Genomic DNA, 57671 nt, shown 5'->3' on the forward strand with positions numbered 1-57671 from the left:
ATTATCACAAGCCTTTGGAGTAATCCAAAGGCTTTTTGCGTTTTAGGCCTAAGGCTGAATATTTGATCCAAATGAAATTATGGTATGCCATAATCAATTGGATCGTCAGCCATATTTTACTTTTCTTTTGCTCGGAAATGGGTTAACTTTGAAGCCTATTTGAGAATAATAATTATCTCCGAATCAAGATTGTCCCTTATGAGAGCATACTTCTTTTTATTGGTTTTAATATTTACTTTTTCTTTACATGGATTCGCTCAGGATAATTTAGCCGCCTACAAAAAAGCAAAAACTTTAATCGGTTACGGAAATTATGCCGATGGAATGGAACTTATGAGGCCTTATATGGAGCAAGCCAAATATGGTAACCTTGCACTATATGCACAATATCATTTTGGATTTGCTGCTTTTCAAAATAAACAATTGGAATTGGCGAAATCTGTAATCGAGCCATTGGCAGTTAATAAATCTTGGGAAAAACAAGATGACGCAAGGTATTTACTCGCATTGATTTTATTTGGTGAGGCCAAAAACCTTGAAGCTTTGGAGGAAGTTTCATATATCAAAAATCCGGAGATCTTTGCTCTTAGCGAACGTGCGAGTTTGAATCACCTCAAGAATTCATCCGTTAGCTTTTTGATTGCCAATTTAAGTAAATTCCAAAGCAATAGGGGGTACTTAATCGCCTTGAGAGATCAGCTTGAAAAGCAATCCATCATGTCTTCAGATGAAAAAGCTGTTTTGCAACAATTGAGTAGTTTGGATAAATCGACAACAGCACAAAAGTCAGGTACCAAAAATCTCCAAATTCTTGAAATCGCAATACTTTTGCCTTTCAATTATTCAGGTGGAACCGATGTCAAAACTATTTCACAAGGGAATTTTATTTTGGAATTATACCAAGGTATCGATTTTGGAATCAAAGAATTGATTTCAAATGGATATAAAGTTAATGTTAAAACTTTTGATACCCAAAGAGATAATGCCAGGCTTCAAAAAATTCTGTTAGATGATTTTTTATTGAAAGCAGATGTCATCATAGGGCCGATCTATCCTGAAGAAACAGAAATCGTTTTACAGTTTTCACAGGAAAACAACATCCCATTTATCAATCCACTTTCCAATTTGGATGATAAAATCCAAGGCAATGATTTTGCATATTTGTTCAGGCCAGCCATTGCATCTTTAAGCAATGGCCTGATGAATTATTTGAAAACCAACATTCAGGGAAAAAGACTGGCAATAGCCTATTCCGGTGCTTCCCGAGATGAGCAACTTGCAAATAAAATTGTAGAGGAAAGCGGTAGTCAGGGATATAAAACCGTTTCCAAAACGTTGATTTCTCCAAAAAATATCAACCAGTTTTTTGACAATATCCAACTTGATAGAGACCTACTTTCAAAAACAGATGCTGTCATAATTCTTTCAGATGATCCCAATATTGCACAAGCTACATTTGGATACATGGAATCCAAAAACCTTCAGGTGCCGGTGATTGTGATGGACAGTTGGCTTTACTTCAATTTTGCCAGTTATGAAATGCTGGAAACCCAGAATTTTGTCTTTTTAGGAAATAATTCCATTGATTTTAGCAACGCTAACCTTGAAAGTTTCAGGAACGGTTTCAATGAAGAATATGGGAAATTTCCTTCTCTGAATATGCATTTGGGCTATGAACTTGCCTATTGGATAGCGCAGACGATAAGCCCGGCTGAAGGATTTGATTTTAGAAGTAACCTGAACAAAAATGGCTTCAGCCAAGGAAAAATTACTTATGGTTTTGATTTTAGAGATTCCAATAACAACCGTTACGTTCCTGTGTTAAGATTGTATAACGGAAAATTAGAAGTTAATTAAAGAAAAAATTCATGCAGATTACCCATAGTAAGGCCTTGTTTGAAAAGGCGAAAAGATATATACCGGGAGGAGTCAATTCTCCCGTTCGTGCGTTTAGGGCTGTAGGAGGGGATCCGATTTTTATTAAAAGAGCTGACGGCGCATTTATCTATGACGAAGATGATAATACCTACATCGAGCTTATCAATAGCTGGGGACCGATGATTCTTGGTCATAACCATCCCATGATCAAAGAAGCCATTGTCCGGGCCCTAGAATTTGGGACATCTTATGGGGCGCCTACAGCAAAGGAAGTTGAAATTGCGGAGTTGATTGCAAGCATGGTACCCTCTGTCGAAAAGGTCAGAATGGTAAATTCCGGCACGGAAGCCACCATGTCCGCTATCAGGGTGGCAAGAGGATACACAGGAAGAGACAAGTTCATAAAAATGGAAGGACATTACCATGGGCATGGAGATTCTTTTTTGATTTCTGCAGGCTCGGGAGCGATTACAATGGGTAATCCTGATTCACCCGGTGTGACAAAGGGTACCGCAAAAGACACCCTCCTTGCCCCATACAATGACCTCGAAGCCATTGAACGGCTTGTTGCGGCCAATAAAGATGAAATTGCTGCTCTGATTTTGGAACCTGTTCCAGGCAATATGGGACTGGTTTTGCCAAAAGAAGGATACTTGCAGGGATTAAGAAATATCTGTACCCGAGAAGGAATTGTCTTAATCTTTGACGAAGTTATGACTGGATTCAGGTTGGCAAAAGGAGGTGCGCAAGAGCTTTTTGGTGTGATACCCGATATGACTACTCTCGGAAAGATTATTGGGGGCGGGCTTCCTGTCGGAGCTTATGGAGGAAAAAAAGAAATCATGGAGTTTGTCTCTCCCGCAGGCCCTGTGTATCAGGCAGGGACGCTTTCCGGCAATCCCATTGCCATGGCGGCGGGTTTGACGATGCTGAAACACCTGAACCAAAATCCTGAGGTTTATACCACTTTAAACAATATTGGAGATAAACTGGTAAAAGGATTTCAAACTTCTTTGAACAAACTAGGCATGAATTATACGATCAATCATTTGGGAAGTATGTACAGCCTTTTCTTCACTGATCAGGCAGTTTTTGATTTTGAATCTGCAAAAAAATCAGATACTGTCCGCTTTGGAAAGTATTTTCAAAATATGCTTAAAAGAGGGATTTACCTTGCACCATCGCAGTATGAAAGTCTTTTTCTTTCTACTGCCTTAACTGATGATTTGGTTGAAAAAATAATCAAAGCCAATGAAGAATCGCTCAAAGAAAGTTTTTGAAATAAAATTTAAACCAAAATGACCCTAAAAATTTACGGCATCAAGAACTGCAATACCATGAAAAAGACCTTCGATTTTTTGAAGGAGAATGGCATCGAATATATTTTTATTGATTACAAAAAACAGGCGCCAGATGCGAGCTTGTTGCTGAGATTTGCTTCCAAAGTAGGTTTTGAAGCATTGGTCAATAAAAAAGGAACCACCTACAAGAAACTTACTGACGAAGAAAAATCCTTACTTGAAAAAGAATCGGATGCTTTGGCTTTGTTAGGTACAAAAAGCAGCATGATCAAAAGACCGATAGTTGAGTTTCCAAACGGAGATTTGATTTTGGGTTTTGAACCGGAAGCCATCTTGAAAAAAATATAAAATTTGCCTTACCTGCTAATATTTCACTTGATCTGTTGGCAGGGAAGGCAATTCAAAATTTCCCAATTCCACCTTAAAACTCAATTCCTTTAACTTTTCAACGTTGATCTCTTTGGCTAAAGGAGTTTCAAAAGCAAATACTTTTTGGAGGCTTGGATGGGAATTCAGCTTCTCTAGATTGTCCCCACTGACCATTGATTTGGTCAAATGCAACTGAATCAAGCGGGTATTTTCCTCCAGCATTTCAAAACTTTTACCTTCAATTTTTGTCTCATTCAGTTTGAGAATGGTGAGGTTTTCCATTTTTCCTACAAGAGGAATAACATCATCGGTAACATTCGAAAGACTTAAATCAAGGATGGTGATATAGGCAAGAATAGGTTCCAAAGATTCCAAATCCTGATTATCGGCTTCAGGGAAATTGATGGTACTGACTTTGAGTAAGGGAGATGTTACGCTCAACTTTTCGATAAAAAAACCTTGGCCTTTCAATTTTTTTAAAACATCCTCCTTCAATGGTTCGAGTTGGACTTCAGGATAAATCGAGGTTTCATTTTTCGCGAAAAAAGAAGAAACCAAATCCACTGAAATTCCCGATTGGCCGAGTGTCTCCTCAAAAGATGCGCCGGTAAGTAGCCATGCTTTTATCAATTCCACCTCGGCTTCTACAGGTTGCCTTTTCTCCTTTGGTGGCATATGGTCTTCATGATCCAAAGGCAGCAACATCCTTTCAAGAAGTTCGCTTTCCATGGGAGTTTTATGGAAAATCACTTCTCCATTTTTCCCGCCTTCCAACAAGCTTTCTTTGGAAGTCAGGATCAAATCCCCCTTGCTGTTCTTCTCATTATGGCAACTGTGGCAGTTTTGATTCAAAATGGGTTGGACTACATCTTCATAGAACAAAGCTTCCTCCCATGCTTCCCCATCAAGGGAAAGAGGCTCAAACTGCTCCTCTATTTTCCATCCGAAAGTTTCCTGAATCCCTTCCGGCAAAACCTCCGTCAGGTAAGTTTCTCCGTGTGTCAGATTGCCACCGAGATGCCCGGTAAATGTCAGGCAAAGAAAAAGTATTGCTGAACCAACATGGATTTTCGGATCCGATAGGGTTTGATGTTTTTTGACAAGAAGAAAAAGGGATAAGCAAGTCAATGCGGTGAGAATGCCCAAAATCAAATGGTTTCGAACCGTGTCAAAAGCATAACCTTCCTGATTGTAGAGAATAATTCCGGTGATACACGCAAAAAATGACATCAAGGTGCTTAAAAGCAAGGCAAACTGCACAGTGGGCAAAAGCAGGTTTTTGTCCTTTCTGGGATAATACATCAAGATCAGGGCAAACAAAATGAACCCAATCGGTAAATGGACTATCAAAGGGTGGAAGCGTCCAATCAGTGGGAAAATGAATAACGGCATTGGTCTTGTTTAGGCTAAAATGTCTCTGATGATTTCACCTTCCACATCTGTCAGTCGAAAAGGCCTTCCTTGAAAATCGTATGTGAATTTTTCGTGGTCAAATCCCAAAACCTGCAATATCGTAGCGTGGACATCATGTACCGAAACTTTTCCTTCTACCCCCGAAAAACCAAAATCATCCGTTTGGCCATAACTTGATCCGTTTTTGATCCCTGCACCGGCCATCCACATTGTAAATGCATCCACGTGGTGGTCTCTTCCTTTGAAACCCATAGTCTTTCCCTCTCGGTTTTCCTGCATCGGCGTTCTTCCAAATTCGCCTCCCCACACCACCAAAGTATCCTCCAACAATCCCCTTTGCTTGAGGTCGAGCAAAAGCGCAGCAATCGGTCGGTCGATTTCGTTGCATTTGTTTCTTAATCCCAAATCAATTGCCGTGTCATGGTCAGTCCCGTGGCTGTCCCATCCCCAATCATACAACTGAACAAAGCGAACCCCTTTCTCTACCAATTTTCTAGCGAGAAGGCAGTTATTGGCAAAGGCCTCTTCTCCCGGTTTTGTGCCATATAGTTGATGGATATATTCAGGTTCGTCATTGATGTTCATCACATTGGGAACCTCGATCTGCATCCTATAGGCCATCTCGTATTGGTTGATCCGTGCCAATGTTTCGGGGTCACCAAATGCTTCAAATTCGGCTTTGTTCACTTCATTGATGGAGGAGATCAATGTTTTTTTGATGTCTCGGTTGATTCCTTTTGGGTCTTCAAGGTAGAGTACCGGATCACCTTTTGAACGACATTGGACTCCTTGGTAAACTGAGGGTAAAAACCCGCTTCCCCAAACGCTTTTTCCTGCATCAGGGGTTTTTCCGCCGGATGTCAGGACAACAAAACCCGGTAAATTCTGATTTTCTGTTCCGAGGCCATAGGTAACCCAACTCCCTAAACTCGGTCTTCCCAATCTCGGACTTCCTGTTTGCATGAAGAGTTGGGCAGGACCATGGTTAAATTGGTCGGTATGCACAGCCTTGAGGAAGGCGACTTCATCTACCACTTTTGAAAAATGCGGTAGGTAATCAGACACCCAAGCACCGGATTCACCATGTTGGGCAAAGTTGGATTGGGGACCAAGGAGATTAGGCACACCACGGATAAATGCGAATTTCCTTCCTTCCAAAAGAGATTCCGGACAAGGTTGGTTGTTGTATTTGACAAGTTCTGGTTTGAAATCAAAAAGCTCCAACTGCGATGGTGAACCCGCCATATGCAGATAAATAACCGATTTTGCTTTCGCAAAATAAGGCGGAGGCAAGGGAGAAAGGGGATTCAAATCCCTGTCTGAAAGTTGAAGTCCCTGAACTTTGGGCACGCCGGGATTTGTATCGCAGCCAAATAGCAAGGGTGCCAAGGCCAAACCGCCCATTTTGCTGACGCAGTCCAACAGGAAGTGACGCCTAGTTTGTTTTTCAAGTTGCGTGCGGTGAAGCTCGGTCAATAGGTTTTCCAGCCTTTTCATTTCAGGATTTGGTTAGAAATTCGTCCAGGTTCAACATGGCATTGGCTACCAAAGTATAAGCTGCCAATTCCGGATTCCCTTCGACTTTTTTGTCTTGTAAAAATTCTTTCAGTTCCTCAGGTTTGGATCTGTAATTGGTCAATGCTTCTTGATACAGGTTCAACAGGCTTTTCTTCTTGGATTCAGAAATTGTCACCAACATCATTTTTTCATAGGTTTCTGCAATGACAGTCCCTGGATCTTTATTGGTTTCTTGGGACATTTTTTCCCCAAGTTTCAAAGCGGCCTCGATATACACCGGATCATTCAAAGTCGCCAATGCCTGAAGCGGTGTATTGGTCACGATCCGCTTGCTAATGCATACTTCCCTGCTGCCTGCGTCAAAACTGATAAAGGAAGGATAAGGACTGGTTCTTTTCAAAAAGGTATATACCGACCTTCTGTATTGGTCTTCGCCTTCACTTGTTTTCCAGGATTCCCCGTTATATACGGTTTGCCAGATTCCGTCAGGTTGATGTGGCATGACCCCTATGCCATACATTTTGTCACTGATCAGCCCCGATACTGCCAAGGCTTGGTCACGGACTTGCTCGGCACTCAGCCTAAATCTCGGACCTCTTGCATACCACCTGTTTTCAGGATCTTTTTCATGCAGTTGGGGACTGATCTTGGAGCTTTGCCTGTAGGTATAGGAACTTAGAATTTCCTTGATCAGGGATTTGATGCTCCAATCATATTCGTACATCAGCTTCCAAGCCAAATGATCTAATAACTCAGGGTGGGAAGGCAGATCCGATTGTGTTCCCATATCCTCCAAGGTATTGACCAATCCACGTCCGAATATTTGTGCCCATATCCTGTTGACCAAGGTCCGGGCTGTCAGGGGATTCTCTTTGTCTACCAACCAATAAGCTAGTCCTAACCTGTTTTTGGGCCATTCAGGATTCCAGTTGTTCAATGTTTCTGGTGTTTTTGGGGAAACTTCTCCCCCGAGCAACATCCAATTCCCCCTTTCAAAAACATTGGTTTTTCTCTTCATGAAATCCGGATTTTCGATCATGATGGGAAGAGTCACAGGTTTGGTAGCTAACAAGTCCTTCCACTGCTGTTCGATGCTGAGGTATTCTGGTTTGTCTTTTCCGGGAAGGGATTTTACAAATGCAAACCACACAATCGCCGAAGTAGATTGTTGTGGTTTTGCTTTTGGGTTGGAAGCAGTTATAAATAAGTCCGTATTCCCTTTTATTTCTTTAAATGGAATAGCCCATGTAATCCGGCCTTCCGTTTTATCAATGGTAAATTCGCTCAGGATTTCACCTTCAGGCCCGCCTTTTCGGATTTCCATTTTGGTGCCGTCTATATCTGCCCAATAATTCAGCAGGAGCTGATCGGAGTTTTGGGTATCTACATTGCGGAGGTAGGTCGTCCCGTTGTGCCACATGCCAAGCCATTTGGTATCGATCAGTTCGGCATTGACAAAATCCTCGCAAAGATGGGCGTGGTACTTGGGTTCAAGATAGGTTAGGAAATTGGCCTTGGCCAAAGCTTCCTCGTTGTTGCTTTTTTGAGCCACCCAGGTTTTGATTTTTTGAACCTGAGCTTTTTCTTCCTCGGAGTAAAGTCTCAGTTTTGGTTCCTCATCATGGGTGTCCTCGTCCCGCGAATTATTAAAAAATGCCTTGATCTGAAAATATTCCTCATGCTTGAAAGGGTCATAAGGATGGCTGTGACATTGCACACAGGCCATGGTGGTACTTTGCCAAACCTCAAAAGTGGTATTGACACGATCCAATACCGCCGCAACCCGAAATTCTTCATCCTCCGTACCGCCCTCGTCATTGTTCATGGTGTTGCGGTGAAAAGCCGTAGCGATCAACTGCTCCTCGGTAGGATTTGGCAAAAGGTCCCCGGCGAGTTGTTCCACCGTAAACCGGTCAAATGGCATGTCGTCATTGAGTGACTTGATGACCCAATCCCGATAGGGCCACATGGTGCGGGAGACATCCCGTTCATAGCCCTTAGTATCTGCATACCGGGCCATGTCGAGCCACCAAGTTGCCCATTTTTCGCCATAGGTAGGCAAGGAGAGGAGTTGATCCACAGCTTGGTCATAGGTTAATTTACCGCCATTCCAATCTGCTACTAATTTTTCTGATGGGGGAAGACCTGTGATATCCAAAGCCAACCTTCTCAAAAGCCGCAGAGATTCTTCCTCTGGCGATGGAGATAGTCCATTTCCAATCTGTTTTTGGAATACAAAATGGTCAATGGTTGAAATAGGAGATTTTCCAAGAATTGAGGCAAATGAGCGAAGTGAAGGGGAGGGTACTTCATGCTTTTCTACAGGAACATAAGCCCAATGTTTGCCCCAAGCAGCGCCTTGATGGATCCATTTTTTGAGTATTTTTATTTCTTCCTCAGACAATGCAGGTCTGTGATACGGCATCCGCATTTCGGGATCGGATTCATAAAGTCTTCTGATGATTTCACTTTGGCCCGGTCGGCCGGGAATGATGGCAGGTTGCCCTGATTCGGTAACCGCAAATGCTTCCTCCTCAAAAAGTACGCTAAAGCCGCCGTTTTTTTTGACGCCTCCATGACAGGAAATACAATGCTTGTTTAGGATGGGTTTGACATCGGTACTGAAATCAACTCTTTTTGGTTCTTTGAAAAACAAGATGGTTCCCACCAAAAGGAAGAGCAAAACAGAAAGGAGAGCGGGTAAATTCTTTGTTGGCATTTTGGATAAGCTACTGCAACCAAATTAATGATTTTTGGTCACCTTATCAAAATGTCTTTTGTATCTAGGGGAAATTGGGTAAAGATTATGTGCTATTCGATCAGTTGGGGGAAAGAAGCCAATATATTGGTCTACATATCTCACATAATCATTTTCGGCTAATGATCCTGAAGGGATCAAAAATTAATAACCCCGGGTAAGGAACGCAACCCGGGGAAAAAAGAGAGAAAGCGTCACCGGTTTTTGGCCGAAAGAATATTATAAAGAGAGTATAAGCCTTCCGCCAAAAACAGGGAAGTTCAAATCAAAATTTCTTATGCCATTATCTAAGGTACAATACATTCAACCCTTTCAGGGTTGGAGCTGATTTTGGTCATTTCCCATCCCCGGGTTTTATCCGGGGTAATTAAAAATTAGACCATTTTGGGGTCTTTTCTCATATTAATCAATTTTCTGCACGCCCAGACAATTCTTTAATTTGATTTCTTAGAAAATCAAAACGAATAAGACGGAAGATGCTTGAGGATATCGGCGGTCATTTTTTCCAGACTGTAGTCATGTTGCCAACCCCAGTCTTTCCTTGCGCAGCTATCGTCAATACTATCTGGCCAGGAGTCTGCTATTTCCTGTCTAAAATCGGGTTTGTAACTTATACTAAACTCAGGATAATGAACTTTGATGCTTTCAAAAATTTCTTTTGGAGAAAAACTCATCGCCGACAGGTTATAACTCGACCGGATTTTCACCTGCTCTTTTGGCGCATGCATCAGGTCTAAAGTGGCCTTGATCGCATCGGGCATATACATCATCGGCAGGTAGGAATCTTCTTGGAGGAAAGAAACGAAATGCTCGCCTGCTATCGCTTTGTGGTAGATGTCCACCGCATAATCGGTCGTCCCACCGCCGGGAAGTGACTTATAGCCAATAAGTCCCGGATAGCGCAGGCTTCGTACATCTACGCCGTATTTCTGAAAGTAATACTCACACCACCTTTCTCCGGCTTGCTTCGAAATACCATAGACCGTATTGGGTTCCTTGACACAATATTGCGGTGTGTTGACTTTTGGGGTATTTGGACCAAAAACAGCAATGGAAGATGGCCAATAGATTTTATCCAGTTTTTCTTCTTTAGCCAGTTCCAATACAAAAAGCAAACTTTCCATATTGAGGTTCCATGCAAAAAGGGGATTCTTCTCCCCTGTGGCGGAAAGGACTGCCGCCAAATGGTAAATCTGCTTCACGTTTTGGTCCTTGACCAAATCTTTCAAAGCATCTTTGTCCATCACATCCAAGACAGCAGTCCTGCAGTTTTCGAACTTTTCCAAAGCTTTGGGATTGATGTCTGTGGCGATGACATTGTCTCCACCGTAGATGTTGGCTATGGCCTGCGTCAGTTCCGAACCCAATTGTCCGGCTGCGCCAATGATCAAAATTCTTTCCATTTTTAAAATATTCCTTATCGGTGCTCCGGAAAAGCCCTTGGGATTTTTAATTATATTTGGGACTTAAAGCGACAAAAATAGTGATTTCGATGAATGTATTTCACTTTAATTGTACGAGTGTTTTTTTCTTTTAAAACCCCCAATACAAAATATTATGTATGATACTTTGAAACCCAAATTAGAGAAAGAGTTACAGGAAATCGAAGCGGCAGGCCTGTTTAAAAAAGAACGCATCATTACTTCTCCCCAAGCTGCGGAGATTACCATTGCCGGAGGCAAAAAGGTGTTGAACTTCTGTGCCAACAATTATTTGGGGCTTTCTTCGCATCCCAAGGTCATCGAAGCAGCTAAAAACGCCATCGATTCCCATGGTTTTGGCATGTCTTCCGTGAGGTTTATTTGCGGCACACAGGATATCCACAAGGAATTGGAAGCCAAAATCTCCAAGTTTTTGGGAACAGAAGACACGATTTTGTATGCTGCGGCTTTTGATGCCAATGGGGGAGTTTTCGAACCGCTCTTTGGTCCGGAAGATGCGATTATTTCTGATGCCCTCAACCACGCTTCCATCATCGACGGCGTCAGGCTTTGCAAAGCGATGCGCTTCCGATACAACCACAACGACATGGAAGACCTCGAAGCCCAACTTAAAGATGCAGACGCCAAAGGGGCCCAAAATAAAGTCATCGTCACAGACGGCGTTTTTTCCATGGACGGCACCATCGCCCAATTGGACAAAATCGTCGCTTTGGCAGAGAAATACCAAGCTGTAGTCATGTCTGACGAATGTCATTCTACCGGCTTTATGGGCAAAACAGGCCGTGGCGTCCATGAATACCGCAATGTGATGGGGAAAATTGACATCATCACCGGGACATTGGGCAAAGCCCTTGGCGGTGCTTCGGGAGGTTTCACTTCAGGAAGGAAGGAAATCATCGAACTGTTGCGTCAACGATCGAGACCTTATCTGTTTTCCAATACCTTGGCCCCATCCATCACAGGTGCTTCGATTGCGGTTTTTGACCTGCTGTCGGAGACTACCGAACTGAGGGACAAGCTAGAAGTTAACACCAAATACTTCAGGGAAAAGATGACAGCGGCAGGTTTTGATATCAAGCCCGGCGAACATGCCATCGTCCCGATCATGCTGTATGATGCGGTACTGTCCCAAAAGATGGCCGAGAAGCTTTTGGAGAAAGGGATCTATGTCATCGGGTTTTATTTTCCTGTGGTGCCAAAAGGTCAGGCAAGGATCCGGGTACAGATTTCTGCCGGCCACGAAAGGGCACATTTGGATCAAGCCATTGCAGCTTTTATAGAAGTGGGGAAAGAATTGGGTGTGGTGAAGTAAAAATCATAACCTGATTCAAAATCAAAAATCCCCTTGGGGGTAAGGTTCCAAGGGGATTTTTGATTTTTTTTTATTGTAGGCAGTTGACTATGGACTTTTTTCACTTTCTCAAATTCTTTGTCTCAATCCTATTCAATTCCTGTTGGAGGACATTTTTTGGAATCCACTCGCCACGGACCATGACACCTTGGACGTTTCGGAGATTGGACAGATTTTCCAAGGGATTTCCTTCTACCAATACAAAATCCGCTGAAGCACCCTTCGCAACCACGCCAAATTCCCCTTCCCTCTCAAAATACTTTGCCACGTTTACAGATCCGGTTTTTAGGATTTCATAAGGATTCATGCCGGCATCATGCATGGCAGAGATTTCATTGTGGATAGAAAATCCGGGAACGTTAAATACCTGCGGAGAATCTGAAGCCATGACCATCGGCACGCCGCCACGGTGCAAGGCCATCAGCATCGTCTTTCTGAATTCAAGATAGGGCTTGACATTTTCTTCCTTGAGCATGCCTTGGTTTTCGAGGAGTTTCTTTTGGTTGACCCACTGCTGTACCTGCAGGCCGGGCATGTATTTCATGTCTGATTCCAGACGAAACTCATCAGCCGGAATGTACCCAAAGAAGCGTTCAAACAAGGTCAGGGTGGGAGCGATCCAAGCTTTTTTCTCCACAGTTAATTTTACCAGATCGGGGATCTTTGACATGTCCGCATATTTCAGGGCGAGCATGCTGAAGGAACCGGCTACCTGTGGATCAAGTTTTGACTTGTCAGCGACCAAAGCTTCAATATAGCCATCCATGTGTTCTACAGATCGGTAACCATTCTTCAAAGAGTTGACCAAGCCGACATCCAAGGAGATGTGTCCTCCAAATTTGATGTCCACTTCTTTTGCTGTATTGGCAATGGCGATAAACTTCGGCATATCCAATCCCGGGTGTAATTTGAGGTGGTCAAAACCTGCCGCTTTTTGGTCACGGACCATTTTGGCACCGCTTTCAGGGTCTGCGACGGAAGTACCGTTGAGCGACGGTCCCGCTGCAAAAATCCTCGGTCCGGTAATTTCACCTGAAGCTATTTTCTTTTTGAGTTCAAGGTGGGAATCATGGCCGATCATTCCTCGGACATTGAGGATTCCATTGGCTAAGTACAGCCACATGACGTCCTGCATATAGGAAAAATCGCCATTTTCAGTTACCGGGATATGTGAATGCATTTCTGCCAAACCCGGAAAAGCATAAGCACCTTTGCCGTCGATCTTTTCCATTTTCTCAAACTTGCCCAAGTCCTTTTTGGGAAATATACCGACAATCTTATCTCCCTTGATATGGATAAAATGGTCTTTGAGCACCTTGTCATTTCGCATACCGATGACATGGACATTGGAGACGATAAATTCCTGTGCTTTTGACTGGAGGAATACCAATAAGGTCAAAAAAAGGGTTAGGAGATATTTTCGGATTGATTTCATGATTTTATCAGATCTTAGAAATGGATATTTATTGATACTGGATATTTATTGAAATTGATCCTTGGATTGGAAGCTTTGGTACGTTTTTATCCAAATTTTCAGATTGAAATTATGGATATTTATTGATACTGGATATTCATGGATATTTGACAGGAATCTGATCTTTAATTTTCGAGATTAATGTTTTGGAATAAATCCCTTTTCTCTTTTGAATTTGAACCATTAACCAAATTACCCATTAGCAAAACAAAATTTTTTTTTCTGCCTTTAGAATCAAATTCGCCTTTGAATTTTGAGACAATATCAATCAGTATCTAATATCAATAAATATCTAATTCTTTGAATTCATGCATATTTAACCAAATAACCAAATAACCAAATAACCCATTCCCTAATACCCAATCTCCATACTTCCCACCTTAGGGATACTTCCTTTCCAATCCGAATGATGGAATGGACCATTGGGATCGTCTCTTCGCTGATAGGTATGTGCGCCAAAGTAATCCCTTTGTGCCTGAATCAGATTGGCAGATGAATCGGTGGTAATCCTTCCATAGAAGTAATTGATGGCGGCCGACATGACCGGCAAGGCATAATTGTGCTGAATTCCCAAGCCCACGATATAAGAGAGGTCATACCGGAGTTCTTTGATCTTGGTTTTCATCTGTTTGGCTTTCAGCAGCGAACTGTTTTCCTTGTACAAAGCAACCATGTTTTCCATCAACGTCGAACGGATAATGCATCCATTGGTCCAAATCCGTGATATCTCACTCATATTGAGGTTCCAGTTTTCTGTCAGGGAAACCTGATTCATCAATTCAAATCCTACTTCATGGTTGATGATGCGGGTGAGTGCGTAAGCGTTTTTGATTTTCTCAATCGGAATGACCTTGTCTTCTCCGAAAGCTCCAAAACGGTGACCGAAAAAAGTAGCCAATTCTTCCCGTTCGTCTTTGTTGCCGGACAGCATCCTAGCGGTGACAGCTTCCGAAAGAGGGCTATAGGCGACATTGTATTTCAATGCGGTGGTCAATGACCAAGAGCCTGTTCCCTTTTGTCCGGCTTTGTCCAACACCTGATCGAGCAGGAAGTTTTTCCCTTCCTTGGCAAGAAGGATGTCGGCGGTGATTTCGAGCAGGTAACTTTTCAGACCTTCATTGGTCCAGGATTTCAGTGTTCTTGAAATTTCGGGATAGGAGAGTTTCAGCCCATACTTCATCAGGTGGACAGTTTCAGCCAATGTCTGCATTTCACCGTATTCAATGCTGTTATGGACCATTTTGATAAAATGTCCCGCACCCGAATTGCCGATAAAGCTGACACATGGCGCGCCGTTATTGTCTTTGGCGGCTATTTTTTTGAGGTAAGGGGATACCAAGTCATAAGCTTCCTGATTTCCGCTTGGCATCAAAGACGGTCCTTTTCTCGCTCCTTCTTCCCCTCCGGAAACTCCCATCGGGATAAAATGGAAGCCTTTGGAATTTAGCTCTTCGTACCTTCTTTTCGAATCTTCAAAAAATGAATTTCCCCCGTCAATGATGATGTCTCCCGGCTCAAGCATCGGAAGCAATTGGCCGATCTGCATGTCTATCGCATTGCCGGCAGGAATCATCAGGAGGATTTTCTTGGGTTTTTCGAGGGAAGAAATAAATTCCTCTAACCCGTCAAAACCTTTCAGAAGTGGAAGATCCAAATTTTCAGTTGCAAATGTGGAAGCGATTTTTTCCTCTTTTCCTTCGACATGCCTGTTGTACACTGCCGTCGGGATTCCGTTGTCAGCAAGGTTGAGTGCAAGGCTTTTGCCCATCACTCCCATACCGATGACACCAAAGTGAAGTGAGGGCATAATTATTTCATCTATTTTAAGAATTTCCACAACCATTTCTTCAGGAGTTTTTGAGATATCAATCCGATGTCCATATTCGGGTTCCTCCCAAGTCTCCAATTGGGAATCCAATAGGCCGGGGTTCATATAGTGGCCTTTCCGCAAGGAAAGCCTTTCGGTCAAAATATCTTTGCTGCCAATTAGGTGCAGCCATACTATCGAAGGAACTACTTGGAGGATTTGTCTGTAGTGTTCTCGCAGTGCCGAACAGGCGAGGATTCCGCCGCCTGCTGATTCCCATGCTTTGATATTATCAGCAAGGTGCTCGAGCCAAGGCTGTCGATCGTGGTCGGTCAGGGGAATTCCCTGTGTCATCTTTTCCACATTGGCTTTGGGATGAAAGTCATCTGCATCAAAAAAAGGCAGCCGAAGTTTCTTGGACAATAGGGAGCCCAAAGTTGTTTTTCCGCTTCCCGAAACACCTGTTACAATAATTATCATAGCCGAAATTAAGAAATTTAATTATTTTCACCATGAAGAGTTTGGGAAGGAATGATAACCACAGCTGAAAATAATATTGACCACATCTACACCAAAAAAGTCGGAGACCTCCATTTCCGAAATTTATCGGTTTGTCCGGTCCATACCCCTGTTTTTGAAGTTGCCCGATTGATGGCTAGAGATAAGATTTCCTGTTTTTTTATTGGAGATTCTCCCAATGAAATTATAGGATTTGTCACTGATATCACGCTCCGGGACAGGATTATCGCCGATAAGCTTTCTTTTGATACCCCTGTGGGAGAAATCATGGACAGGAATATCGTTTACATTCAGGATTCAGCTTTCCTGTATGAAGCGCTTTTGATGATGTTCCGGACCAAGACGCGATACCTTTTGGTCAAAAACAAAGAAACATTTGTCGGCTGGATCAGCAGAAATAAAATCCTTTCCGAGCAGGCGCAGGGCCCTTTTGTTTTTATCCAATCTGTGAAGCAGTCCATGGATACGGAAGAACTGAAGGAAAAGTGGGAGCAAGTTCCTCAAATTATCCATCAGCTGATTGATAAAGGGCTCAAATCACAGATCGTCAATCAGATCATCACCACAGTGGCGGACACGATCGCCCTGAGGATCATCGAAAATACCATCAGGGAAATAGGAGAACCCCCGGCCAAGTTTGTGTTTTTTGTGCTTGGCAGCGAGGGAAGGGCAGAGCAAACCCTCAAAACCGATCAGGACAACGCCATCATCTATGAAGACAAGGCCAATGAACACCGCGAAATGGTCAGGGAATACTTTTTGGATTTTGCCGAAAGGGTTTCTTTTGCCTTGGATCAGGTCGGATTTGTATTTTGCAAGGGTGGTTTTATGGCCAAAAACCCAAAATGGACGCATTCTCTTTCCCATTGGAAGCGGAATTATGAAAGCTGGATTCAGGAATCCACTCCCGAAACTGTCATGAAGTATTCGACTTTCTTCGACTGCAGGCCGATTTATGGGGAATTTGGGTTGTTGGAGGATTTGAGGAAATTTATGGACCAACAGCTTGAAAATCCTTCCGAGAAGTTTTTTATCAATATGGGGACCAATGCACTTCAGTTTGAGCCGCCACTGACTTTTTTCAAAAACATAAAAACCTACAAGATTGATGGGGAGAAACATTTCAACATCAAAAAAACCATGACGCCTATCGTGGACCTTGTCCGCATATTTGCTTTGAAATACAGGATTTTTGAGACCAATACAGGAGACAGGATCAGGATGCTCGAGGAGCAAAAGATTTTTACCGACAAGGAAGCAAAGGAGATTTCCCATGCCTACTATTACCTAATGGGGATCAGGTTGGAAAAGCAGTCGTTACAGCTTATGGAAAACAAAAGCAATCCGACCAACCACGTCAGTACCGATGAGTTGACCAAGGTGCAGATGGTAACATTGGTTGAAATATTTAAGGTGATCAAAGAATTTCAACTGAAAATCAAGATTGAATTTACTAAAAATATATTTTAGTAAAATTTGAATATCTTTTTTAAAAATTTTATAAAAGTCTATGATTTAACGTAAAAGTTTTTTTATTTTTGCATAGAAATGCTGCTAACTGAATTTTGTTAATTAAAGTTTAATGCAGAAGGTAATCAAAGTAAGGTTGCTTATTTCTTTTAAATGATTGGGTTGAGACCAAATTTAAATCGGTTTTCCGACTTTCGGCTAGAGAAAAACAGTGTCATGCGAATTGTCAATTATTTCTAAAAAATCTGAATCAAAAAAACAGTCTTATGCTTAGCAATTATCCACTTTCAGAAGTAGAAAAAGCTTTCCAAAGAGAATCAGGTGTTGAAAAAATCACTACCCTGATTCCCTATCTCATGGTTGATAATTTTCCCAAACTCGGTCTCATCACGGCTTGTCGGTTTTTGGAATGGGTTTCTGAAAATCCTCAGGGAGTCATCAGTTTGCCGACGGGCAAAACTCCTGAGTATTTCATCAAATGGACCCAATACCTATTAGAGAATTGGGACACCAAAAAAGGAAAAGAGACAAGAGAAAAATATGGACTTGGATCAGTCAAAAAACCTTATTTGAAGGATTTGACCTTTGTACAGATCGATGAGTTTTATCCGATTTCTTCTAAGCAAAAGAACAGTTTTTTTGATTATGTCAACAAATTTTATCTTGAAGGATTTGGCCTTAGTAAAGAAAAGGCCATTCTGATCAATTCTGATGAAATTCCCTTGGCAGGAGGGAAGCATTTCAAGGAAGTTTTCCCAGATCTGAAGGTAGACCTTTCGCTAAGGTTCCGTGACCCAATCAACAACCTAGAAAAAATCCAACAGGAGTCGATTTACAAAATTGACCATTGGTGTGGTCAATATGAACAGAAAATCAGAGATGCCGGCGGAATAGGTTTCTTTTTGGGAGGAATCGGTCCTGACGGACACATCGCATTCAATACCCGTGGATCGCATCTTTTTTCAACAACAAGATTGACTGAAACCAACTTTGAAACCCAAGCTGTAGCGGCAGGGGATTTGGGAGGAATTGAAGTTTCGGCCAATAGGCTTGTCATCACAATTGGCTTGGACACTATCGTTTACAATCCAAACGCCGTTGGAATTATCATCGCTGCCGGAGAAGCCAAAGCCCAAATCGTAAAGGATTCCTTAGAGACACCTCTGGACAATGTCTATCCTGCCACAGTATTACAAAAACTGAAAAATGGCAGGTTCTATCTGACCAAAGGAGCTGCGGTTAGGTTGACAGATTCAGTGGATGCTTATTACCGTCAAGGGGAATGGACTTGGGAAAAAACCGAAAGGTCTATCATTGACCTTTGCAAAAAGATCAAAAAATACGGTCACCGTCTCAAGATGGAAGACCTAAAAGCTGATAAATATACCGCCATGATTCCGGGATTGTCCGAAGAGACAGTCAATCAGGTCATGCAGAGCACAATTGCCAAACTGAAAAGAGGAACTACCCAAGAAAAGGATGAAGTTCTTTTGCATACAGGACCTCACCACGATGATATTTCATTGGGAATTTTGCCGCATATCACCAATCAATTGCATGAAAACAGCAATGAGGCACATTTCTCGGTTTTGACTTCCGGTTTTACAGCCGTGACCAATACGTTTGTGATAGACACTTTGCTCCAAACCAAAAAATTATTGGATGAAGGCAAAATCCAAATGGTCAAATTTGAAGACTTTTTTGAGGTTGGTTATAAATTGAAGACCGACAAGGACGTCTATCATTTTCTTACCAATGTTGCTTCTGAAGATTTAGATGAAAGAATCAGAGGGCTCTGCCACAGGGTTGTCCGTGCAGTGGTGGATGTCTTTGAAGTCAAGTCAGCAACCAAGTTGAGAGAAACCATCAATGACATCATCAGTATCCTTCGAAATTCTTATGACGGAGAAAAGAATCCTTCCAAGATCCAAAAAATCAAAGGAATGATCCGTGAATTTGAGGAGGAATTGGTTTGGGCGCATTTTGGGGTTCAGGTGAAAAATGTCCACCATTTGAGATTAGGTTTCTATACAGGTGATATTTTCACAGAACAGCCTGACAAAAAGAGGGATGTTGTTCCCATTGTAGAATTATTCAAAAAAGTCAATCCTACCAAAATAAGTTTGACGCTTGATCCGGAAGGATCAGGTCCTGATACCCACTACAAAGTATTGCAAGCCACTGCAGAGGCGGTCAGACAATGGGGTGAGGAAAAAGACCTGAGTAAGTTGAGGATTATCGGATATAGAAACGTTTGGTTTAAATTTGAACCACATGAAGCCAATGTCATTGTGCCTGTATCATTGGGTGACATGTCAGTGATGGAGGATTCATTTTCCAACTGTTACCTTAGCCAAGTGAATGCTTCATTTCCAAGTTATTCGCACAACGGTAAATTTTCTACTGTTGCCAAGCGTACTTGGGTTGGACAACTCGACGATATTCAGTTACTTTTGGGTAAAAATTATTTTTACCTTCATGAAAGTGCCAAAGTCCGGTCTAGTCATGGCCTGATCTTTTTCAAAGACATGAATGTGGAAGAGTTTTTGGCACACGCCCGGGAGCTTGAGAAGTCAATAGAAGGGATGCTGAATTGACCGGCCCGAAACAAAAATTTTTGGGAAAAGGAGAATGAAAATTCATTCTTCTTTTTCTGTTTAAAGCTTAAAAACCTTAAACCTATGCTGAAAACCGAAAAACCTATTCTTGGACTTGACATTGGGGGCACCAATATCAAAGCAGGAGTTCTTGTTGGTTCTGAATTGATAGATATCCGTACTATTGCTACACCCTCACAAGAGAGTCAGGAATTTATCCTGGAAACCATAGCAGGATTGATTTCTTCTTACAGCCATCATGATTTCTATGCCATCGGAATAGGAATTCCCGGTTTGATAGATACAGATTTGGGATTGGTGCTCAACTTAGAAAACATACCTTCATTCCGAAGGGTCCATTTGAGGGAATTTTTGGAAGAAAGATTTTCGAAGCCTGTTTACATAAACAATGATGCCAATTGTTTTGCACTCGGCGAGTATAAGTTTGGTGCGGCTAGTGTTTACAAGCATGTCGTCGGCATTACCTTAGGAACTGGACTTGGGGCTGGGATCATCGCAAACGGTCATTTGTACTGTGGGTTTAACTGTGCGGCAGGGGAATGGTGTTCTGCTCCTTACCTCGATCAGGATTTTGAGTTTTATTGCAGCAGTAAATTTTTTAATGCCAAGTATGGTTCCAAAGCCAAGACCTTGTCAAAAAAAGCTAAAGAAGGTGACCCTGAGGCAATCAAAGCTTATGCTGAGTTTGGACATCACCTTGGTGAGTTGATCAAAAACATCCTTTATACCTTGGCTCCCCAAGCAATTGTTTTGGGAGGATCGATCAGAAAAGCATATCCTTATTTTCAGGAAAGCATGTTGGCCACCATCGCTACGTTCAAATATCCCTCTGTTAGCCAAAATCTGAAAATTCTGATTTCTGATCTTGATGAAACTGCGATTCATGGAGCTGTGGCCTTGGTCGATGAATATGCTATACAGGTAGAGTCAGTGGCCAAAGCCTCTTGATTTCCAAATAACCTTTTCGAAATATTATTTGGATACTCCCCTCAGAAATCGCTGAGGTTTAAAAATATTCGTAAATTCGGGCTTTATAACCCAAAGTTTATGATTTATAATTCCATTATTGAAACCATTGGAAATACACCGATGGTAAGGTTAAACAGGCTGAACAAAGGCATCAAGGGAGAGATTCTCGTCAAAGTAGAATATTTCAACCCGGGAAATTCGATGAAAGACCGGATGGCCATCAAGATGGTCGAAGATGCGGAAGAAGCAGGATTTTTGAAACCTGGAGGAACAATCATAGAAGGAACAAGTGGCAATACAGGAATGGGTTTGGCCTTGGCAGCCATTGCCAAAGGGTATAGGTGCATTTTTACGATGGCTGACAAGCAGTCCAAAGAGAAAATCGATATCCTTAAAGCAGTTGGTGCTGAAGTGATTGTTTGCCCAACCAATGTGACGCCTGATGATCCAAGATCTTATTATTCTGTAGCCAAAAAACTGAATCAGGATATTCCCAACTCTTTTTATCCAAACCAATACGATAACCTATCCAATTCATTGGCTCATTATGAGACCACGGGTCCCGAAATCTGGCGTGATACAGAAGGAAAAGTTACCCATTATGCTGCCGGGGTAGGTACAGGAGGATCTATGTGTGGTACGGCCAAGTATCTCAAAGAACAAAATCCGGATATCGTGACCGTAGGAATTGATACCTATGGTTCTGTATTTAAAAAATATAAGGAAACAGGAATCTTCGACGAAAATGAAATTTACCCTTACCTGACTGAAGGGATTGGTGAGGATATTTTGCCAAAAAATGTTGATTTTTCACTGATTGACAACTTTATCAAAGTGACGGATAAAGATGCGGCCGTCATGACAAGAAGACTGTCACGGGAAGAAGGACTTTTTGTCGGATGGTCTTGCGGGTCTGCAGTCCATGGCGCTTTGGAATATGCCAAAGAAAACCTGAAAGAGGGAGACCGCATGGTCATCATCCTTCCGGATCATGGAACAAGGTACCTCGGCAAAATCTACAATGACGATTGGATGAGAAACCACGGCTTTTTGGAAAATAAATCTTTTGGTACAGCCCGAGATATCATCGGTTCCAGAAATGGCAGTTACCAATTGGTAGTTTCCCACAAAAATGACAAAGTCAAAGATGCCATCCACCTGATGAATGGGAAAAGCGTTTCCCAGATCCCGGTTTTAGAAGATGGACATGTTATAGGTTCATTGACAGATAGCAAGCTCCTTTCCAAAATAATAGAAAATCCGGAGCTGAAAGACGCAACAGTTGCCGATGTGATGGAAACATCCATGAAATTTGTGGCTTTGGACAGCACCTTGGATGTGTTGAGTTCGATGTTGGACAAAGAAAAAGCCGTCTTGGTCCGAGATGATAACCATCAGATCCATATTGTCACCAAACATGATATCTTGGAAGCTATGACAAAATAATGGTTAGTGGTTAATTGGTTATTGGGTTAATTGTTCTCCACAGTCTCTATCAAATCAACTTTAATTGATCAATCATTTCCATTTAGCGCTGATGTTTTTTGTCTCAAATCTTGCGTCTCAAATCTCAAGTCTGATTATCTAAATGAGTAAGGAAAAATTAGAACAACTTCGGATCAAAGGTTACGACTTTGATTTCAAGTATATATTTTCAAGAGCTTGGCAAATGTTTTTGAAGCAGCCGGTCCTGAGTGTGGCTTATACCATGCTGATCATTTCTCTTCAACTTTTGGCAAGTATTTACTTGGAAAAATTTGCTTTTATATTTGCCTTGTTTTTGGCACCTCCCTTGTATTCAGGTTTTTACCTTGTAGCAAATAGGGTCAGTTTAGGAATGCCGGTGATCTATCCTGATTTCTTTAAAGGTTTCAGTTTTTATATGCCGGTTTTCTCGATATGGCTGATAGGGCAAATTTTGGTAGCTTTGGGGCTTTTCGCATTTTTGGTTCCCGGCATTTATCTCGCAGTGGGATATAGTTTTGCAGTTCTAATGGCTTTGTTTGGAGGTTTTGATTTTTGGACAGCTTTGGAAGAAAGCCGAAAACTGGTCACCGTCAGATGGTGGAAGTTTTTTGTATTTACCCTTATCCTGATCATCATCAACCTTCTCGGAATAATAACGCTCGGCCTTGGACTGTTGGTAACTGTTCCTATTACATTTTATGCCACTTACATACTCTTTGAGGACCTGACCAAAGAGGTTTTTTCTGAATAGCTAGAATCAATTCCATAAATTACCTTTGAATGGAACAAGGCTGTTTTAATTTCACTGCCCATTTCTTAACTTCCATGTATGAATCACTTTAAGAAAATCGGTTTTTTTTCTGCCTTCATCCTTCCTGTTTTGTTGATAGGAGGATTCTATTTGGGTGGTTTAAACCTGCTTTTGATCCATGCATTTGTTTTTGTTTTAGTACCTTATTTGGATTTTCTCATTAGGACCGACAGGACCAATATTCCCGAAAATGAAATCTCCAATATTTCCAAAGAGCGTTTTTACCGTTTTGTGACTTTCATTTGGGTATATGTGCAGATTGGTGTTTTGGTTTGGGGCTTTTATGTTGTGGCAGCTTTTACTCTTTCTTTTTGGGAATGGCTTGCATTTACTACAGGAATTGCATTGGTTACAGGAGGGGTTGGGATTACTGTTGCTCATGAGTTGGGTCATAAAAGTGAGGATTTAGAGCAGGATTACTCCAAATTTTTATTGATGACAGTCTGCTACATGCACTTTATCATTGAGCACAATCGGGGGCATCATGTACGGGTGGCGACACCCGATGACCCCGCAACAAGTAGGTTAGGGGAAACATTCTATTCATTTTGGTGGAGGTCTGTCACAAAGGGCTACTTCAGCGCGGTACATTTAGAAAAGGAGAGACTTCAAAAAAGAGGAATTCCTTTTTGGTCCATAGATAATCAAATGATCTGGTTTGCAATTTATCCACTTTTATTTGTCGGGATTTTCACCTTTATATTCTCATTCTTTCTGGGCAGATTTATGTGGGAAGTTCCTGTTTTCTTTTTTGCCCAAAGTTTCTTCGCTTTCAGTCTGTTGGAATTGGTAAATTACATTGAGCATTATGGGATGGTTCGAAAGAAAATAGATGGAAGGTATGAAAAAGTGACACATTTGCACTCTTGGAATGCAAGCCATATGGTCAGCAATTTCCTTCTTTTCCAGCTACAGAGGCATTCCGACCATCATGCCTTTGCGTACAAGCGCTATCAGGTTTTGAATCATTATGACGAAAGTCCCCAATTGCCACAGGGATATTCGGCGATGATTATTTTGGCTTTGTTTCCACCTTTATGGTTCAAGGTGATGGACAGGAGATTAGAAGATTGGAAGGAGAAGGTGGGTGTTTGAGTTTTTTTCTTAATCCAGCAAAAAGTTATTGAAGAAAGTACTTTTCAACCCAAGCCAGGCTAAGAACAATAGGATTCCCCAAAAAAGATATACCCTATAATAATCAGTGGTTTCCTTATATCTGGATTCCAGGATTTCAGCTTTTTCCATGGTATTGATCTGGTCAAAAATCTGCTCAAGTGCATTGTCGTCAGAAGCCCTGAAAAACTCCCCGTTGCCGATTCCTGCAATTTCTCTGAGGGTGGTTTCATCAAGGTAACTCTCGACCATCTGCGGTCTGCCAAAGAAGTCCACGCCATAAGGAACCATGCCGTCTTTTCCAACAGCAATGGTGTAGATCTTGATGTTCATAGCAGCAGCCAATTGCGCAGCAAATAGCGGATCGACATTACCCGCATTGCTCTCGCCGTCACTAAGGAGGATCATGACTTTACTTTTGGACTCGGATTCCCGCATCCTGTTGGTGCCAGCAGCCAGAGCTGATCCGATAGCAGTACCTTTAGCGTCCATCATATTGAAGGAGATGTCCTTGACCAAGTCAGTCAGCAGCGCATAATCTGTGGTCAATGGCGCCAAAGAATAAGCTTCTCCTGAGAAAATCACCATTCCGATCCTGTCTCCAAAACGCCCGTTGATAAAGTCAATCGCGGTTTCTTTAGCGGCCTCAAGTCTGTTGGGTTTGAAATCCTGCAGGTCCATTGATTCCGAGATGTCCATCACGATCATGATGTCAATGCCTTCTGTGGACTGCTCGACCCTTTCGTTGCTTTTCTGAGGACGTGCCAATGCAATGACAATCATCCAAACTGCAAGGATAAACATCAGCCCGGGAATCAACCGAAGGTAAGTCCATGGATTGTTTTGCGAAACTGTACCAGGCAATGAAAGCTCCAGAACAGGGTTCTTAAGAAATTTCACAAACTTTCTCAAAACCAAAATCAATGGTGCAATCCAGATGAGGTGAAGCGCCCAAAGGTTTTCCCATTCAAAAGTCTTTAAGGTTTCAGGCAAAAACCAGAACCAAGAAAAAAAGTCAGCGATATTATTTGGATTCATCTTGTTCGGTTATCTTTTTCTTGAAAGAATCAGTGCAGATTTCCTTCAGGTTGTTGCAGGTTTCGGTGATGTCTTTTCCTTCTTTGCCGGCATAGATTACCATTTCGATGGCTCTAAAATCCTTGATAATTTCCTTGTTGTCCAGGAATTCTGAAATCTCCGTCGTGGTCCACTCCCTAAATGGTTTATCATTGAGATGTTCCATGTAAGTCTTCCAAAGGCCAAGAATTTCATCCGCTTGGGCCATGTCCGGCGTAGCTGCAAAGGCTGTTTCGGCTGCATTCCACCTTTTGACAAAGCGCTTGTATTTTTGTTTTTCTCTCCAATTGTTCCACTGTTTTTTGATTTTCTTTCCAAAAATCACCAAAACAATGGTTGCCAATACTACGATTACTCCCAATATGATCAGCAAAACAAACGTATTGAATTCAGTGGGGATCGGCTGATAGACATTGTTGTCCTTAAATCCGAGTTCCTCCGGCAGCGGATTTATGGTCAGTTTTAATACCAGACCCGCTTCCAAAGGTTTATGCACCAAACTGTCAAACCGGAATACCTCGTACACCGGCAAAGAAAGTGTGGCTACAGGGTCAAGTGAAAAGTTGCTAACATAATACACCACCGAATCTACAGTGACATCCTCTTGGGTTGAGGAGATAAAAGATTTTTTCTCCAAAAGAACAAAAGGGGAGAAATTATGGGTGGAATCCGGAAATACGATATTGATTCCCGGTTTTGATTTTGCTTTGAGGACATACGCAACCCTTTCGCCAAGCATGGCCGAGTCCTGCATGAAATAACCTTCCACTTCAATATCCTGGGATTGGGCTTGAAGAGGCACCAAAAAACAGCTGAAAATGCAAAGGAAGAATAATATTTTACCCACGTTTCATTGTCCGGTTACGGTTTTTAAATAATTCTATCAAGGGAATCACGATGTCTTCCCTTGTGCTGATGCCCAGATAATTGATCTGGTTTTTCTTGCAAATGGTTTTGAGATGCTCCCTTTCGGAGGTAAATGTATCTGCGATTTTTTTGGAAAAGCTTCCAAAGGCAGTATTTACCCATGTTGTCCTTCCTTCTTCCTTGTCATACACAGGGATGATACCGAGGGCAGGCAGGGCGGATTCCCGGGGATCTGTCACTTGGACAGCTACTAGGTCATGTTTTTGTGCCAAGGCTTTGAAAGGTCTCTCATAACCCTCGTCAATGAAATCTGAAATCACAATCACAATGCTTCTCTTCTTGATGAGGTTCAACGCAAAGTTGAACATTTCGGTCAGGTTGGTTTTTTGGGAAATGTTTTTGTGACCAAAAATTCCCTGAATGATTTTCACACCTTGTTTTGGACCTTTTCCCGGAAGGATGATTTTTTCTTTTTGGTCAGAATAAGAAATCAACCCGACTTGGCTTCCTTCAAATATGGCAGCCAAAGTCAAAACGCCGGCAATCTCTTTTCCGATATCTATTTTCTTTTTTCCTTCTTGTCCGATATCCTGGGATCCGCTGATGTCAATGAGGAAATAAACCGATTGGTCCTTGTCTTCTCTGAAAGTTTTGACGAATGTTCCATGGCCTTTGGCAGAAACTTTCCACTCTATTGTCCTGACATCATCGCCATATTGATAAGGTCTGAGGTCATCAAATTCCAAACCTGCACCTTTGAAAATAGATTGATAGTCACCTTGGAGTTGGTTGTTGACCACCTTTCGGATCATAATCTCGTATCTTCTGAGTTTTTTGAGCAGTTCGTTCATGGCTACTATTTCAAAGGCCTAAATTAAGGGTGATAATTGAATTAAAAAACGATATGTGATCATCGGGTGTAAGGTAAACCAATCAATTTTCTTGTTCATTGTCGGAATTGATTAATTTTGGTCTGTGAAAAATAAAATTGTAATTATGTTGATGCTTTTTGCGGGTTTTGCCTGCAACAAGCAAAAAATTCCCGAAGGCATTCTTTCTGAAGACAAAATGGTGGAAGTGCTCATTGATATCCATTTGGCAGAAGGTTTGGTTTCGTCTTTCCCTATTCATTATGATTCCTCAAGGGTATTATACCCCTATTTTGAAAATGAGGTTTTTTTGAAACATGATGTGACAGATTCTGTTTTCAAAAAAAGCTTGGAATATTACATGTTGGACATCAAAACCATGGACAGGATATATGCCAGGACAATTGATTCCCTTCATGTGGTAGAAAAAGCAAGAAACCCCAATCCCAATCCATGATTTACCCTAAAAATCTCGAAGAGAAAATCAATTTCACCAAAATCCGGGAATTGTTAAAAGAAGCATGCACCGGTCCGCTTGGGATGGATTTTGTTGACAAAATGGGTTTTTCAAAAGATCCAAATCTTGTCGGAAAGCTTCTCGACCAAACTGCCGAATTCAAAGCCATTATTGAGTCGGGGGAATTATTCCCCTCTTCTAATTTTACCAATATTTATCCGTACCTGGAGAAAGCAAAAATCGAAGGGAATTTTCTATACGAGGAAGAGTTTCATGAAATGAGACTCTCCCTTTTTACCCTCAGCCGGTGCATTGAATTTTTCAAGGACCATGAAGAGATTTATCCTAATTTATTCAATTTGCTCGGTTTGGTGGCTTTGGACAATACGATCCTTAAGGCTATTGAGCGGATAATTGACGAAAAAGGTAAAATAAGAAACAATGCCTCCCAAGAACTTTCTCTAATCCGGTCACAGATTTTGTATGAAGAGAACCGCCTGAGAAAAGTTTTGGATAGGATTTTTAGGGATGCAAAAGCCAAAGGACTGACTCCTGAGGATGCATCGGTGACGATTCGTGGCGGTAGGATGGTTATTCCGGTCTTGGCTGAAAACAAGAGGAAAATCAAAGGGTTCATCCATGATGAATCCGCAACAGGTCAGACAGTTTATCTCGAACCCGCTGAGGTTTTGGACATCAACAATGAGCTGAAGGATTTGGAATATATGGAAAAAAGGGAAATCCAAAAGATTCTTACCAAACTCACAGATGTGGTCAGACCAAGTATTCCTGAATTGAGGAGAGCTTATCATTTCCTTGGGATGGTGGACTTTATCCGAGCCAAAGCCAAATTTGCCATCAAGACCAACTCTTCCCGTCCAATTCTAAAAAAAGAAAGACAGCTCGATTGGAGCAACGCGAGACATCCGTTATTGGAGTTTGCACTAAAGCAGCAGCAAAAAAAAATCATTCCTTTAAATATCTCTCTTGATCATAATAGAAGGCTATTGGTTATTTCAGGACCCAATGCAGGCGGTAAATCCGTCACTTTGAAAACGGTAGCCATGGTACAATACATGCTGCAATGTGGGCTTTTGGTTCCCTTGGATGGACATTCTACATGTTCCCTCTTTGATAATTTTTTCATTGATATCGGAGATGAGCAGAATATTGAAAATGACCTGAGTACCTATAGCTCGCACCTGATGAGTATGAAGTATTTTACTGAATTTGCGGATAAAAGGACCATACTTTTTATCGATGAATTTGGGACGGGAACAGAACCACAGTTTGGGGGTGCTATTGCTGAAGGGATCTTACTTGCCCTAAATAGGACAGGTGCCTACGGAGTGTTAACAACTCATTATGGCAACCTGAAGCAAATTGCCTCCAAAAATCAAGGACTCATCAACGGAGCAATGCGCTATGACGTGGACAAATTGGAGCCTTTGTACCAACTTGATCTGGGCAAGCCGGGGAGTTCATTTGCTTTGGAGATCGCTTCCAAAATCGGTATTTCGAAAGACATCATTGAATACGCCAAAGGTCATATCGGCGAGGATCGGGTGAAGTATGACAAAATGCTCACCAAGCTGGAAAACCAATTGGCAAACTACGAGCAACTTGTCAATGAAAATAAAAAGAAGGAAAGGATTCTGGACCTGAGGGTAAAAGAATACACTGACCTAAAGGAAAATATTGATCAGAATAAAAAGAAGTTTTTACAAGATGCAAAAGTAGAAGCAAAGTTGCTTTTGGATGAGGTAAACAAAAAGATTGAAAACACAATCGCGGACATCAAAAAAAGCAAGGGAGACAAAGAAACTACCAAGCAGCTTCGAGCAGAAATCGAAGACCTGAAAGTCAAAGTCAACCCTGAAAAAAAGGCGGTATCCATTCCCGAAGTCAAGGATGTGGAGGGAGATATTCAGGTAGGTGATTATGTGAGATTGATAGACAATGGCACTATTGCGCAGGTTTTGGCTTTGAAGAAAAAGGAAGCAGAAATCAGCATCGGTGATCTGAAATCGAATGTCAAAATCAACAGACTTCAAAAGATCTCTCTTTCGGATGCTAAAAAGGAAAAGAAAAGCTTTGCTAAAAGGACAGGCTTTGACTCCAACAGCAAAATGCTCGAGTATTCTCCCAATTTAGATATAAGAGGCATGCGTGGAGAGGAAATTTTACCTTTGGTACAGTCTTTTGTGGATGACGGTTACATGCTTGGACTCAAAGACCTTAGGATAGTACATGGCAAAGGAAACGGTATATTGAAAGAAATTACCAGGAATTTACTCCGCAATATGAACCCTGTTGCAAAAATGGAGGATGAACATGCGGATAGGGGTGGGGCAGGCGTTACCTTGGTAACCCTTAAAGCATAAAAAGGGCATCCCAAAAATAATTGGGATGCCCTTTTGATTTTGAGAGGATGATTTTTTATGGTTTCTTTTTCAGCGTAAATACATAGCTTCCTAGAACTGCAGTAGTTCCCAACTGACGTGCACCCGGCGCTACAATGCTAAATCTCAAGACCAAGTTATCTCCTGTTCTTGTCCAGGAAATCTCATTATTGGCCGCAGGCTTGGATCCTGTAAAGAGGAGCTTATCAAGGCCACCTGTAACAAAAGACCAATTTCCATTAGCATCAAAAAGGTCACCACTGTTGATTGTTGAATATGTTTTGCTAGATGAATTCGCAGCAAGAGTAAGTTCGAAGGTCTGATAAGTGCTTGTCACTGAATTGCCATCCCTTGTTACCGTTCCACCACCTGCAACTGTCCAAATCTGTGAAGATCCGTTAGTGAGTTCTTCGATCGCTAATTCTTCAGGAGTTTTGCTTGGAGTTGGATCATCTTTTTCCTTACAAGAAAACGTCCCAAAGGCCAATAATGCCATCAATAGAAAGCTGAATATTTGTTTTTGCATAATTAGTAGGCGATTAAATTTTTGTAAAATTAATAAATCAGTACAACAATCAAAGATTTTGTTTAACCTTAAAATCTTCAATTTTGATTTCATTGGGGCAAAAAGAATACTCTTTGGGGTCATTGGAACAGATAAAAAGTGTCTTGTCCTTCGAAAATTGCTTTACCAACTGCAAATACCAAGATATACCCTGCTCATCAAGATTGGAAGTTGGTTCATCTAAAAAAATCAATTTATTTTTTGAAAAAAAACATAATCCAAGCTTCAGTCTTTGTTTCATTCCTGAAGAAAACTGGGAAATGGGTTTGTTTTGGTGAGGTTTTAAGTATAGGATATCCATCATCTCCTCCAAATTCAGATTTTCTGAAGGAATTTTGAATTTGAAATGGAATTTAAGAAGCTCCAACAAGGTAAACTCCTCCGGTAATTCCATGTAAGGAGCGCTGATAACAAGCGACTTAAAAATATCTTCCCCCTTAATTTCTTTTCCCGAATCAAAATATTGGATTGAACCCGATGTCAAGGGGTTGATTCCGGTCAGGCATTTTAATAATGTGGACTTTCCTGATCCATTGCTTCCTGTAATGGCCCAATGGGATAATGAAGGTATAGAGAGGTTGATATTTTTAAAGATCCATTCGTATTGATATCTTTTTGATACCTGACTCAGCTTCAGCTCCATGTTGATTTAGCTGATATATCCTTTCATCACACCTCTCTCTGATGACCTGATAAAATTCACTATTTCATCCCGTTCTTTGGTAGCAGGAAGGTTGATTTCAATTTCTTCGAGTGCTCTGCTATTATTCAAGGAATTGAGGAAAAGATACCTGTATACTTCTTGGATATGGCTTATAGTTTCGCTCGAGTATCCCCTTCTTCTTAAGCCAAGGGAATTGACCCCTGCATAGCTGAGCGGTTCGCGTGCTGCTTTTGTAAATGGAGGAACGTCTTTTCTTACCAAAGATCCTCCTGAAATCATAGAATGCATCCCTACTTTTACAAACTGGTGGATTGCGCTGCTTCCTCCTACAATAGCCCAATCGTCAATTGAAACGTGACCTGCAACCTGAACTGCATTGGCGATGATAACATTATTGCCGACCATGCAATCATGGGCGATGTGTACATAGGCCATTAACAGACAGTTGCTCCCGACTTTTGTAGTTCTTTTATCAATAGTCCCTCGGCTGATGGTGACACATTCTCTGATTGTGGTGTTTTCTCCAATTTCGACAGTAGAATCTTCCCCTTGGAACTTCAGATCCTGAGGAATCGCTGCGATGACAGCCCCTGGAAATATTTTACAGTTTTTGCCGATTTTTGCACCGGAATAAATGGTCACATTCGATCCGATCCATGTTCCTTCTCCTATTTCCACATTTTCGTGAATCATCGAAAAGGGATCAACATGCACATCCTTTCCAAGGACAGCTTTTTCGTGTATAAATGATAGAGGACTGATCATGATTCTTTTCGGACTATACTTGCTGTCATAATTGCTTCGCAAACAAGGGTGTTACCCACAAAAGCTTCTCCTTTCATCTTTGCAATCCCTCTTCTGATGGGAGCAAGTAGCTCGCATTTGAAGACCAATGTGTCTCCGGGAAGTACCATCTTACGGAATTTGCAACTTTCTATACCTAAAAAATAGGTCCAATACTTTTCTGGATCATCTACGGTGCTCAATACCAAAATCCCTCCGGTCTGCGCCATTGCTTCTACTTGAAGCACTCCCGGCATTACGGGGTTGTTTGGAAAATGTCCCATGAAGAAAGGCTCATTGATAGTTACATTCTTCACACCTGCTACTACGGTTTCATCTAGGTAGATGATTTTATCCAATAGCTGAAAGGGATACCTGTGAGGTAATATATTGCTGATCTGATTGATGTCCATCACAGGGGGGAGCTTAGGGTCATAATGAGGGATATGAACCGAACCAGCTCTTTCCATCGCCCTTTTTATTTTTTTTGCGAAAGCGACATTCGCGGCATGACCGGGTCTAGCAGCCAATATCTGTGCCTTCAAAGGTCTTCCTACCAATGCCAAGTCCCCGACAACATCCAAGAGCTTGTGCCTTGCAGGTTCGTTTTTGTAACGTAACTCTACATTGTTAAGTATGCCCTCTTTCCTTACTTCGACTTTTTTCTTATTGAACATTTTTGCAAGATGTTCCAATTCCTTTTCTTCAATTACCCTGTCTACCACGACAATGGCATTGTTCAGATCACCTCCCTTTATCAGATTTTGGTTATAGAGCATTTCCAATTCATGTAAAAAACAAAAAGTCCTGCAGGATGCAATTTCGTTTTTGAATTGGCTGATGCTGGTGATGGAGGCATGTTGACTTCCCAAAACAGGTGAATTATAATCAACCATCACCGTGACCCTGTAATCATCCAATGGCAAAGCCGCCATTTCAACCTCTCTCGACGGTTCTCTGTAAGTGATACTTTCCGGTACCTCGAAAAATCTACGGAGGGCATTTTGTTCCTCCAAACCTACATCCTCCAAAACTTCAATAAACTGTATGGAAGACCCATCCATAATTGGAGGTTCCGGTCCGTCCAATTGAATAAGAATATTGTCGATTTCCAAACCTACCAAGGAGGCAAGTACATGCTCGACTGTAAAAACCCTTGCTCCATTTTGTTCTAAGGTAGTTCCTCTCGAAATATCCACTACATTGTCGACATCAGCATCTACCACAGGCATTCCCGGAAGGTCTATTCTTTGAAATTTGAATCCATGATTCGGCGGAGCCGGTAAAAATGTCATGTTCGAAATTACGCCTGTGTGGAGCCCTACTCCTGAGACGGTAACTTGTTTTTTTATGGTATGCTGTTTGACTCTCATCCGATCCTGTTATGCTACTTCAATTTAAGAACCGTAAATTTATGTTTTTTTTTCGAGTTCTTTGATTCTGTCATGGAGTTCGGGTAGTTTTTTGAAAAGACCGTAAGATTTTAGAAAATCTTTGATTTCATAGCCCATATATCCGAAAATAGTCAGACCTGGTTTATGTATGCTTTTTGAAATCCCTGTATTGGCACCAATTGTCGTATTATCGGCAATTTTTAAATGTCCTACTATTCCTGCCTTTCCTGCAATCACACAGTTTTTGCCGATTTCGGTAGATCCAGAGATCCCGGCCTGTGCAGCAATAACCGTGTTCTCGCCTATGGTAACATTATGTGCGATTTGAACTAAATTATCGATTTTAGCTCCTTTTTTTATCAAAGTTGAACCCATTGTTGCACAATCTATCGTGGTATTGGTGCCTATGCTTACATTATCCTCGATAACAACATTTCCCAATTGGGGGATTTTTTTATAGCTACCGTCAGGAAGCGGGGCAAATCCAAAACCGTCTCCGCCGATTACAGCACCTGGATGAATTTCACAATTATTTCCTATTTGGGTATTGTCATATATTTTGACTCCAGCATGGATGATTGTATTGTTCCCTATTTTCACCATGTTGCCAATGTATACATTGGGGTATATTTTTACCGAATCACCCAATAAACAGTTTTTCCCGACATATGAAAATGCTCCTCTGTAAAAATCTTTCCCGATTGTACTCGTAGGGTCAAAAAACGAAGGTTCTTCTGTACCGGACTTTCCAGATGTCACCATCATGGCGTATGCTTCAAGCAACAGTGTAAAACCCTCATATGCATTCTTTACCCTGATTAAATTAGTACTGATTGGTCTTTGTGGTTCAAAACTTTCGGATACGATAACCGCAGTGGCCTTTGTGTCATAAATAAAAGATTCATATTTTTCATTAGACAAAAAGCTTATTCCGCCCGGCAAGCCTTCTTGGATTTTATCCAAACGACTTACTTTAAGACTACTGTCTCCTTCTACTTTTCCGCTAATTAATTCTGCTATTTGACCAAGAGAAAATTCCATAAATTGGGTTTAGAGCTTACAAAGTTAAATTTTTGGCGTGACAGATATAGTGTTTTTTCACAATTTTACTCATTGCCTTGATATTTGGAAGATCCGCTGCTAGTGCAACATCAATGATATTTCCTTTTTTGGTCAAAATAAAAATCTGCTCTGTATTGAGGTAAGCATGGTTACTCAAAACGCCATGGTTAAAGAAATAAGGCAGATCTTTTTCCGGAATTTGAAGTTTTTTCAGAAGTTTTGATTTTTCATCTTCAATTTCAGCTTGAGAAAATTCCTCATTTCGCAAGTTAATTTTGAATAAATTTCTGTCCAAAAACATCCTGGATAGATTTTTCAGAACATAATCCTCACTGTTTTTCCATAGTTTGATGGCTCCCCAAATGTCAAAATCATCTAGCGATAGAAAATTTTCTAAGGAAGCTTCATTATTTTTAAAATCACTCAACGTAAAATTTCCCTTTAGGAAATAAGAGAGCTCATCAGTGGCAATGAGATTTTGGCCGTTTTGAATGAGGTATTTAGCTCGGTTGATGAGACTGATCATCATCTTTTCAGCACTTACTGTGGTCTTATGAAGATAGACTTGCCAATACATCAACCTGCGTGCACTCAAAAAATTCTCGATACTGTAAATTCCCTTTTCCTCAATAACCAAACGGTCATCTTTGATGTCCATCATTTTGATAATCCTGTCAGCACCAATGGCTCCTTCAGATACTCCTGTGAAAAAACAATCTCTTTGTAAATAATCAAGCCTGTCTATATCAAGCTGACTGGACACAAGTTGGTTGAAAAATTTCCTTTCATATTCTCCTTTGAATATTTTTATAGAAAGGTCGAGTTTGTTGTTCAACTCGATGTTTAGTCTTTGTATAACAAGTAGGGACAGTGCTTCGTGTGGAATATTTTGGAGAATGCTGAATTCCAAAGCATGAGAAAAAGGGCCATGGCCAATATCATGCAGCAATATAGCAATCAGTCCGGCTTCGTATTCTTCTTCACTTATTTCGATACCTTTATGTCTGAGGTTGTCCAGTGTAATGCTCATCAGGTGCATAGCACCTATAGCGTGGTGAAACCTGGTATGGAGCGCACCTGGATAGACATAATCAGTCAAACCTAGTTGCTTGATACGACGTAACCTCTGAAAGTAGGGGTGGTCAATAATGCTAAAAATCAATTCACTGGGTATGGTAATAAATCCATAAACAGGATCATTAAGAATTTTATGGCGTTTCAATGTCGCTGACATTTGATAGGTCTCAAAAGTAATTATAAATTTAAAAGAAGTAAACCATATTTTATGCAAAGGTTCAAAATCCTGTGGGCAGATGACGAGATAGATCTATTGAAGCCACATATTTTATTTTTACAGCAAAGAGGCTATGAAATATCCACAGTCAACAGTGGTGTAGATGCCATTGAAATGGTGGAAAAATTCAATTATGATGTAATTTTTTTGGATGAGATGATGCCCGGAATGACAGGCCTTGAGACTTTGCAGCATATCAAAATGGTGAAACCCCAGATTCCTGTAGTGATGATCACAAAAAGCGAGGAAGAGCACATAATGGATGATGCCATTGGGGGTAAGATTGCTGATTACCTGATCAAACCTATCAATCCAAATCAAATACTGCTCTCTGTAAAAAAGATCCTACAGAATAAGCAGTTGATCACAGAAAAAACTAACCTTTCCTACAGACAGGATTTCATGAATATCAGCACAGCTTGTGGGGAGGCATCCACCTATCAGGAGTGGACAGATATATACAAAAGACTCACCTATTGGGAAATGGAGATAGATGGTACGGAAAACAAGTCCATGCAGGATGTTCTTGATACCCAAAAAACGGAAGCCAATGCTGCTTTTGCAAAATTCATCAAGAACAATTACATCGACTGGATCAATGATCCCAAATCTGAAAAGCCAATACTTTCCCACAGACTGATGGCTGAAAAGGTGTTTCCGCAAATCAAACAGGGCAAGCCTCTCTTTTTTGTGGTGATTGATAATCTCAGACTGGATCAATGGGAAGTAATCAAACCATTGGTTTCAGAATATTTCAATACTTCAGAGGAAAGTACCTATTTCAGTATTTTACCGACTACCACGGCTTTTGCACGAAATGCCCTTTTTAGTGGGATGATGCCTTCCGATATGGCAAGATTCCATCCCGAACTTTGGGAAGGAGAAGATACCGATGAAGGAAAAAACAACCATGAGGAAGATTTTTTGTCCGAAAATCTTCACCGAAATAAACTGAATATTAAATTTAGTTATAACAAAATCCTTCAAGTGTATCAGGGAAAGGCAGTTTTGGATCATTTCCATCAACTTTTGAATAATGATCTCAATGTCTTGGTATACAACTTTGTAGACATGATGTCTCATGCCCGTACAGACATCAAAATGGTAAGAGAACTTGCTCCGGATGAATCCGCCTACAGATCTTTGACAAAAAGCTGGTTTGAGCATTCTACCCTTTTTGACCTTTTTAAAAAAATCCATGCCGCCAAAGCAGATGTGATAATTACCACAGATCACGGAACCAAAAGAGTGAACAGGCCTTATAAAATTATCGGAGACAAAAATGTAACAACAAACCTCAGGTACAAACAAGGTAAAAACCTAAATTTTGAAAGTGGCAAAGTATTTGAAATTTCCCGCCCAGAAGAAGCCAAACTCCCGAGGTTTAATGTTTCGACCAGCTATGTTTTTACAGTCGAAGATTATTTCTTTGCATATCCTAATAATTACAATTATTACGTAAATTACTACAAAGATACCTTCCAACACGGTGGTGTATCACTTGAAGAAATGATAGTTCCTTTTGTCCGTCTCGAACCGAAGAATATTTAATTAAATTTGGAAAAGTTTTATTGTCCGGAAATTGGTAATTTACATGAGACGGCCCTTAAAATAGTCTCTTTTGCAGGATCTGAAAAAATCTGGGTTTTCAAAGGAGATCTGGGAGCTGGTAAAACTACCTTAATTACTGAACTTGCAAGAGTATTGGGAGTGGTTGACAAGGTCAGCAGTCCTACCTTCTCTTTGGTAAATGAATACCAAAACACCAAAGGCGAAATATTTTACCACTTTGACTTTTACAGAGTGGAAAATCCCGCAGAGGTTTTTGAAATTGGGATTGAAGAATATTTTTATAGCGGTAATCGCTGCTGGATAGAGTGGGCCGAAAGGATTGCAGCGTATATTCCGCTGGACTTTATCCACATCTACATTGAGGTGGATGAGGCAGGGGGTAGAATGATTACCTTACAAAGGGTTATTAATGGTGAAACAAATGGTTGAAATAGGGGAAAAGGTTGGGTTATTTCCAAAAGAAAAGGTTGCGAAAGTCAAGAATTCACAGAATTCATTGTTGATAGGATTGCCTGTTGAAACTGCTGCCCAAGAAAAAAGGGTGGTATTAACTCCTGATGCGGTTGCTCTACTAGTCAATAATGGACAACAGGTTCTGGTGGAGACAAATGCGGGGAAAGAATCCAAATTTTCGGATAAAGAATATTCAGATGCCGGGGCCAAAGTGGTCTATTCTGCCAAAGAGGCTTTCGATGCCGAGGTGATTATCAAAGTAGAACCTCCGACAGAGGAAGAAATCAATTATATGAGATCTGGTTCATGTTTGATTTCAGCTCTGCAGTTGGGTAAGCAAAGCGCTGATTACATCCATGCATTGAACAAAAAAAGAATCACCGCCGTGTCCTATGAAAATCTCGAGGATAAAGTTGGAGGAATGCCTGTGGTCAGAGCCATGAGCGAAATTGCGGGCAGCACGGTCATGCTCATTGCAGCCGAGTACCTCAGCAGCGTAAATAACGGAAAGGGCTTGATCATGGGCGGAGTCACAGGTGTACCGCCCACACAGGTAGTTATTGTCGGGGCAGGTACCGTCGCTGAATATGCTGCAAGGACAGCTTTGGGATTGGGAGCTAGCATCAAAGTTTTTGATAACCATATTTATAAACTGCGAAGAATTAAGCATCTTCTGGGTCAGCAGGTATTTACGTCAACAATTGATAACTATACTTTAGGAAATGCAATCAAAGAGGCGGATGTTGTAATCGGTGCATTGAGAGCAGAAAAAGGAAAAAATAAGGTTGTGGTCAGTGAGGAAATGGTTGCTGCCATGATGGAGGGAAGTGTAATCATTGATGTTTCTATAGATCAGGGTGGATGTATAGAAACCTCAGAAATGACTTCTCACGATACACCGACTTTTGTCAAACATGGTGTAATCCATTATTGCGTTCCCAATATCGCTTCAAGGGTTTCAAGAACAGCATCTTGTGCATTGAGCAATATTTTTACACCTATTTTATTACATATGGCTGATTTGGGAGGAGCTGAAGAGATGATCTTCAATTATAAATGGTTTATGAAAGGAGTATATACCTACAGGGGAAGCCTGACAAATGCCTATTTGGCAAGAAAATTTTCCATGACCCACAAAGAACTCTTGCTACTGCTGGCTGCCCGTTATTGAACCCTTATCTTTGTTGAAGCATCAGCTCAAGACTTTTGTTGGTCTCAACGAGATCGTCCATTAATTTTCTGTTTTCTTTCCTTAAGGAGAACAACTCAAAGGCATTTTTTATTACAGTCCTCATGTACTCTTCTTCCCATGGTTTGGTGAGATAATGATATACTTGGCTCTTATTGATGGCATCTATCACTGCCTGGATATCAGTGTATCCGGTAAGCAGAATTCTGATTGGATCGGGATGTTCAGGGATAATGGAGGCTAAAAAATCCACCCCTGTTTCATCAGGCATTCTTTGGTCAGTAATTATGATATCTACCTCATTTGATTGCAATAGCTCTCTTCCTTCCTCAGCAGAAAGGGCAAGATGGATTTTGTAATCTTTCCTAAAAGTAGCTTTAAATGCCTGAAGGTTGTTTTCTTCATCATCTACATAAAGGATTCTTATTTTTTCTTCGGGTGATTCAGCCATGGGGACTTACTATTAGTGAAACTTTAGGTACAAGTTTAAGTATATATTTATCTTAATGGTAATTTTACCGAAAAAAAATTTTCCAATATTGGATTTATCGAAATGTCGGTATAAAATTCCTTTTTTATAATTTTTTTTACATTTCTCTTATGATTATTGTACTAATAACATAACTTTACTGGTAGTACCCACCCTTACTGCCTCTACATGAGATTGGCTTCATTGCTTGATTTACTCGGTCAGAATATATATGTAAATGGAAAGTCGAGATTCCCTATGCCTTTGAATGCGTTTAATAGGTTTTTGGGCTCTAAACTGAATTTTGGGTTGAATTCAACAGAAAACCATTATCAAAAACTGGACCAAGGGGAAACTTCTCTATTTTCTGTTTTGTCTAAAACATCACCAATTCTTTTTTGGACAAAAATGAAGCTGAATTTAATCCCTCCTTTCTTTTACGATTTCAATGTTTCCTTAACAAACTTTGAACTGTCAGAAAGACAGGGAGATTATTATTACAGCTATTTAAAAGTCTACAGTTTAGAAAATTCTTTGATGTACAATTCGCAATATGGGAGAAATGTTAAGAACTTCAATCAACTCTTGGTTCTATGATAGGAAGTCTCCTTACAGTTTTTCTTTTTTTGATTTCTCCAACAATACAAATGGACAATGCACCGGGGTTGGTTGATGTTTCAAAATATGAATTCCTGATTCAGGAAGCAGGTGATTCAGAAATCAAGGATATCATTTCCAACCTAAATTTTAAACCGGTAATTTCCCAAAACCCTAATTTCGGACTTGGCTCCCAGTCTGTTTGGCTTCGGTTTAAAGTTGTATCGGCAAAAGATCTTGAGGAACAGAAATACCTTTTGATCAATAACCCCAATTTAGACGAGGTTTATTTCTATCAGATCAGAGATGGAAAGGTCATAAGCTCTCAGGTTAGCGGCAGGACTCATGATTTTGGCCAAAGATTGATTCCGTCAAGAAAATTGATTTTTGAAATAAATTCAGAATCTGGTCAAAATTCTGACATTTACCTAAACATCAGAAGTAGCGACAAAAAGATTATTTCTGCAAGTATAGCAGATCTTAGGACTATTAATAAAAGTCTAAATTTTGAAAATATCCTGTTCGGTTTGTTTTCGGGGATCTTGTTTGGACTGTTTTTCTATAATCTGTTTCTTTACTTTTCACTCAATGATTATACCTACCTGATTTATGTAGCTTATATATTTTTGGTTTGGCTTGGCCAATCTTCCATTCTTGGATATGCTCAAGAATTGTTATGGCCTGAATGGGTTTGGATGAACCTGAGGTCTAATGTTGTTTTTTCTGTTTTGGGTAGTATTGTTGCGATTTGGTTTGTACAAGCTTTTTTAAAAACAAGATTGAATCTCCCCAAATTGAATAAAGGGCTACAAGTGATCTATGTAGTTTATTTGATTATTTTGAGTGGTACATTTTTTGGTTTTTTGACACTTTCCTATGCTGTTTTTCTGGTTACTCAGGCCATAGTTATTCCGTATGTATTCATCATGTCATTATATATTCTTAAAAGTGGGTTCAAGCCTGCAAGGTATTTTTTGATTGCCTGGTCTGTTTTTATGGTAGGCATTCTTCTCTTTGTATTGACCGAAATGGGACTAATTCCATTTTCTCCATCGTATTTCTACCTGATGCCATTTGGTGCAGGGCTCGGAGTTATTCTTTTGTCATTTGCCCTAGCTGATAGAATCAATGACCAAAAAAGAGAGTATGAAAAAGAACAATATGAAAAGCTAAAGCTTCTGGAAGAACATGAAAGCAGAATAATTGAGCAAAATGAATTTTTGGAGGAGAAAGTAAAGCAAAGGACTGAAGAACTTGAACTTACCCTTCATAACCTTCAGAATACCCAAACCCAATTGGTCAATCAGGAAAAAATGGCTTCATTGGGACAGCTGACAGCTGGAATTGCCCATGAGATCAATAATCCGATCAACTTTGTAAGTTCAAACATCTCACCTTTAAAGAGAGACATCACCGATCTTCTTGATATTGTAAATGCTTACAGAGAGAAAGGTAAACTCGAGTTTTCGGATGCCTCTAAGAAAGACCTGAAGAGGGTAGAAGAAGACATTGAGTTTGATTATATCCTCAAAGAAATCGACCAACTCCTGAGAGGAATGGAAGAAGGTGCGAAAAGAACAGTGGAAATCGTCAAAGGTTTGCGTTTGTTTTCAAGAGTTGATGAGCAAGATGTCAAAAGAGTGGATATCCATGATGGTATCAACAGCACCCTGATATTGCTCAACAGCTCTATGTCAGGAAAAATACAGGTTTATAAGGAATTTGGTAGTATTCCCATTATTGAATGTCTGCCCGGAAAACTTAATCAGGTATTTATGAATATCATTACCAATGCCATTCATGCACTTTTGGAAAATCTGGATAAAATACCCGAACCAAAGATTACAATAAGAACTTTCCACATTGGTGAAAAAATTAGTATTGAAATAGAAGATAATGGGTTTGGAATGCCTGCGCATGTCAAGCAACGGATTTTTGAACCTTTTTTTACAACCAAAGCAGTAGGAAAAGGTACTGGTTTGGGCTTGTCTATTGTCTATACCATCATCGAAAACCACAAAGGCACACTTGAGGTATCGACGGAACAAGGCAAAGGAACCAATTTTATCATTACCCTTCCAATTTATCAAAATATCCAGCAGCATGACTGACAAGATAAAAGTACTTTATATCGATGATGAAGACAATAACCTGAATTCCTTCAAGGCTAGCTTGAGGAAGGATTTTATGGTAATAACAGCCATCGATGCATTTGAAGGTCTTAAAATAGCGGAAACAGAAGAACTTCATGTGGTGATTGCAGACCAAAGGATGCCTGGATTGGATGGAGTAGAATTCTTCGAAAAACTGATGGAAATCAATCCCGAGCCTGTCAGGATTTTACTTACTGGATATTCCGATATAGCTGATGTAATTGATGCAATCAACAGAGGGCAGGTTTACAGGTTTATTGACAAACCTTGGAATATTGAACAGATAAAAAATGCCATACAGACTGCCGGTGATATATATTTTGCAAGGAAAGAACTCAAAGATAAAAATGAAAGACTCCAGAAAATCCATTCTGAGATGAACCAGTTTGTATATTCCCTTTCACACGAACTTAGAGGTCCGCTGATGAGTATTTCAGGCGTTTCTAAACTGGCCAAAATGGAAACCAAAGATCCCGCAGTCAAAGAATATTTTGATTTGATAGATACCGCTACAGATAAATTGGATGAGTTTATTTATAAAATGCTGGATTTTTACCGGTCTACTAAAATAGAAAACAAGGTTACTGAGATAGATTTTAAAGAAGTGGTTTCCCAACAAATTGAAATATATAAACAAAAATGGCCACTGGAAGAGATTGATGTCATAATTGACATCAAACAATCATCTTCCTTTTTCTCAGATGACCCCAAAATTCGTGTGATCCTCAATAACCTCTTTCATAACGCAGTAGTATTTCAAAAAGAGGACAATCCAAAAAAAATGATAAGAGTTGCAATAGATGTATCGGAATATGCCGCAACAATTGTTTTGGAGGACAACGGTGTAGGAATTGAGGACAATCTCATCGATGAGGTATTCAACCTTTTTCAAAGAGCCACCCAAAAGAATGTCGGTTCAGGTCTCGGACTCTATATGGTCAAAGAATCAACCATACAAATGGGGGGTAAAATCCATTTGGAGTCTGAAGTAAACAAAGGCACCAAAGTCACCGTAATATTACCAAATCTGGTACCTGGGAAAAACTGATTGGTTTTATTGACAAAGTAAATTGCTTTCTTATATTGTTGGATTGCCTTAATTTTTATTTGATTACACGCGATTTTCGCTTTAATTTGTTTTCAATTTCATTTTCCAAACCAAATAGTTTTTAGATATGATCAACCCTTGGCACGATGTCAATATTGGTAAAGAAGCTCCCGAATATGTTATGGGAGTCATCGAAATTCCCAAAGGAAGTAAAGGCAAGTACGAACTCGATAAGAAGACGGGCATGCTACTATTAGACAGGGTTTTGTTTTCTGCGGTCCATTATCCTGCTAATTATGGCTTTATCCCTCAGACTTTCTGCGATGATAAAGATCCACTTGATATTTTGATTATATCCCAGATTGATATCCCCTCAATGACATTGGTCAAAGCCAAAGTAATCGGCGTAATGAGGATGGTTGACGGTGGTGAAGCAGATGATAAGATCATTGCGGTGGCATCTGAAGACCAATCTGTAAACTATATCAATGATATCGATGAACTTCCTCCCCATTTGATGAAAGAAGTCCATAGGTTTTTTGAGGATTACAAAAAACTCGAAAATAAGGAAGTCAAAGTGGAAGATTTTTTGGGAAAAGAAGAAGCTTTCAAAATCATACAGGAAAGTGTAGACCTTTACGACAGGAACTTCAGAACAAAAAGATAATTCAAAGCCCGGAGTTAACCTTCCGGGCTTTTTTTGTTTCCGCCTATGAAAAGATTGTTTATCATCTTTTTCTTTTTTTTCAGAACGCTTGCCGCAAAGGACGATGTTGACCGAAATCTGATTGTGTCGGGATATATAGAAGCATATTACAGCTACGATTTTAACCAACCCGAAAACAACCTCAGACCTGACTTTTTGTATAATTTCAATAGGCATAATGAATTCAGTATCAATCTTGCCTTGCTCAAAGCATCTTTCCAAAATGATAGAATAAGAGCAAGTCTTGCTTTAATGGCGGGTACTTACGCCCAATATAATCTTGCTGATGAACCGGCTTGGGCCAAATTTATTAACGAAGCATCTTTGGGGATTAAGCTGCATGAAAAGCTGTGGGTTGATATCGGTGTCATGCCTTCTTACATAGGATTTGAATCATGGTATGGAATGGATTGTATGAATTTGTCCAGAAGTATCATGGCTGAAAATTCTCCGTACTTTTTTACAGGAGGGAAATTTACTTATACTCCGCATCCTAAATGGGAAATTCAGCTTTGGTTGACCAATGGCTGGCAGAATATGGTGAGGAATGAAAATAACAAATCTTTGGGTATAGGTACAGGGATCAAATTCATTCCCTCAGCCAATTTTACCTTCAATTACTCGAATTACTTTGGCAATGAAAACACCCAACCTATTCGTTTAAATAGGTTTTTTAATAACTTTTATTTGTTACATGAAAAAGGAAAATGGGCTACGATATTTGGTGCGGACTTTGGAATTCAGGAGAATTTTTCAGGAAAAACGGATTCATGGTTTGGATTTATAGGATCTATAAGTAGGGAATTAGGCGAGAAATTTACGCTTGCCGGTAGGGCAGAATATTACTCGGACCCCAATGCCATCATCCTCACCGATGGACTAAAAATCACAGGGTTGTCTGCAAATGTTGATTTTTCGATAAGGGAAGGTGCTTTATTGAGAATTGAAGCTAGGAGATTTATTAGTCCAGAAGATTATTTTCCACTTCCAGACGGAAATTTCGGAAGACAAAATTCAGCCCTGACTACTTCTCTGGCTCTCAGGTTTTAGGATTTTTTCCTGCAATTACCCTTTTCTTGGGGAGCTTTTTACTGAGGTGTTTTGTAAATTCCTCATAATTGAGGTGCTCATGATTGCTGATTGTGAAGGAGGTTTTGTCTTCAAAAACAATGGTCAGCTGCTTGAATTCACGTTTGTTTGTAATAACTGTTTCTTCTTCCCATACCAAAACCTCAGCAAGCGAATATGTAGTCGTTTTTCCCCGAAGAGGGAGTCTGGTAATTATGCTGTCCTTGCTTATTGTGATGAATTTATAGGCTGCCATCATTTTAACCAAAAGCAAGACAATCACCAAAGTGAGGATCACAGTTGCGATCAGGTAGATGACAAGACCAAATGTTCTTTTGGTAGCAAAATGGTTGAGGATGTAAACCAATCCAAAAATTTGTACGAGGACGATGAGACCAAGGGCAATAAATGTGCTGGGTTTTGGCCTTGAATGAATCATGTGTTTCGTAATTCTGCGAGTGTTTTTTTTGAGAAAGCTACCATATCCTCAAAGAAGTCACCAAAATGGACTTTTAAATATTCATGATGTTCATCGAGAAAAACATGGGCAGTTTCCATTTTTGAGTTGAATGTTGCCCTTTTTGCCATCCCTGTCATGGCTCTTCTGATGCCGTCCAATTCACCATATCCGGCTAACCAATTGTAGTATTTCATGTAGCCAAATGTCTGTAGAAATTTTTCGGGTAAGGTATCTCCATATTCGTCAATGGTATTATAGACATCTTCTGCAAATTGATCCAATGGGATGTGGTGGTAATTTTTCCAGTACCTTGCCAGAAAATAATCAAAATACATATCTGTGATTACCATAGAATATCTTCCATATTCTGGTCTCAATATTGCCTGGGCTTCCTTTACCACCGGATGGGAGTCGGTAAATTTATCGATATTCCAATGAAGTTTTATTCCTGCAACAATATCCTTGTCATAGGTGTTTTCAATATCGCCTCTTACAAAATCTCCTATAAAATTTCCTACAAGGACCTTGGGATCTCCGAATGACAAATAGGCATGTGCTAGAAAATTCACGGTATAATTATTTAAAGTGGTTGGTTTGTGAGATAGATTATCAGTTATTTTCGGTTTTAAATGTAATAATAGATGGGAAATATTCAGGAGGAATTAAGAAATTCTTTGAAACTTTTAAAGCAAGAATGGGAAGAAGATCTCCAACAATACAAGAAAAAGTTTTTATATACCTCAATTTCAGATAAAAAGGAAGAAGGGGTATGTTGGTATCCTGTTCAGCTTAAAAAATCAAAAATCGGTTTTGGAGAGCGCTTAATTCTCGAGTTTGAAAGGTTTGATCCCGGAGCACCACATGTTTTCCAGTCGGGCAAGTCGGTTTCCATTTTTTCCAACCAACCCCAATTTCAATCCCAACGGGTAAACGGAGTGATCAACCAGGTAAAGAAAGATGCCATGATAGTGACCTTGCAAGCTGAGGATATTCCGGATTGGATGCACCAAGGCAAGTTGGGCATTGATTTGCTTTTTGATGAGGCAAGTTACCGGGAAATGGAATCTGCCATGAAAGCTGTGATCAAATCTGAAAAAGGAAGGCTTGGAGAATTAAAGGAAATTTTACTAGGTGAAAGGGCTCCGGTTTTGACTGTTTCTGATTCAAAAATGGTGAATCACCTTAATTCAAGCCAAAATGAAGCGCTTTCATTGGTAAGTGGATCAAAAGATGTCGCCATCATTCATGGCCCTCCCGGAACAGGAAAGACTACGACACTCGTGTTTGCAATTGTGCAGGCTTTGGAGGAGTGTAGACAGGTTTTGGTGTGCGCTCCGAGCAATTCGGCGGTGGATTATCTAGTAGAAAAATTACTTGAGTATAGAATAAAAACCCTCCGGATTGGGCATCCGGCAAGGGTCGAAGACCATATTCTATCACAAACACTGGATGCCAAAATTGCGATGCACGACAGCTACAAGGATTTGAAAAGGCTCAAAAAATCAGCTGATGATTACAGGAAACTTGGTCAAAAACGCAAACGTACATTTGGTTCGGAGGAGAGGTTGGAGCGACGAAGACTTTTGGATGAGGCAGCAAGGTGTAGGGACGAAGCGCAAAGTCTCGAAGATTATATTACTTATGATATTTTTCAGGACACACAGGTTTTTGCCTGTACACTAGTAGGTGCCGCCAATTCTGCTTTGAAAGGGATGAGCTTTCCGATAGTTTTTATTGATGAAGCAGCTCAGGGATTGGAAGCGGCAACATGGATCCCTATCCAAAAAGCTTCAAAAGTAGTCATGGCAGGTGATCATTGCCAACTTCCTCCCACCATCAAATCCTATGAAGCCGCCAAAAACGGTTTGAGTGAAACTCTCTTTGAAAAAGTAATCAAAAGAAAGCCCCAAGCTTCCAAAATGCTTAGTCTACAATACAGGATGCCACAGTTAATCATGGGTTTTTCAAGCAAATACTTTTATCATAACGGGTTAAGAGCAGCTGACATTACTTTGCATCATTATCTGGCACCGGAAGAACCTGTGTTAGAATATATTGATACCGCGGGCAGTGGATTTACAGAACAACAGGAAGAAGAATCTCTCAGCACTTTCAATCTGGAGGAAGCGCGGTTTGCATTGCGCTACCTTGAAAATCTCATCAAAAGAATCGGGATTGCAGAGATCAAAACCAAACAATGGAATATAGGACTGATAGCTCCATATCGTGCACAGGTCAGAAGATTCAATGAACTGATATTTGAAAGCTACGAATTCCCAAACCTAAGGTCTTTCTCTGAACTCCTGACCATTGACTCCATAGATGGATTTCAGGGTCAGGAGCGTGACATTATTGTCATCAGCCTTGTCAGGTCAAACGCCAAAGGTGAAATTGGCTTTTTGGCAGATACCCGAAGGATGAATGTTGCGCTGACCAGAGCAAAAAGAAAATTGATCGTTGTGGGGGACAGTTCTACCCTTAGCATACACCCTTTTTACAATGCTTTTTTTGATTATATCGATGCCAACAGCTGTTATAAAAGTGTATATGAATTTTTAGAATAATTCAATTTTGCCTGGTCTTGCTTTCCTTTTGTTTAAAGTAGATCCAGTTAAGGTAACTTAAAATATCCCCAAAACTGTCATTGGCTTCTAATATCTCGGCAGGAACTTCCCTGCTTCTGAGTCTTGCCAGTAATTGTCCATAAATGGCGTTGATCGCAATCTGGATTTCATGTTTGGGCGCATTCTCTCCAGCTTCAAGGAGAAGACGGATCAAATGTGGCTTTGCATTTTGGTACAGGTCAAAATAATCCTTATCTGTTTTGAGCAGAGTCCAATGTAGGGAAGCAAGCTGGTCAACCAATTCCTGAGTAACGGGAAGGTGGCCGGTCTCTTCGACTTTTGCCTTTTTCATTTCAAAGGCCAAATGAGCAAACCAAATTGCCGCCTCTGTTTTTTCTGCTTCCGAAATTGGATAGTGAGAGATTACATATTGCCTGATATCCTCCATATTGAAATTATAAACCCTCAACAAATCCTCCATTTGGTACATATAAATGATGTATTCAGGAATGTTTTTGGCTTTTTTCTTATCTGCGACCGCTTTCATATCAGTTGGATTTTTCTTCCTGCAAAGAAAATAAGAATGGTTGGTTTTTTGTAAAAAATGCAGCACTCAGATCATTCTAAATAAAAATCGAATTATTCCATCCTTACAAAATATTCAGTTTTTTATTTTTTGAGTGTGCTAAATGGATATCCACCTAAAGAAATTCGATTAAAATTTGGTAACATGTCTACCCAAGCCATTATTTAAAAATTAATTTCAAACATTGAATTGGTTCAAGAGTTTTTAAAAAAAGATTTGGACTGTTTCCTTGAGATAAATTGATTTTCTTTTGGATAGTTTGAGTGTATACCAATTTTACCCACAATTTTATCTATTTTTGCGCCCAGAATGGATATGCAAAGAATTAGGAATTTCTGTATTATTGCCCATATTGACCATGGGAAGAGTACATTGGCAGACCGTCTCCTACAGTTCACCAATACAGTGAGCGACAGAGAGATGCAGGATCAGTTGTTGGACAATATGGACCTCGAGCGTGAGCGTGGGATTACCATCAAGTCTCATGCGATCCAGATGAAGTATAATTACAAAGGGGAAGTATACACACTAAACCTTATCGATACCCCCGGACACGTTGATTTTTCATATGAAGTTTCCAGGTCAATTGCTGCCTGTGAAGGTGCTTTATTGATCGTGGATGCCTCTCAGGGAATCGAAGCACAGACAATTTCCAACCTTTATTTGGCAATCGGACATGACTTGGAAATCATACCGGTTTTGAACAAAATAGACCTTCCCGGCGCAGATCCGGAAGTCGTGGCAGATGAAGTCATTGAGCTGATTGGCTGCGACAGGGACGACATCGTCCTTGCTTCAGGCAAAGAAGGAATTGGAATTGAAGATATACTTAATGCTGTTGTGGAAAAAATCCCTGCACCCAAAGGAAATATAGATTCGCCATTGCAGGCTATGATTTTTGATTCAGTTTACAATCCTTTCAGAGGAGTGGAGGTAATCTTCCGGATTTTTAACGGTACGATCAACAAAGGCGATAAAATCAAATTTGTCAATACAGGTAAAGAGTATTTTGCCGATGAAATAGGGATTTTGGGAATCAATCAGATTCCGCAACAAACCATGTATGCCGGAAATGTAGGATACCTGATCTCAGGGATTAAAGTAGCTAAGGAAGTAAAAGTCGGTGATACCATCACGCACGTAAAAAATCCTTGTGCTGAATCCATAAAAGGCTTTGAGAACGTAAAGCCAATGGTCTTTGCCGGGATTTATCCTGTCGAAACAACGGAATTTGAGGAATTGAGGGCTTCCATGGAGAAGCTCCAACTCAATGATGCTTCTCTTGTTTGGGAGCCTGAGACTTCTGCGGCTTTGGGATTTGGTTTCCGCTGCGGTTTCTTGGGAATGCTTCATATGGAGATCATTCAGGAACGCTTGGAGCGTGAATTTGATATGACGGTAATCACAACCGTGCCGTCCGTTCAGTTCAAGGCTCTAATGAATAACAACGAATACAAGCTGATCAATGCACCTTCCGATATGCCTGATCCCACGCTTTTCAAGCATATAGAGGAACCATATGTCAAGGCAATCATCATCACGGCGGCGGAATTTGTAGGACCTGTGATCCAACTTTGTATGGACAAAAGAGGTCAGATCAAAAACCAGGTTTATTTGACTTCTGACCGTGTGGAATTGTCATTTGACATGCCCTTGGCTGAGATTGTTTTTGACTTCTTTGACAGGCTCAAAACCATTTCCAGAGGATATGCTTCTTTGGATTATGAAATGATCGGATTCAAACAATCCCATATGGTGCGCTTGGATGTGATGCTCAATGGCGAAGTGGTGGATGCTTTGTCAGCGATTGTTCATAGGGACAAGGCATATGAATGGGGTAGGAGACTTTGCGAGAAACTGAGGGAATTGGTACCGAGACAGATGTTTGAGATTGCAATCCAAGCTGCGATCGGAGCCAAAATCATCGCCAGAGAAACTGTGAAAGCCATGCGTAAAAACGTTTTGGCCAAGTGTTACGGAGGTGATATTTCGCGTAAGCGTAAGCTTCTCGAAAAACAGAAAAAAGGTAAGAAACGCATGAGGCAAGTCGGCAACGTCGAAATCCCGCAGGAAGCGTTTATGGCTGTTTTGAAGTTAGATTAATGATTCCCGCAAAGGCGCAAAGACACAAAGGATTTATTTTGTAGTTTTTGCGCTTTTTGCATCCTATAAAAATTCAACAAGAACCTATTAAGTCGACTTTATTATGAGTGTCGTGATTGATGGTAAAAAAACCTCTGAGGAAATCAAAGGTGAGATCGCCCAAAGGGTGGCAGAAATAAAGAATGAAGGAGGCAAAATCCCTCATTTGGCAGCTATCCTAGTGGGAAGTGACGGGGCCAGCCAAACCTATGTGGGGGCAAAAGTCAAATCCTGCGAGCAGGTTGGATTTGAATCAACTTTGGTAAGATTGGATGAAAATGTCACCGAAATTGAATTGCTCAAAGTAGTGGAAGACATCAACCAAAATCCTGAAATTGACGGTTTGATAGTTCAACTTCCTTTGCCCAAGCATATTTCTGTTGAAAAAGTAACTGATAAAATCAAACCCGAAAAGGACGTAGATGGCTTTACACCTTCCAATGTCGGCAGGATGGCTTTGGGTTGGCCGGCTTACGTAGCTGCGACTCCTTATGGTATCGTTGAATTATTGAAAAGGTATAAAATCGAAACAGCGGGCAAACACTGTGTGGTCATCGGCAGAAGCCATATTGTTGGTTCACCGATGAGTATTTTGATGGCGAGAAATGAATATCCGGGAAACTGCACGGTCACGCTTACCCACAGCCGTACTAAAAACCTTTCTGAAATTGCCAAGACTGCTGATATCTTGATTGTAGCTTTGGGAAAACCTGAATTTGTAACTTCCGAAATGGTCAAAGAAGGCGCCGTAGTGATTGATGTGGGAATCCATCGAGTCGATGATGCCTCCAAGAAATCCGGCTTTAAGTTGATCGGAGATGTCAAATACGAGGAAGTTGCCCAAAAAGCATCTGCCATCACTCCAGTTCCAGGTGGAGTCGGTCCGATGACCATTGCCTCATTGCTTTACAATACCTTGTTGGCAGCTGAAAAGAAAATCTATCATTAATCAATTTGAAGGTATTTGGTGGTTGAAATTTTAATCAAAAACCATTTAAAAGTTAAATTAACCCTTGCAGGGAATAGCAAACCTTTCTACTTTTGCAGACCTCAAAAAACGCGCACGTGGTGAAATTGGTAGACACGCCACTTTGAGGGGGTGGTGCCCTTACGGGTGTGGAAGTTCGAATCTTCTCGTGCGCACATGGCCTCGGATCTTTTCCGAGGCTTTTTTAATTTATATCAGTTGAGTTACAAGAGAGGTTAGTTTTTATTTTTTGAATTTATTCTTATTTTGAAAGGAAAATCCTTTCTATGAAAATTCTCCAAACGGCGATTCTTCTGATTTTCACCCTACTTGTCGTACCTGTTTTCACCTATTTGTTCGGAATTCCATTGGGAGATCGTGAATGGGAGGCACTTTGGGTCTTGATCAAAATTTGTGGAGTGTCTGTTGCCTATTGTTTTTTGGTAGGTGAACTTACCAATAACAATAGTCAGGTGGATAAGTATTGGAGTATTTTGCCCATTATTTACGCTTGGGTAATGGCCTATTTCGGTGATTTTTCACCGAGGATGGTTTTACTTGCTGTGCTTGTGAGTGCCTGGGGAGCGAGGCTTACTTATAATTTTGCCAGAAAAGGTGCTTACAAATGGAAGTTTTGGGAAGCTGAAGAAGACTACCGTTGGGAGATTTTGCGCAAAAAGCCTGAATTCCAACCCAAATGGAAATGGACCTTGTTCAATCTCTTTTTCATTTCAGGCTACCAAAATGTTTTGATTTTGTTGTTTACCCTGCCCATGCTTGTGGCGATTCAGTTTGATGACGGAGGCATTGGTATATGGGATTATCTTGTGGCAAGTATAGCTTTGTTTTTTTTAGCCCTTGAAACTGCTGCCGATGAACAGCAATGGAAGTATCAAACTGAAAAATGGAGGCTGATAAAGGAAGGGAAGTTGTTGAGGGGAGATTTTGCAAAAGGATTTTTGGACAAAGGGCTTTGGGCTATTTCAAGGCATCCAAATTACCTCGGTGAACAGGGGTTTTGGGTTTCTTTTTACTTTTTTTCCGTAGCTGCATCTGGTCAGTGGCTCAATTGGTCCGTAGTGGGGTGCCTCCTTTTATTGATCTTGTTTCAGGGAAGTTCCAATTTCAGTGAAGAAATCAGCGCTTCCAAATATCCTGCATATAAATCCTATCAGGCGCGTGTCCCCCGTTTTGTACCAAGGCCCCAAGGAAAAACTCAAGAAAGTCCGGCGCCAAGTTCATGATTCAAGGAATAAGAAGAACAATTACAGTTTGAAAACGTTATTTTTATTTATGACCCATAGTTTCTTTTCTTTTTTCAGGATTCAGGTTTTTTTGATTTTGCTTTCGTCAAGTGCCTTTGGGCAGGATTATATTTTTCCGGAAATAATACCGATGTCGCCGGGATTAAAAATTGATGTAATACCGGGTGAGGATTTTGTGCTTTCCTATGTAATGGACGCCAATCAGGGAATACTAACACTGACCATCAAGGATGGAGAATTCAATCAAAAACACCTTGAGCAGTACAGTATCGGTAGGGGTTTAAATAAAGTAAATCACGAAGTGAATGGGGAAAAAGTTTACCTGTTGCTTTCAAACGAGGGCCCCTCTAAAACTTTGGCTGTGATCAATACCCTAAACTCGGAAGTTCAATTTTTTCCCTTTTCAATTAATCTTGGTAAAATTGATCAATTTAAAGTTAATGGAAATACACTTTTGATGATAGAGTATCTTCCGCAAGGGGATCTGATCCAATTCTATGATTTCCAGACTGAAATGTTGATTACTTTATCTGAATTTACTTTTCCTAAAACCAGCATTTGGGATGTTCAGGTCAAGGATGGAATTTTTGACATCCTAGTCTATAAGAAAGGCAAATTTAGAAGCCAATCATTGATGATGATTGGGTTCAATGATTCAGGGTCAAAGTTGTTTGAAACTGAAATTTCCCTTCCCGGAAAAAAGAAATATATTTTCAGGTCTGCAAAGTTGATACCATCCCAAGAAACAGGTTATAGCATAGTGGGTACTTACAGCAGAAAACAAGGGGAGCAGTTTTCGGGATATTACCATGTCGGGATTAACGATGGTTTGGAACAGAATGCTACAATACATCCTATGAGGTCTCTGGATGGATTTTTTGATTACAAAAAGAATCCTGGTCTAAGAATAAATACCAATAATTTTAGAAGAAATATGCAGGTTTATCAGACTTATGCCAATAGGAAATATATCGCTTTAGCTACCAGTTCGGATAATGTTCCTAAGGAGTTTGTACATTTTATCCTTGTTGGCCATAACGGTGAACGGGTTTATGATACTGCTCTAAAGGTTCTTTATGAATTGGGAGGGTCTTTCAGTTACAGTACACTTGCATTGAATGGCAAGGAGTTGTATTTCATTTTTGAAGGAAATTCCAATATCAATGTTTTTCCTAGTTTTAAGTTTTATCAGATGAAAAATGGCCAACTCACCAGAATACTGAAGGATCAAAATTATCTTGAAGAGAAATCAAAGGATCCTGAATGGATCGAAATAAAGTATTATCACTGGAAAGAAAATAAATTTATTGTGTCGGGAATTGAAACAATCAATGGACAGAAAAGGCATGTGATCCGAAAAATAGAAATTTGAGGAGGGTGATTTTTTGTGTATTTTTTCAGAATTATACATATCAAAATTATGTTCCGAGCTGCAAAAACCTTCCTAGCAACACTTTCCCTGGTTGCATTATCAATTTCCGCATATTGCCAAACACCACAATTTCCGATTGTAAAAGGTTTTGGTGGCATATATGAAATCCCCGAAGCGACAGAAAGACCCGATCCCAAAGCGGAATATAAAATCATTATTGACCTTGTTTCAGCTGCTGATGATCCAAAGCAAATCAACAGGATGGTGGACAATATCGCCCGTATGGTCAACCTTCACGGAATTGCCGGTGTCCCAAAGGAAAACATCAAAGTCAAGGTGGCCGTCCATGGAGGAGCGATCTTCAGTATCTTAACCGATGAGGAATACCAGAAAAGAAATGGTGTAAAAAATCCAAATTTGCCGGTTTTTCAAGCATTAAAAGATGCCGGAGTAGAATTTTATGTCTGTGGACAATCCTTGATTGCCAGGAATATGAAGCCTACGGATGTGTGGGAAGGGACCGAAATTGCCTTGTCCATGCTGACAACCCTTACCACTTATGTACCCCAAGGTTACATGTTGATGCGTTTTTAAAAGTCAAAATCCAACTGATCGGGTAAATGCTTGAAAGACTTCCTGTGAAGAGGAGTCAATCCTAATTTCATGATTCCTTGGCGGTGCAAAACTGTAGGATAACCGGCGTTTTTATCCCATCCATATCCGGGATATTCTTCAGCATAGCGTTCCATCATTTCATCTCTGTATACTTTTGCCAAAATGGAAGCAGCAGCAATACTCGCGTATTTGCCATCACCTTGTATGACGCAGGTGAAAGGTATATCAAGATGGGATTTGAATCTGTTGCCATCAATCAGTAAATGTTGGGGCCTAATCTTCAGCATCTCCACCGCTCGGCTCATGGCCAAAAAAGAAGCATGAAGGATATTGATCCGGTCAATTTCCTCCACGCTTGCTTCGGCAATAGCCCAAGAAATTGCTGATGATTTGATCTCAGAAACAAGATTTTGGCGGTTGGATTTTGTAAGTTTTTTGGAATCATTGACAAACTCATTAGCAAAATCACTTGGCAAAATCACAGCCGCAGCTACTACCGGACCACATAAACAACCCCTTCCGACCTCATCACATCCTGCTTCTAACCTGTCAGATTCTAAAAAAGGAATCAGCATCTTCTGATTTTTTTGTTGTCGGTTTGTAATATTTGTAGATCATCTCTGCTACCAATCCTGTCCATCCGGTCTGATGGGAAGCACCCATTCCCCGGCCATTGTCCCCGTGGAAATATTCGTAGAAAAGGATATGGTCTTTGAAATGGGGATCTTCCTGCATCTTTTTGTAATGCCCATAGACGGGCCGATTTCCATCTTTATCTTTCAAGAAAATCTTGATGCATCGCAAGGAGAGCTCCTTGGCAATTAGGTCCATCGTAACATAGTTGCCTGATCCTGTGGGGTATTCAATAGAAAACTCTCCTCCGTAATAATAATCAAACTTCCTGAGTGATTCGATGATGAGGTGGTTGATGGGAAACCAGATCGGTCCCCGCCAATTGGAATTTCCTCCAAACATCAAGGAATCAGATTCGCCAGGTGTATATCTTACTGTCAATTGATCACTGTTGATTTTTACAGAGTAAGGTTTTTTCTCGTGGAATTTGGACAAGGACCTGATGCCATAATCACTCAGGAATTCTCCCGGATCGAGCATTTTGTTAAGGATACTTTTCATCCTGTGTCCTCTCAACAAAGAAAAGAGCCTTCTTTTTTCAAATCCCGGTTGAATCCAACTAGATACCAAGGCTGCAAGTTTTGGTTTTTCTTTCAGGAAAAATTCAAGCCTGGCCTTGAATTCAGGCAAACTGTCAAACATATCCAACCTGATGGATTCCACTGCAAACAGAGGGATTATACCCACGATCGATTTAAGCTTCATCACTTTGGGTTCCTTTCCGGGTAGATGGAAAATATCAAAATAGAAGTTCTCTTCGTCATTCCAAAGGCTGATTTTTTCACCTGAAATATTGTTCATGGCTCCCGCGATATATAGGAAATGTTCCAGAAATTTCATCGCAGTGAATTGGTAGGTCTTGTTGAACTCGCAGAGGTCAAGCGAAATCCGCATCATATTCAATGAAAACATTGCCATCCAAGAGGTAGCATCAGCTTGTTCTAATTTGCCTTTGTAATGGTGGGCATGAGATCTATCGATCACAGAGATATTATCGAGCCCTAGAAATCCGCCTTCGAAAATGTTCTTTCCGTCACTGTCTTTCTGATTGACCCACCAGGTAAAGTTGATCATGAGCTTATGAAACGCCCGCTCTAAAAACTCCTGATCGCCTTTGCCATCCCTCATTTTCTTGTCTATCTGATAGACCCTTTGGACTGCATAGGCATGCACAGGTGGATTGACATCGCTGAAATTCCACTCATATGCAGGAATCTGACCATTGGGATGCATGTAAGATTCATTCAAAAACAATAACAATTGATCCTTTGCAAAATCCGGATCAATCCTTGAAATCGGTATACAATGGAAGGCTGAATCCCAGACGGCATACCAAGGGTATTCCCATTTGTCAGGCATGGAGATGATGTCCTGATTGTAAAGATGCCTCCAGTCACTGTTTCTGCCTTTCTTTCTTTCTTTGGGTGGAACGTATCTTCCTGAGTCGCCTTCCAGCCAACGTTCCACATTGTAATAATAGAATTGCTTGCTCCACATCATGCCGGCATATGCCTGCCTCTGTATGGACCGCATGTCTTCATCCTTTACCCGATGTTGGATTTCGGCATAAAACTCATCAGCTTCTTTTTTTCTTTCTTTCAGGATTTCATCACAAATTTCCGTTGCGCCAGTTGATTTTTGGTGCACCATCCTGAATTTGATCACCGCCGAACCTCCGGCAGGGATTGTCATCTTGTATATGGCTGCGGCCTTGGTTCCGTAATTTGAAGGATTCAAATATTGGGAGTATTTGTGGACTACATAGTCGTTTATTGCGTCTTTCAGGTATTTTTTATCGTTTGGAATATGATAAAGCCGCTCTCGGTTGGTTTCATTGTCACAGAATTTGATTTCGGGATTCCCCTCGAAACTGATGAAATAATTTCCGTTGTTTGGAGAAAATGCTTTGATTCCGTTTTCCTCTGTTTTAGAAAGTTTTGGCATAAAGGGTTCGTGGCCGGTATGCCAGGTCTTTCTGAACCAAAATGTAGGCATCACCCATATTTCCGAATCTTCTTTAGCCCGGTTGTGTACCGTCGCAAAACCTGAAATGTCTTCTACATCTCTTTTTGCATATTCGATGAAAATATCGAAGTAGGC

General features: G+C 40.7%; 46 protein-coding genes and 1 tRNA gene (1 of these 47 running past the window's edge). 26 read left to right on the top strand and 21 right to left on the bottom strand.

All coding sequences use genetic code 11. The features are described 5' to 3' along the window. Positions 1-198 precede the first annotated feature (198 nt). The 3 genes from NU887_RS19330 to NU887_RS19340 are packed head-to-tail and all read left to right on the top strand — an operon-like array spanning position 199 to position 3527. Positions 199-1857, top strand: coding sequence for an ABC transporter substrate-binding protein (locus tag NU887_RS19330; protein WP_258425035.1), 1659 nt, complete (start codon positions 199-201; stop codon positions 1855-1857). An 11-nt stretch (positions 1858-1868) separates the two neighbouring features. Continuing rightward, positions 1869-3158 carry a glutamate-1-semialdehyde 2,1-aminomutase gene (gene hemL / locus NU887_RS19335; protein WP_258425036.1) on the top strand — a complete coding sequence of 430 codons (1290 nt, stop codon included), beginning with the start codon at positions 1869-1871 and terminating at the stop codon, positions 3156-3158. A gap of 18 nt (positions 3159-3176) precedes the next feature. Beyond that, positions 3177-3527, top strand: a complete 351-nt coding sequence (locus tag NU887_RS19340) for a Spx/MgsR family RNA polymerase-binding regulatory protein (RefSeq protein ID WP_258425037.1) — start codon at positions 3177-3179, stop codon at positions 3525-3527. Positions 3528-3542: 15 nt separating this feature from the next. Here the strand turns inward: NU887_RS19340 and NU887_RS19345 are convergent, their stop codons facing one another. The 4 genes from NU887_RS19345 to NU887_RS19360 form a co-directional block, all read right to left on the bottom strand. After that, complete coding sequence (locus tag NU887_RS19345) at positions 3543-4940, bottom strand: c-type cytochrome domain-containing protein (protein ID WP_258425038.1); 1398 nt, start codon at positions 4938-4940, stop codon at positions 3543-3545. Between the two features lie 9 nt (positions 4941-4949). Further along, the gene (locus tag NU887_RS19350) at positions 4950-6458 is read right to left on the bottom strand and encodes a DUF1501 domain-containing protein (protein ID WP_258425039.1); all 1509 of its coding nucleotides are present in this window, start codon (positions 6456-6458) and stop codon (positions 4950-4952) included. Position 6459: 1 nt separating this feature from the next. Continuing rightward, a complete protein-coding gene (locus tag NU887_RS19355; RefSeq protein ID WP_258425040.1) occupies positions 6460-9198 on the bottom strand; it encodes a DUF1553 domain-containing protein in 2739 nt (912 codons plus the stop codon). A gap of 494 nt (positions 9199-9692) precedes the next feature. Beyond that, the gene (locus NU887_RS19360) at positions 9693-10640 is read right to left on the bottom strand and encodes an NAD-dependent epimerase/dehydratase family protein (protein WP_258425041.1); all 948 of its coding nucleotides are present in this window, start codon (positions 10638-10640) and stop codon (positions 9693-9695) included. A 154-nt stretch (positions 10641-10794) separates the two neighbouring features. On the opposite strand from NU887_RS19360, the gene kbl reads away from it, so the two are divergent. After that, positions 10795-11991 carry a glycine C-acetyltransferase gene (gene kbl / locus NU887_RS19365; RefSeq protein WP_258425042.1) on the top strand — a complete coding sequence of 399 codons (1197 nt, stop codon included), beginning with the start codon at positions 10795-10797 and terminating at the stop codon, positions 11989-11991. Positions 11992-12091: 100 nt separating this feature from the next. Here the strand turns inward: kbl and NU887_RS19370 are convergent, their stop codons facing one another. Together NU887_RS19370 and gndA are read right to left on the bottom strand one after the other, a co-directional pair. Beyond that, positions 12092-13465 (bottom strand): amidohydrolase family protein, encoded by a 1374-nt coding sequence (locus NU887_RS19370; protein ID WP_258425043.1) that lies wholly within the window; start codon positions 13463-13465, stop codon positions 12092-12094. Positions 13466-13856: 391 nt separating this feature from the next. Continuing rightward, positions 13857-15791 (bottom strand): NADP-dependent phosphogluconate dehydrogenase, encoded by a 1935-nt coding sequence (gene gndA / locus NU887_RS19375; protein WP_258425044.1) that lies wholly within the window; start codon positions 15789-15791, stop codon positions 13857-13859. A 51-nt stretch (positions 15792-15842) separates the two neighbouring features. Here gndA and NU887_RS19380 point away from each other — a divergent pair, with 51 nt between their 5' ends. The 6 genes from NU887_RS19380 (at position 15843) to NU887_RS19405 (ending at position 24260) form a co-directional block, all read left to right on the top strand. Continuing rightward, positions 15843-17300, top strand: a complete 1458-nt coding sequence (locus tag NU887_RS19380; RefSeq protein ID WP_258425045.1) for a DUF294 nucleotidyltransferase-like domain-containing protein — start codon at positions 15843-15845, stop codon at positions 17298-17300. Positions 17301-17566: 266 nt separating this feature from the next. Next, the gene (locus tag NU887_RS19385; protein ID WP_258425046.1) at positions 17567-19897 is read left to right on the top strand and encodes a glucosamine-6-phosphate isomerase; all 2331 of its coding nucleotides are present in this window, start codon (positions 17567-17569) and stop codon (positions 19895-19897) included. Positions 19898-19981: 84 nt separating this feature from the next. Further along, positions 19982-20866, top strand: coding sequence for an ROK family protein (locus NU887_RS19390; RefSeq protein WP_258425047.1), 885 nt, complete (start codon positions 19982-19984; stop codon positions 20864-20866). Positions 20867-20965: 99 nt separating this feature from the next. Continuing rightward, complete coding sequence (locus NU887_RS19395; protein ID WP_258425048.1) at positions 20966-22333, top strand: cystathionine beta-synthase; 1368 nt, start codon at positions 20966-20968, stop codon at positions 22331-22333. A 142-nt stretch (positions 22334-22475) separates the two neighbouring features. After that, the gene (locus NU887_RS19400; RefSeq protein ID WP_258425049.1) at positions 22476-23105 is read left to right on the top strand and encodes a DUF2189 domain-containing protein; all 630 of its coding nucleotides are present in this window, start codon (positions 22476-22478) and stop codon (positions 23103-23105) included. 78 nt (positions 23106-23183) lie between these two features. After that, complete coding sequence (locus NU887_RS19405; protein ID WP_258425050.1) at positions 23184-24260, top strand: alkane 1-monooxygenase; 1077 nt, start codon at positions 23184-23186, stop codon at positions 24258-24260. Positions 24261-24269: 9 nt separating this feature from the next. On the opposite strand, the gene NU887_RS19410 is transcribed toward NU887_RS19405, so the two are convergent. Genes NU887_RS19410 through NU887_RS19420 form a run of 3 tightly spaced genes read right to left on the bottom strand, consistent with a single transcriptional unit; the run spans position 24270 to position 27073 of the window. Then, on the bottom strand, positions 24270-25316 hold the full coding sequence (locus NU887_RS19410) for a vWA domain-containing protein (RefSeq protein WP_258425051.1): 1047 nt from the start codon (positions 25314-25316) through the stop codon (positions 24270-24272). After that, entirely contained in the window at positions 25303-26202 is a 900-nt protein-coding gene (locus NU887_RS19415) for a hypothetical protein (protein WP_258425052.1), read from the bottom strand. The genes NU887_RS19410 and NU887_RS19415 overlap by 14 nt, the downstream gene beginning before the upstream one ends. Continuing rightward, positions 26195-27073: a DUF58 domain-containing protein gene (locus NU887_RS19420; RefSeq protein ID WP_258425053.1), complete on the bottom strand. Its 879-nt coding sequence runs from the start codon at positions 27071-27073 to the stop codon at positions 26195-26197. The genes NU887_RS19415 and NU887_RS19420 overlap by 8 nt, the downstream gene beginning before the upstream one ends. 145 nt (positions 27074-27218) lie before the next feature. On the opposite strand from NU887_RS19420, the gene NU887_RS19425 reads away from it, so the two are divergent. Together NU887_RS19425 and NU887_RS19430 are read left to right on the top strand one after the other, a co-directional pair. Further along, complete coding sequence (locus NU887_RS19425; protein ID WP_275982440.1) at positions 27219-27548, top strand: DUF4296 domain-containing protein; 330 nt, start codon at positions 27219-27221, stop codon at positions 27546-27548. After that, entirely contained in the window at positions 27545-29932 is a 2388-nt protein-coding gene (locus NU887_RS19430; RefSeq protein WP_258425055.1) for an endonuclease MutS2, read from the top strand. Before NU887_RS19425 ends, NU887_RS19430 begins: the two co-directional genes overlap by 4 nt. Positions 29933-29987: 55 nt before the next feature. Here NU887_RS19430 and NU887_RS19435 read toward each other — a convergent pair whose 3' ends face one another. Genes NU887_RS19435 through NU887_RS19460 form a run of 6 tightly spaced genes read right to left on the bottom strand, consistent with a single transcriptional unit; the run spans position 29988 to position 35652 of the window. Next, positions 29988-30476, bottom strand: a complete 489-nt coding sequence (locus tag NU887_RS19435; RefSeq protein WP_258425056.1) for a hypothetical protein — start codon at positions 30474-30476, stop codon at positions 29988-29990. Positions 30477-30525: 49 nt separating this feature from the next. Beyond that, positions 30526-31158, bottom strand: a complete 633-nt coding sequence (locus NU887_RS19440; protein ID WP_258425057.1) for an ABC transporter ATP-binding protein — start codon at positions 31156-31158, stop codon at positions 30526-30528. Between the two features lie 6 nt (positions 31159-31164). Beyond that, positions 31165-31944, bottom strand: coding sequence for an acyl-ACP--UDP-N-acetylglucosamine O-acyltransferase (gene lpxA / locus NU887_RS19445; protein ID WP_258425058.1), 780 nt, complete (start codon positions 31942-31944; stop codon positions 31165-31167). Further along, a complete protein-coding gene (locus NU887_RS19450; protein WP_258425059.1) occupies positions 31941-33335 on the bottom strand; it encodes a bifunctional UDP-3-O-[3-hydroxymyristoyl] N-acetylglucosamine deacetylase/3-hydroxyacyl-ACP dehydratase in 1395 nt (464 codons plus the stop codon). The genes lpxA and NU887_RS19450 overlap by 4 nt, the downstream gene beginning before the upstream one ends. 39 nt (positions 33336-33374) lie before the next feature. After that, on the bottom strand, positions 33375-34397 hold the full coding sequence (lpxD, locus tag NU887_RS19455) for a UDP-3-O-(3-hydroxymyristoyl)glucosamine N-acyltransferase (RefSeq protein ID WP_258425060.1): 1023 nt from the start codon (positions 34395-34397) through the stop codon (positions 33375-33377). A gap of 16 nt (positions 34398-34413) precedes the next feature. Further along, positions 34414-35652, bottom strand: coding sequence for an HD domain-containing protein (locus NU887_RS19460; protein WP_258425061.1), 1239 nt, complete (start codon positions 35650-35652; stop codon positions 34414-34416). 51 nt (positions 35653-35703) lie between these two features. Between NU887_RS19460 and porX the strand changes: the two genes are divergently transcribed. From porX to NU887_RS19475, 3 genes are read left to right on the top strand one after another with little or no spacing between them, the layout of a single operon-like run. Then, on the top strand, positions 35704-37263 hold the full coding sequence (porX, locus tag NU887_RS19465) for a T9SS response regulator signal transducer PorX (protein ID WP_258425062.1): 1560 nt from the start codon (positions 35704-35706) through the stop codon (positions 37261-37263). A 6-nt stretch (positions 37264-37269) separates the two neighbouring features. Continuing rightward, entirely contained in the window at positions 37270-37713 is a 444-nt protein-coding gene (gene tsaE / locus NU887_RS19470; RefSeq protein ID WP_258425063.1) for a tRNA (adenosine(37)-N6)-threonylcarbamoyltransferase complex ATPase subunit type 1 TsaE, read from the top strand. Then, on the top strand, positions 37694-38908 hold the full coding sequence (locus NU887_RS19475; protein ID WP_420839799.1) for an alanine dehydrogenase: 1215 nt from the start codon (positions 37694-37696) through the stop codon (positions 38906-38908). The genes tsaE and NU887_RS19475 overlap by 20 nt, the downstream gene beginning before the upstream one ends. A gap of 4 nt (positions 38909-38912) precedes the next feature. Here the strand turns inward: NU887_RS19475 and NU887_RS19480 are convergent, their stop codons facing one another. Next, on the bottom strand, positions 38913-39377 hold the full coding sequence (locus NU887_RS19480) for a response regulator (protein WP_258425065.1): 465 nt from the start codon (positions 39375-39377) through the stop codon (positions 38913-38915). A 611-nt stretch (positions 39378-39988) separates the two neighbouring features. On the opposite strand from NU887_RS19480, the gene NU887_RS19485 reads away from it, so the two are divergent. From NU887_RS19485 to NU887_RS19500, 4 genes are all read left to right on the top strand, one after another. After that, positions 39989-42103, top strand: coding sequence for a sensor histidine kinase (locus NU887_RS19485; protein WP_258425066.1), 2115 nt, complete (start codon positions 39989-39991; stop codon positions 42101-42103). Continuing rightward, positions 42096-43193 carry a hybrid sensor histidine kinase/response regulator gene (locus tag NU887_RS19490; RefSeq protein WP_258425067.1) on the top strand — a complete coding sequence of 366 codons (1098 nt, stop codon included), beginning with the start codon at positions 42096-42098 and terminating at the stop codon, positions 43191-43193. Before NU887_RS19485 ends, NU887_RS19490 begins: the two co-directional genes overlap by 8 nt. Positions 43194-43320: 127 nt before the next feature. Further along, the gene (locus NU887_RS19495; protein WP_258425068.1) at positions 43321-43860 is read left to right on the top strand and encodes an inorganic diphosphatase; all 540 of its coding nucleotides are present in this window, start codon (positions 43321-43323) and stop codon (positions 43858-43860) included. Positions 43861-43905: 45 nt separating this feature from the next. After that, positions 43906-44949 carry a porin gene (locus tag NU887_RS19500; protein ID WP_258425069.1) on the top strand — a complete coding sequence of 348 codons (1044 nt, stop codon included), beginning with the start codon at positions 43906-43908 and terminating at the stop codon, positions 44947-44949. Here NU887_RS19500 and NU887_RS19505 read toward each other — a convergent pair. Continuing rightward, the gene (locus NU887_RS19505) at positions 44939-45406 is read right to left on the bottom strand and encodes a hypothetical protein (protein ID WP_258425070.1); all 468 of its coding nucleotides are present in this window, start codon (positions 45404-45406) and stop codon (positions 44939-44941) included. The genes NU887_RS19500 and NU887_RS19505 overlap by 11 nt on opposite strands. Further along, positions 45403-45996: an acyl carrier protein phosphodiesterase gene (locus NU887_RS19510; protein WP_258425071.1), complete on the bottom strand. Its 594-nt coding sequence runs from the start codon at positions 45994-45996 to the stop codon at positions 45403-45405. The genes NU887_RS19505 and NU887_RS19510 overlap by 4 nt, the downstream gene beginning before the upstream one ends. Before the next feature lie 72 nt (positions 45997-46068). Here NU887_RS19510 and NU887_RS19515 point away from each other — a divergent pair, with 72 nt between their 5' ends. Beyond that, positions 46069-47991, top strand: a complete 1923-nt coding sequence (locus NU887_RS19515; RefSeq protein ID WP_258425072.1) for an AAA domain-containing protein — start codon at positions 46069-46071, stop codon at positions 47989-47991. 1 nt (position 47992) lies between these two features. Here the strand turns inward: NU887_RS19515 and NU887_RS19520 are convergent, their stop codons facing one another. After that, the gene (locus NU887_RS19520; RefSeq protein ID WP_258425073.1) at positions 47993-48538 is read right to left on the bottom strand and encodes a DUF4924 family protein; all 546 of its coding nucleotides are present in this window, start codon (positions 48536-48538) and stop codon (positions 47993-47995) included. Positions 48539-48886: 348 nt separating this feature from the next. On the opposite strand from NU887_RS19520, the gene lepA reads away from it, so the two are divergent. From lepA to NU887_RS19550, 6 genes are all read left to right on the top strand, one after another. Beyond that, positions 48887-50680: a translation elongation factor 4 gene (gene lepA, locus NU887_RS19525; RefSeq protein WP_258425074.1), complete on the top strand. Its 1794-nt coding sequence runs from the start codon at positions 48887-48889 to the stop codon at positions 50678-50680. Positions 50681-50783: 103 nt separating this feature from the next. Further along, on the top strand, positions 50784-51668 hold the full coding sequence (locus NU887_RS19530) for a bifunctional 5,10-methylenetetrahydrofolate dehydrogenase/5,10-methenyltetrahydrofolate cyclohydrolase (RefSeq protein WP_258425075.1): 885 nt from the start codon (positions 50784-50786) through the stop codon (positions 51666-51668). Between the two features lie 110 nt (positions 51669-51778). Next, positions 51779-51862: transfer RNA gene (locus NU887_RS19535), tRNA-Leu, on the top strand. A 111-nt stretch (positions 51863-51973) separates the two neighbouring features. Continuing rightward, positions 51974-52930: a DUF1295 domain-containing protein gene (locus tag NU887_RS19540; protein ID WP_258425076.1), complete on the top strand. Its 957-nt coding sequence runs from the start codon at positions 51974-51976 to the stop codon at positions 52928-52930. A gap of 49 nt (positions 52931-52979) precedes the next feature. Then, positions 52980-54323, top strand: coding sequence for a hypothetical protein (locus NU887_RS19545; protein ID WP_258425077.1), 1344 nt, complete (start codon positions 52980-52982; stop codon positions 54321-54323). Between the two features lie 48 nt (positions 54324-54371). Beyond that, complete coding sequence (locus NU887_RS19550; RefSeq protein WP_258425078.1) at positions 54372-54917, top strand: DsrE family protein; 546 nt, start codon at positions 54372-54374, stop codon at positions 54915-54917. On the opposite strand, the gene NU887_RS19555 is transcribed toward NU887_RS19550, so the two are convergent. Together NU887_RS19555 and NU887_RS19560 are read right to left on the bottom strand one after the other, a co-directional pair. Next, positions 54914-55513, bottom strand: a complete 600-nt coding sequence (locus tag NU887_RS19555) for a ribonuclease HII (protein ID WP_258425079.1) — start codon at positions 55511-55513, stop codon at positions 54914-54916. The two genes, NU887_RS19550 and NU887_RS19555, sit on opposite strands and share 4 nt — an antisense overlap. After that, on the bottom strand, positions 55488-57671 hold the 3' portion of the coding sequence (locus tag NU887_RS19560; RefSeq protein ID WP_258425080.1) for an MGH1-like glycoside hydrolase domain-containing protein. Its footprint extends 489 nt past the window's final position; 2184 of the gene's 2673 nt are visible here — the last part of the coding sequence; its start codon lies beyond the right edge, outside the window; it ends in the stop codon at positions 55488-55490. Before NU887_RS19560 ends, NU887_RS19555 begins: the two co-directional genes overlap by 26 nt.

Origin of the sequence: Aquiflexum gelatinilyticum (genome assembly GCF_024741135.1) — a bacterium.
Lineage (GTDB): Bacteria > Bacteroidota > Bacteroidia > Cytophagales > Cyclobacteriaceae > Cognataquiflexum > Cognataquiflexum gelatinilyticum.

Excerpts from the sequence above, each read along its gene's own strand:
- NU887_RS19330 (WP_258425035.1), top strand. The coding sequence starts at position 199 with ATGAGAGCATACTTCTTTTTATTGGTTTTAATATTTACTTTTTCTTTA.
- hemL (WP_258425036.1), top strand. The coding sequence starts at position 1,869 with ATGCAGATTACCCATAGTAAGGCCTTGTTTGAAAAGGCGAAAAGATAT.
- NU887_RS19340 (WP_258425037.1), top strand. The coding sequence starts at position 3,177 with ATGACCCTAAAAATTTACGGCATCAAGAACTGCAATACCATGAAAAAG.
- NU887_RS19345 (WP_258425038.1), bottom strand. The coding sequence starts at position 4,940 with ATGCCGTTATTCATTTTCCCACTGATTGGACGCTTCCACCCTTTGATA.
- NU887_RS19350 (WP_258425039.1), bottom strand. The coding sequence starts at position 6,458 with ATGAAAAGGCTGGAAAACCTATTGACCGAGCTTCACCGCACGCAACTT.
- NU887_RS19355 (WP_258425040.1), bottom strand. The coding sequence starts at position 9,198 with ATGCCAACAAAGAATTTACCCGCTCTCCTTTCTGTTTTGCTCTTCCTT.
- NU887_RS19360 (WP_258425041.1), bottom strand. The coding sequence starts at position 10,640 with ATGGAAAGAATTTTGATCATTGGCGCAGCCGGACAATTGGGTTCGGAA.
- kbl (WP_258425042.1), top strand. The coding sequence starts at position 10,795 with ATGTATGATACTTTGAAACCCAAATTAGAGAAAGAGTTACAGGAAATC.
- NU887_RS19370 (WP_258425043.1), bottom strand. The coding sequence starts at position 13,465 with ATGAAATCAATCCGAAAATATCTCCTAACCCTTTTTTTGACCTTATTG.
- gndA (WP_258425044.1), bottom strand. The coding sequence starts at position 15,791 with ATGATAATTATTGTAACAGGTGTTTCGGGAAGCGGAAAAACAACTTTG.
- NU887_RS19380 (WP_258425045.1), top strand. The coding sequence starts at position 15,843 with ATGATAACCACAGCTGAAAATAATATTGACCACATCTACACCAAAAAA.
- NU887_RS19385 (WP_258425046.1), top strand. The coding sequence starts at position 17,567 with ATGCTTAGCAATTATCCACTTTCAGAAGTAGAAAAAGCTTTCCAAAGA.
- NU887_RS19390 (WP_258425047.1), top strand. The coding sequence starts at position 19,982 with ATGCTGAAAACCGAAAAACCTATTCTTGGACTTGACATTGGGGGCACC.
- NU887_RS19395 (WP_258425048.1), top strand. The coding sequence starts at position 20,966 with ATGATTTATAATTCCATTATTGAAACCATTGGAAATACACCGATGGTA.
- NU887_RS19400 (WP_258425049.1), top strand. The coding sequence starts at position 22,476 with ATGAGTAAGGAAAAATTAGAACAACTTCGGATCAAAGGTTACGACTTT.
- NU887_RS19405 (WP_258425050.1), top strand. The coding sequence starts at position 23,184 with ATGAATCACTTTAAGAAAATCGGTTTTTTTTCTGCCTTCATCCTTCCT.
- NU887_RS19410 (WP_258425051.1), bottom strand. The coding sequence starts at position 25,316 with ATGAATCCAAATAATATCGCTGACTTTTTTTCTTGGTTCTGGTTTTTG.
- NU887_RS19420 (WP_258425053.1), bottom strand. The coding sequence starts at position 27,073 with ATGAACGAACTGCTCAAAAAACTCAGAAGATACGAGATTATGATCCGA.
- NU887_RS19425 (WP_275982440.1), top strand. The coding sequence starts at position 27,219 with ATGTTGATGCTTTTTGCGGGTTTTGCCTGCAACAAGCAAAAAATTCCC.
- NU887_RS19430 (WP_258425055.1), top strand. The coding sequence starts at position 27,545 with ATGATTTACCCTAAAAATCTCGAAGAGAAAATCAATTTCACCAAAATC.
- NU887_RS19435 (WP_258425056.1), bottom strand. The coding sequence starts at position 30,476 with ATGCAAAAACAAATATTCAGCTTTCTATTGATGGCATTATTGGCCTTT.
- NU887_RS19440 (WP_258425057.1), bottom strand. The coding sequence starts at position 31,158 with ATGGAGCTGAAGCTGAGTCAGGTATCAAAAAGATATCAATACGAATGG.
- lpxA (WP_258425058.1), bottom strand. The coding sequence starts at position 31,944 with ATGATCAGTCCTCTATCATTTATACACGAAAAAGCTGTCCTTGGAAAG.
- NU887_RS19450 (WP_258425059.1), bottom strand. The coding sequence starts at position 33,335 with ATGAGAGTCAAACAGCATACCATAAAAAAACAAGTTACCGTCTCAGGA.
- lpxD (WP_258425060.1), bottom strand. The coding sequence starts at position 34,397 with ATGGAATTTTCTCTTGGTCAAATAGCAGAATTAATTAGCGGAAAAGTA.
- NU887_RS19460 (WP_258425061.1), bottom strand. The coding sequence starts at position 35,652 with ATGTCAGCGACATTGAAACGCCATAAAATTCTTAATGATCCTGTTTAT.
- porX (WP_258425062.1), top strand. The coding sequence starts at position 35,704 with ATGCAAAGGTTCAAAATCCTGTGGGCAGATGACGAGATAGATCTATTG.
- NU887_RS19475 (WP_420839799.1), top strand. The coding sequence starts at position 37,694 with ATGGTGAAACAAATGGTTGAAATAGGGGAAAAGGTTGGGTTATTTCCA.
- NU887_RS19480 (WP_258425065.1), bottom strand. The coding sequence starts at position 39,377 with ATGGCTGAATCACCCGAAGAAAAAATAAGAATCCTTTATGTAGATGAT.
- NU887_RS19485 (WP_258425066.1), top strand. The coding sequence starts at position 39,989 with ATGATAGGAAGTCTCCTTACAGTTTTTCTTTTTTTGATTTCTCCAACA.
- NU887_RS19490 (WP_258425067.1), top strand. The coding sequence starts at position 42,096 with ATGACTGACAAGATAAAAGTACTTTATATCGATGATGAAGACAATAAC.
- NU887_RS19495 (WP_258425068.1), top strand. The coding sequence starts at position 43,321 with ATGATCAACCCTTGGCACGATGTCAATATTGGTAAAGAAGCTCCCGAA.
- NU887_RS19500 (WP_258425069.1), top strand. The coding sequence starts at position 43,906 with ATGAAAAGATTGTTTATCATCTTTTTCTTTTTTTTCAGAACGCTTGCC.
- NU887_RS19505 (WP_258425070.1), bottom strand. The coding sequence starts at position 45,406 with ATGATTCATTCAAGGCCAAAACCCAGCACATTTATTGCCCTTGGTCTC.
- NU887_RS19515 (WP_258425072.1), top strand. The coding sequence starts at position 46,069 with ATGGGAAATATTCAGGAGGAATTAAGAAATTCTTTGAAACTTTTAAAG.
- NU887_RS19520 (WP_258425073.1), bottom strand. The coding sequence starts at position 48,538 with ATGAAAGCGGTCGCAGATAAGAAAAAAGCCAAAAACATTCCTGAATAC.
- lepA (WP_258425074.1), top strand. The coding sequence starts at position 48,887 with ATGGATATGCAAAGAATTAGGAATTTCTGTATTATTGCCCATATTGAC.
- NU887_RS19530 (WP_258425075.1), top strand. The coding sequence starts at position 50,784 with ATGAGTGTCGTGATTGATGGTAAAAAAACCTCTGAGGAAATCAAAGGT.
- NU887_RS19540 (WP_258425076.1), top strand. The coding sequence starts at position 51,974 with ATGAAAATTCTCCAAACGGCGATTCTTCTGATTTTCACCCTACTTGTC.
- NU887_RS19545 (WP_258425077.1), top strand. The coding sequence starts at position 52,980 with ATGACCCATAGTTTCTTTTCTTTTTTCAGGATTCAGGTTTTTTTGATT.
- NU887_RS19550 (WP_258425078.1), top strand. The coding sequence starts at position 54,372 with ATGTTCCGAGCTGCAAAAACCTTCCTAGCAACACTTTCCCTGGTTGCA.
- NU887_RS19555 (WP_258425079.1), bottom strand. The coding sequence starts at position 55,513 with ATGCTGATTCCTTTTTTAGAATCTGACAGGTTAGAAGCAGGATGTGAT.